This is a genomic window from Mycolicibacterium lacusdiani (assembly GCF_021916785.1).
Taxonomy (GTDB): Bacteria; Actinomycetota; Actinomycetes; order Mycobacteriales; family Mycobacteriaceae; genus Mycobacterium; species Mycobacterium lacusdiani.
Genome location: NZ_JAKCFC010000006.1, coordinates 114,536 through 172,206 on the forward strand (window position 1 = coordinate 114,536; position 57,671 = coordinate 172,206).

The 57,671-nt window shown below is 68.2% G+C and carries 57 protein-coding genes (2 of these 57 running past the window's edge); 46 read left to right on the top strand and 11 right to left on the bottom strand.

Features of this window, described 5'->3' with window-relative positions; genetic code table 11:
- The 3 genes from LOK44_RS18905 to LOK44_RS18915 all read left to right on the top strand — a co-directional run.
- Positions 1–631, top strand: partial view of a glycosyltransferase family protein gene (locus LOK44_RS18905; protein WP_237571651.1) — the 3' portion only. It extends 497 nt beyond the left edge of the window; the window shows 631 of its 1,128 coding nt (coding positions 498–1,128); its start codon lies off the left edge, out of view; its stop codon occupies positions 629–631.
- Positions 624–1,793, top strand: coding sequence for a lipopolysaccharide biosynthesis protein (locus LOK44_RS18910; RefSeq protein WP_237571652.1), 1,170 nt, complete (start codon positions 624–626; stop codon positions 1,791–1,793). Before LOK44_RS18905 ends, LOK44_RS18910 begins: the two co-directional genes overlap by 8 nt.
- Before the next feature lie 66 nt (positions 1,794–1,859).
- Positions 1,860–2,999 (top strand): glycosyltransferase, encoded by a 1,140-nt coding sequence (locus tag LOK44_RS18915; RefSeq protein ID WP_237571653.1) that lies wholly within the window; start codon positions 1,860–1,862, stop codon positions 2,997–2,999.
- 18 nt (positions 3,000–3,017) lie between these two features.
- Here LOK44_RS18915 and LOK44_RS18920 read toward each other — a convergent pair whose 3' ends face one another.
- A complete protein-coding gene (locus LOK44_RS18920; protein WP_237571654.1) occupies positions 3,018–4,511 on the bottom strand; it encodes a cellulase family glycosylhydrolase in 1,494 nt (497 codons plus the stop codon).
- 100 nt (positions 4,512–4,611) lie between these two features.
- Positions 4,612–5,973, bottom strand: a complete 1,362-nt coding sequence (locus LOK44_RS18925; RefSeq protein ID WP_237571655.1) for an O-antigen ligase domain-containing protein — start codon at positions 5,971–5,973, stop codon at positions 4,612–4,614.
- Between the two features lie 187 nt (positions 5,974–6,160).
- Between LOK44_RS18925 and LOK44_RS18930 the strand changes: the two genes are divergently transcribed.
- The 13 genes from LOK44_RS18930 to LOK44_RS18990 all read left to right on the top strand — a co-directional run bounded on the left by LOK44_RS18930 (position 6,161) and on the right by LOK44_RS18990 (position 20,501).
- On the top strand, positions 6,161–7,693 hold the full coding sequence (locus tag LOK44_RS18930) for a tyrosine-protein kinase domain-containing protein (protein WP_237571656.1): 1,533 nt from the start codon (positions 6,161–6,163) through the stop codon (positions 7,691–7,693).
- Positions 7,694–7,697: 4 nt separating this feature from the next.
- Entirely contained in the window at positions 7,698–8,942 is a 1,245-nt protein-coding gene (locus tag LOK44_RS29995) for an alpha/beta fold hydrolase (protein WP_237571657.1), read from the top strand.
- Positions 8,939–9,649 (top strand): YveK family protein, encoded by a 711-nt coding sequence (locus LOK44_RS18940; RefSeq protein ID WP_237571658.1) that lies wholly within the window; start codon positions 8,939–8,941, stop codon positions 9,647–9,649. Before LOK44_RS29995 ends, LOK44_RS18940 begins: the two co-directional genes overlap by 4 nt.
- A complete protein-coding gene (locus LOK44_RS18945) occupies positions 9,646–10,923 on the top strand; it encodes a lipase family protein (RefSeq protein WP_237571659.1) in 1,278 nt (425 codons plus the stop codon). The genes LOK44_RS18940 and LOK44_RS18945 overlap by 4 nt, the downstream gene beginning before the upstream one ends.
- Positions 10,924–10,951: 28 nt before the next feature.
- A complete protein-coding gene (locus tag LOK44_RS18950) occupies positions 10,952–12,175 on the top strand; it encodes a lipase family protein (protein ID WP_237571660.1) in 1,224 nt (407 codons plus the stop codon).
- Positions 12,162–13,064 carry a sialate O-acetylesterase gene (locus tag LOK44_RS18955; RefSeq protein WP_237571661.1) on the top strand — a complete coding sequence of 301 codons (903 nt, stop codon included), beginning with the start codon at positions 12,162–12,164 and terminating at the stop codon, positions 13,062–13,064. The genes LOK44_RS18950 and LOK44_RS18955 overlap by 14 nt, the downstream gene beginning before the upstream one ends.
- Positions 13,065–14,309, top strand: a complete 1,245-nt coding sequence (locus LOK44_RS18960) for a lipase family protein (protein ID WP_237571662.1) — start codon at positions 13,065–13,067, stop codon at positions 14,307–14,309.
- A complete protein-coding gene (locus LOK44_RS18965; protein ID WP_237571663.1) occupies positions 14,306–15,574 on the top strand; it encodes an acyltransferase family protein in 1,269 nt (422 codons plus the stop codon). The genes LOK44_RS18960 and LOK44_RS18965 overlap by 4 nt, the downstream gene beginning before the upstream one ends.
- Positions 15,574–16,806 (top strand): lipase family protein, encoded by a 1,233-nt coding sequence (locus tag LOK44_RS18970; RefSeq protein ID WP_237571664.1) that lies wholly within the window; start codon positions 15,574–15,576, stop codon positions 16,804–16,806. The genes LOK44_RS18965 and LOK44_RS18970 overlap by 1 nt, the downstream gene beginning before the upstream one ends.
- Before the next feature lie 28 nt (positions 16,807–16,834).
- Entirely contained in the window at positions 16,835–17,389 is a 555-nt protein-coding gene (locus tag LOK44_RS18975; RefSeq protein ID WP_308192767.1) for a YdcF family protein, read from the top strand.
- A 114-nt stretch (positions 17,390–17,503) separates the two neighbouring features.
- A complete protein-coding gene (locus LOK44_RS18980) occupies positions 17,504–18,994 on the top strand; it encodes a sugar transferase (RefSeq protein ID WP_237571666.1) in 1,491 nt (496 codons plus the stop codon).
- Positions 18,995–19,122: 128 nt separating this feature from the next.
- Positions 19,123–19,956, top strand: a complete 834-nt coding sequence (locus tag LOK44_RS18985; protein ID WP_237571667.1) for a biotin--[acetyl-CoA-carboxylase] ligase — start codon at positions 19,123–19,125, stop codon at positions 19,954–19,956.
- A gap of 26 nt (positions 19,957–19,982) precedes the next feature.
- Positions 19,983–20,501: a PH domain-containing protein gene (locus tag LOK44_RS18990; protein ID WP_237571668.1), complete on the top strand. Its 519-nt coding sequence runs from the start codon at positions 19,983–19,985 to the stop codon at positions 20,499–20,501.
- On the opposite strand, the gene LOK44_RS18995 is transcribed toward LOK44_RS18990, so the two are convergent.
- The gene (locus tag LOK44_RS18995; RefSeq protein ID WP_237571669.1) at positions 20,456–21,142 is read right to left on the bottom strand and encodes a GtrA family protein; all 687 of its coding nucleotides are present in this window, start codon (positions 21,140–21,142) and stop codon (positions 20,456–20,458) included. The genes LOK44_RS18990 and LOK44_RS18995 overlap by 46 nt on opposite strands.
- A 119-nt stretch (positions 21,143–21,261) precedes the next feature.
- Between LOK44_RS18995 and LOK44_RS19000 the strand changes: the two genes are divergently transcribed.
- From LOK44_RS19000 to LOK44_RS19010, 3 genes are read left to right on the top strand one after another with little or no spacing between them, the layout of a single operon-like run.
- Positions 21,262–22,449: a 5-(carboxyamino)imidazole ribonucleotide synthase gene (locus LOK44_RS19000; protein WP_237571834.1), complete on the top strand. Its 1,188-nt coding sequence runs from the start codon at positions 21,262–21,264 to the stop codon at positions 22,447–22,449.
- A complete protein-coding gene (gene purE, locus LOK44_RS19005) occupies positions 22,439–23,017 on the top strand; it encodes a 5-(carboxyamino)imidazole ribonucleotide mutase (RefSeq protein WP_237571670.1) in 579 nt (192 codons plus the stop codon). Before LOK44_RS19000 ends, purE begins: the two co-directional genes overlap by 11 nt.
- 15 nt (positions 23,018–23,032) lie before the next feature.
- Positions 23,033–24,196, top strand: a complete 1,164-nt coding sequence (locus LOK44_RS19010; RefSeq protein ID WP_237571671.1) for an acyl-CoA dehydrogenase — start codon at positions 23,033–23,035, stop codon at positions 24,194–24,196.
- Here the strand turns inward: LOK44_RS19010 and LOK44_RS19015 are convergent.
- The gene (locus LOK44_RS19015) at positions 24,189–24,923 is read right to left on the bottom strand and encodes a TIGR03089 family protein (protein WP_237571672.1); all 735 of its coding nucleotides are present in this window, start codon (positions 24,921–24,923) and stop codon (positions 24,189–24,191) included. The genes LOK44_RS19010 and LOK44_RS19015 overlap by 8 nt on opposite strands.
- Positions 24,920–26,401: an LCP family protein gene (locus LOK44_RS19020; protein ID WP_163918674.1), complete on the bottom strand. Its 1,482-nt coding sequence runs from the start codon at positions 26,399–26,401 to the stop codon at positions 24,920–24,922. Before LOK44_RS19020 ends, LOK44_RS19015 begins: the two co-directional genes overlap by 4 nt.
- Positions 26,402–26,469: 68 nt before the next feature.
- Here LOK44_RS19020 and rfbD point away from each other — a divergent pair, with 68 nt between their 5' ends.
- From rfbD to manB, 4 genes are all read left to right on the top strand, one after another.
- Complete coding sequence (rfbD, locus tag LOK44_RS19025) at positions 26,470–27,330, top strand: dTDP-4-dehydrorhamnose reductase (RefSeq protein WP_237571673.1); 861 nt, start codon at positions 26,470–26,472, stop codon at positions 27,328–27,330.
- Between the two features lie 43 nt (positions 27,331–27,373).
- On the top strand, positions 27,374–28,417 hold the full coding sequence (locus tag LOK44_RS19030; RefSeq protein ID WP_237571674.1) for a cellulase family glycosylhydrolase: 1,044 nt from the start codon (positions 27,374–27,376) through the stop codon (positions 28,415–28,417).
- Positions 28,418–28,498: 81 nt separating this feature from the next.
- Positions 28,499–29,392 (top strand): glycosyltransferase family 2 protein, encoded by an 894-nt coding sequence (locus tag LOK44_RS19035; RefSeq protein ID WP_237571675.1) that lies wholly within the window; start codon positions 28,499–28,501, stop codon positions 29,390–29,392.
- 14 nt (positions 29,393–29,406) lie between these two features.
- A complete protein-coding gene (gene manB / locus LOK44_RS19040; RefSeq protein WP_237571676.1) occupies positions 29,407–30,483 on the top strand; it encodes a mannose-1-phosphate guanylyltransferase ManB in 1,077 nt (358 codons plus the stop codon).
- Here manB and LOK44_RS19045 read toward each other — a convergent pair.
- Genes LOK44_RS19045 through cofD form a run of 3 tightly spaced genes read right to left on the bottom strand, consistent with a single transcriptional unit; the run spans position 30,480 to position 33,399 of the window.
- Complete coding sequence (locus LOK44_RS19045; RefSeq protein WP_237571677.1) at positions 30,480–31,019, bottom strand: NUDIX hydrolase; 540 nt, start codon at positions 31,017–31,019, stop codon at positions 30,480–30,482. The two genes, manB and LOK44_RS19045, sit on opposite strands and share 4 nt — an antisense overlap.
- Positions 31,016–32,368, bottom strand: coding sequence for a coenzyme F420-0:L-glutamate ligase (locus tag LOK44_RS19050; protein ID WP_237571678.1), 1,353 nt, complete (start codon positions 32,366–32,368; stop codon positions 31,016–31,018). Before LOK44_RS19050 ends, LOK44_RS19045 begins: the two co-directional genes overlap by 4 nt.
- A complete protein-coding gene (cofD, locus tag LOK44_RS19055) occupies positions 32,365–33,399 on the bottom strand; it encodes a 2-phospho-L-lactate transferase (protein ID WP_237571679.1) in 1,035 nt (344 codons plus the stop codon). Before cofD ends, LOK44_RS19050 begins: the two co-directional genes overlap by 4 nt.
- A 423-nt stretch (positions 33,400–33,822) precedes the next feature.
- Between cofD and LOK44_RS19060 the strand changes: the two genes are divergently transcribed.
- Positions 33,823–34,089: a WhiB family transcriptional regulator gene (locus LOK44_RS19060; protein WP_237571835.1), complete on the top strand. Its 267-nt coding sequence runs from the start codon at positions 33,823–33,825 to the stop codon at positions 34,087–34,089.
- A gap of 34 nt (positions 34,090–34,123) precedes the next feature.
- On the opposite strand, the gene LOK44_RS19065 is transcribed toward LOK44_RS19060, so the two are convergent.
- Positions 34,124–34,546, bottom strand: a complete 423-nt coding sequence (locus LOK44_RS19065) for a metallopeptidase family protein (protein WP_237571680.1) — start codon at positions 34,544–34,546, stop codon at positions 34,124–34,126.
- Between the two features lie 129 nt (positions 34,547–34,675).
- On the opposite strand from LOK44_RS19065, the gene LOK44_RS19070 reads away from it, so the two are divergent.
- From LOK44_RS19070 to manA, 4 genes are all read left to right on the top strand, one after another.
- A complete protein-coding gene (locus LOK44_RS19070; protein ID WP_237571681.1) occupies positions 34,676–35,095 on the top strand; it encodes a DUF3499 domain-containing protein in 420 nt (139 codons plus the stop codon).
- A 120-nt stretch (positions 35,096–35,215) separates the two neighbouring features.
- On the top strand, positions 35,216–36,622 hold the full coding sequence (locus tag LOK44_RS19075) for a phosphomannomutase/phosphoglucomutase (RefSeq protein ID WP_237571682.1): 1,407 nt from the start codon (positions 35,216–35,218) through the stop codon (positions 36,620–36,622).
- Complete coding sequence (locus LOK44_RS19080) at positions 36,619–37,704, top strand: TobH protein (RefSeq protein ID WP_237571683.1); 1,086 nt, start codon at positions 36,619–36,621, stop codon at positions 37,702–37,704. The genes LOK44_RS19075 and LOK44_RS19080 overlap by 4 nt, the downstream gene beginning before the upstream one ends.
- A 4-nt stretch (positions 37,705–37,708) precedes the next feature.
- Positions 37,709–38,935 (top strand): mannose-6-phosphate isomerase, class I, encoded by a 1,227-nt coding sequence (manA, locus tag LOK44_RS19085; protein WP_237571684.1) that lies wholly within the window; start codon positions 37,709–37,711, stop codon positions 38,933–38,935.
- On the opposite strand, the gene LOK44_RS19090 is transcribed toward manA, so the two are convergent.
- Complete coding sequence (locus LOK44_RS19090) at positions 38,932–40,314, bottom strand: FAD-dependent oxidoreductase (RefSeq protein WP_237571685.1); 1,383 nt, start codon at positions 40,312–40,314, stop codon at positions 38,932–38,934. The two genes, manA and LOK44_RS19090, sit on opposite strands and share 4 nt — an antisense overlap.
- 57 nt (positions 40,315–40,371) lie before the next feature.
- Here LOK44_RS19090 and LOK44_RS19095 point away from each other — a divergent pair, with 57 nt between their 5' ends.
- From LOK44_RS19095 to LOK44_RS19140, 10 genes are all read left to right on the top strand, one after another.
- On the top strand, positions 40,372–41,850 hold the full coding sequence (locus LOK44_RS19095) for an APC family permease (RefSeq protein WP_237571686.1): 1,479 nt from the start codon (positions 40,372–40,374) through the stop codon (positions 41,848–41,850).
- A gap of 207 nt (positions 41,851–42,057) precedes the next feature.
- Positions 42,058–43,281 (top strand): alkane 1-monooxygenase, encoded by a 1,224-nt coding sequence (locus tag LOK44_RS19100; protein WP_237571687.1) that lies wholly within the window; start codon positions 42,058–42,060, stop codon positions 43,279–43,281.
- Complete coding sequence (locus LOK44_RS19105; RefSeq protein ID WP_237571688.1) at positions 43,278–43,451, top strand: rubredoxin; 174 nt, start codon at positions 43,278–43,280, stop codon at positions 43,449–43,451. The genes LOK44_RS19100 and LOK44_RS19105 overlap by 4 nt, the downstream gene beginning before the upstream one ends.
- 1 nt (position 43,452) lies before the next feature.
- Complete coding sequence (locus LOK44_RS19110; protein WP_237571689.1) at positions 43,453–43,632, top strand: rubredoxin; 180 nt, start codon at positions 43,453–43,455, stop codon at positions 43,630–43,632.
- Positions 43,633–43,687: 55 nt separating this feature from the next.
- Positions 43,688–44,320 (top strand): TetR family transcriptional regulator AlkX, encoded by a 633-nt coding sequence (gene alkX / locus LOK44_RS19115; protein WP_163918655.1) that lies wholly within the window; start codon positions 43,688–43,690, stop codon positions 44,318–44,320.
- A 120-nt stretch (positions 44,321–44,440) separates the two neighbouring features.
- The gene (ahcY, locus tag LOK44_RS19120) at positions 44,441–45,907 is read left to right on the top strand and encodes an adenosylhomocysteinase (RefSeq protein ID WP_237571690.1); all 1,467 of its coding nucleotides are present in this window, start codon (positions 44,441–44,443) and stop codon (positions 45,905–45,907) included.
- Between the two features lie 174 nt (positions 45,908–46,081).
- Positions 46,082–46,309: a hypothetical protein gene (locus LOK44_RS19125; RefSeq protein ID WP_237571691.1), complete on the top strand. Its 228-nt coding sequence runs from the start codon at positions 46,082–46,084 to the stop codon at positions 46,307–46,309.
- Positions 46,310–46,315: 6 nt separating this feature from the next.
- On the top strand, positions 46,316–47,227 hold the full coding sequence (locus LOK44_RS19130; protein ID WP_372481269.1) for an oxygenase MpaB family protein: 912 nt from the start codon (positions 46,316–46,318) through the stop codon (positions 47,225–47,227).
- Positions 47,228–47,230: 3 nt separating this feature from the next.
- Positions 47,231–47,503 (top strand): hypothetical protein, encoded by a 273-nt coding sequence (locus LOK44_RS19135; protein WP_237571692.1) that lies wholly within the window; start codon positions 47,231–47,233, stop codon positions 47,501–47,503.
- Between the two features lie 119 nt (positions 47,504–47,622).
- Positions 47,623–48,939, top strand: a complete 1,317-nt coding sequence (locus tag LOK44_RS19140; RefSeq protein ID WP_237571693.1) for a lipase family protein — start codon at positions 47,623–47,625, stop codon at positions 48,937–48,939.
- On the opposite strand, the gene LOK44_RS19145 is transcribed toward LOK44_RS19140, so the two are convergent.
- Positions 48,936–49,508 carry a TetR/AcrR family transcriptional regulator gene (locus tag LOK44_RS19145; RefSeq protein ID WP_237571694.1) on the bottom strand — a complete coding sequence of 191 codons (573 nt, stop codon included), beginning with the start codon at positions 49,506–49,508 and terminating at the stop codon, positions 48,936–48,938. The two genes, LOK44_RS19140 and LOK44_RS19145, sit on opposite strands and share 4 nt — an antisense overlap.
- A 202-nt stretch (positions 49,509–49,710) precedes the next feature.
- Between LOK44_RS19145 and LOK44_RS19150 the strand changes: the two genes are divergently transcribed.
- The 8 genes from LOK44_RS19150 to LOK44_RS19185 all read left to right on the top strand — a co-directional run.
- Positions 49,711–50,376, top strand: coding sequence for an HAD family hydrolase (locus LOK44_RS19150; RefSeq protein ID WP_237571695.1), 666 nt, complete (start codon positions 49,711–49,713; stop codon positions 50,374–50,376).
- Between the two features lie 34 nt (positions 50,377–50,410).
- Positions 50,411–51,637 (top strand): sedoheptulose 7-phosphate cyclase, encoded by a 1,227-nt coding sequence (locus LOK44_RS19155; protein WP_237571696.1) that lies wholly within the window; start codon positions 50,411–50,413, stop codon positions 51,635–51,637.
- A 4-nt stretch (positions 51,638–51,641) separates the two neighbouring features.
- Positions 51,642–52,475, top strand: a complete 834-nt coding sequence (locus LOK44_RS19160; protein WP_237571697.1) for an O-methyltransferase — start codon at positions 51,642–51,644, stop codon at positions 52,473–52,475.
- A gap of 11 nt (positions 52,476–52,486) precedes the next feature.
- Positions 52,487–53,830, top strand: a complete 1,344-nt coding sequence (locus LOK44_RS19165) for an ATP-grasp domain-containing protein (protein ID WP_237571698.1) — start codon at positions 52,487–52,489, stop codon at positions 53,828–53,830.
- Between the two features lies 1 nt (position 53,831).
- Entirely contained in the window at positions 53,832–54,887 is a 1,056-nt protein-coding gene (locus LOK44_RS19170; RefSeq protein WP_237571699.1) for a D-alanine--D-alanine ligase family protein, read from the top strand.
- A complete protein-coding gene (locus tag LOK44_RS19175) occupies positions 54,869–55,639 on the top strand; it encodes a TauD/TfdA dioxygenase family protein (protein WP_237571700.1) in 771 nt (256 codons plus the stop codon). Before LOK44_RS19170 ends, LOK44_RS19175 begins: the two co-directional genes overlap by 19 nt.
- Before the next feature lie 42 nt (positions 55,640–55,681).
- Positions 55,682–56,563, top strand: a complete 882-nt coding sequence (locus tag LOK44_RS19180; protein ID WP_237571837.1) for an endonuclease/exonuclease/phosphatase family protein — start codon at positions 55,682–55,684, stop codon at positions 56,561–56,563.
- Between the two features lie 143 nt (positions 56,564–56,706).
- A protein-coding gene (locus LOK44_RS19185) for a PP2C family protein-serine/threonine phosphatase (protein WP_237571701.1) crosses the window boundary here: on the top strand, positions 56,707–57,671 show its 5' portion. Its footprint extends 214 nt past the window's final position; the window shows 965 of its 1,179 coding nt (coding positions 1–965); the start codon lies at positions 56,707–56,709; its stop codon lies beyond the right edge, outside the window.

A 57,671-nucleotide genomic window follows, 5' to 3' on the forward strand; every position in this document is an offset into this window, starting at 1 on the left:
CCCGAACTCGCACACCCACTACGTGCCGTACCGGGTCGCCGAGAAGCCGACCGTGAAGCCTGCCGAGGACCGGCCGAAGGCCATCGGGTTCTTCGGACTCGTCTACCGCGGCAAGGGTTTCGACCAAATCGAGCAGATCCGCAAGGAACTGCCGGACCACATCCTGATCCGGGTCGCGGGGCGCGGCACCGAGGCGCTGCCACGCATGGACGGGGTGGAGATCGTCGGCGGCGTCGACGGAGCCGAAGAGGACGCGTTCTTCGAGTCCGTGCGTGCCATCGTGATTCCCTACGGCAAGCGGCACTTCTACGCAGACACCTTCCCGGCGTCGTCGGTGGCGGCGCACGCGCTGGCGTACCGCACCCCGATCATCGCCACCGGCTACGGATCGCTGGCCGAGTTCGGCCCCGAGACCGGCGCTGTGGTGGTGCCGATGGGCGACGGTGACCCGAATGCGTTGCCGCCCGGCTTCACCGAGGCGATCGCGTCGTTCGTCGACGACGACGCCCGGGTCACCGAACTCGGCAAGCACGCCGACCGCACGCGTGAGGAGCGGTCGACACCGCGGACGGCCGAGGCGTTCGTGGCGGCGTGGTCGAAGATCCTGGGCCGTCAGCACGGAAGTGACTGACACCTCGACGCCGGGCGCGGCTGCCCCGCGCAACATCTTCAAGACGCTGATCGCCGTGGGATGGATGTACGGCGGCCGCGGCATCGGCATGCTCTGGACACTGGCGCTGGTCGGCAAGCTCAGCGTCGGCGACTACGGCAGGTACGGCATGGGTTTCGCGCTGTCGGCCGTCGTGGGTCCGCCGCTGGACAACCCGTTCAACGTGCGTGCGATGCGCGAGGCCGACGAGCACTTCCAGGCAGAGCGCACCAGTAGGTTCCTGCTCGGGCTGACGCTGATGGTCGCAGGCGCCTGCCTGATCGAGGTCAACTACATCGCCTGGTTCGGCCTCGCCATCGCCGGCGGCGAGATGGTGTTCAAGTCCTATCAGAGCCAGCACTTTCGGGACGGGCATCCCCAGCTCACCTGGCGCATGGACACCATCCGCCAGATCACCAGCGTGGCGATCGCGGGCAGCTACCTGTTCGGGGTCGACGACCCCAGCCTGCAGGTGGCCAGCCTGCTCTACTGCTCGCCCTACCTCGTGGTGCTCGTGCTCGCCGCACGCCGCGTCTGGGGTCACCGGCCGGGCGTTCCCGGCCCGCCGAAACTGATCCTCGCGCTCGTGGGCGAGATGCTCGGCATGTGCCTCTACCTCCAGGGCGACGTGCTGCTGCTCGGCTTCCTCACCGACGACACGACGGTCGGGTACTACGCGCTGACGGTGACGGTGACGGTCGCGCTGGCAGCCATCGGGCAGTCGTTCGCGATGACCTACAACGAGCCGTTGCGCCGCAGCGGCGGCGACCTCTCGACCGGCCCGTCGCTCAAGCACATCGTGGCGCTCGGGCTGGGCACCGGGGGACTGGTCGTCATCACCGGCATCGTGCTGCTGCTGACCCCGGCTCCGACCGAACTCGGCGTCGCGATGCTCATCATGTCCGCGTTCTGTGCGATGCGGACGATGAGTTCGGTGCTGGCGGTGATTCTCTACGCTCAGCGGCGCGACGTCGTGCGGCTGAGCGCCAACCTGGGTCTGGTGCCGGTGAAGCTCGGCGCGGTCGCGGCACTGGCCCAATTCGGGGCGATCGGTGCAGCCATCGCGACGGTGGCCACCGACGCCATCCTGCTCGTGATCTATCTCTTGGCGATCTACCGACGAAAGGCGGATGCATCAGCATGAATTCCCAGCGAGAAGCGGAGCGGGATCGCGCATGACTTACCAGCGAGAAGCGGAGCGGGATCGCGCATGACGAAAGTCGTATTCCTGGTGTCGAAGGACCCGGTGACCGAACACGGCGGTGACGTCGAACTCGCGCGAGTGGCACTGCGTTTGGCGGCGGAGTCGTTCGACATCCGCGCCATCTGCCTGTCCGACGAGCCTCCTGGCGACTCGGTTGTCGACGTCGTCAAGGGTGGGCTCAAGCTGCGGCGCATCGTGCAGCATCCGGTGAACAAGGTGGCGCTGCTGACCGGCGCGCTCCGGCACCGGCGCAGCCTGGTGCACGTGCGCTTCGACACCGACGAACTGCTCACGGCGATCGAGGCCAGCGACGACGACGTGTTCTTCTGCGAGCACAACTACATGGCCGAATCCTTCATCCGCAGCAGGCACTTCGGCAAGAAGGGCATGGTCATCAACACGATCAACACCGAGTCGCAGGTGTGGTTGTCCACGCGTGGGATGCTCGGCAAGATCGAGGCTCCGCGGCTGCTGCGCGACGAGCTGCGGGTGGCGAAGCAGGCGAACGCGGTGGGGTGCTACGAGATCGAGGAAGCCGAGATGTACCGCGCCAACGGCGTTCCCGGCGCGCGCTTCATGGAGGTGACGCTGCCGCCGATCGAGCAGATCGACGTGTCGCAGACCGGCCGCCGGCTGGTGTTCCTGGGTGGCCGGGATTGGCCGCCGAACCAGGAGGCGTTCCTGGTCGCGCTGAGGTTGTGGCCGCGGATCTCCGAGGGCATCCCGGATGCCGAACTGGTCATCGTGGGTGCGAAGAAGACCGGGTCCACCGACCCCGTCTACCCCGCCGGGGTACGGGATCTCGGCTTCGTCGACGACCTGCCCGGATTCCTCAAGACGTGCCGGGCGTTGATGGCACCCATCAAGACCGGCGGCGGCGTGCGGGTAAAGCTGCTCGATGCTGCGAGCCAGGGCCTGCCCGTGGTCGGAAGCGGTCCGGCGGTCGGATCACTGCGCACGCTCTTCGGGATGCCGACGTTCGACGACGACGACGACTTCGTCGCCGAGTGCCGACGCATGCTGCTCGACCGTGACGCCGCCGTGAAGGTCGGCAACGATCTCTACGAGGTCAATCGGAATCACTGGGAGCAGAAGCGTCCGCAGAAGGCGGTCGAGGACCTCGTCCACGCCGGCCTCGGCCGCTGAGGGCGGCCGGGTCGGACGTCAGGTGTAGAACGCCTTCGCGCCGACCCACGGTTGCCAGGTGATGTAGCCGTGTTCGAACGTCACCCGGACGCCCCAGCCATCGCGCACCTCGTCGGACAGGGCGAGCCCGAGCCGGGGCGTCCACGCCTCGACGATGCCGCCGCCGACGGCGAACGCCCCCGTTGCGGCTGACCACCACACCCGCATGCCGGACGGCGAGTCCATGTCCTGGTATCCGTTGGCGAACGGGGTCTTCGGCACGACGCCGTACTGTCGGGCCTTGTCCGCGACGGCGTTTGGCGAGGCGATGATGCCGGTGGGGGTCTCGTACAGGGTGCTCGCGGTTCGTGCCTGTGCCCAGACCGCAGGCGTCGCGCGGTAGACCGGGCTGAGCACCTCGCCGTACGACGGCTCGGTGATGGCGCTGAACCGCTGGAACTCAGCGGTTTTCGGGATGCCGGTGGTGGCGGCGTCGGAGATGACCTTTCGGCTGGGCTTGGCGGACCAGTCGGTGCGGTACACGCCGAACACGTCCTCCGGATCGGTGCTGCCGGTGTTCCGGTCGCGGGTGGTGTGGATCATGATCGGTCCCGCGTACGGCATCTCCCGCCACTTGGTCAGCAGGTCCTGGATGAACGCGGCCTGCGTGGCGTCGTCGGCGGCGGTCATCGGTTCGCCGTACTCGGTTCCCCAAATCTTCTTCGCCGCATCGCCGTTGGCGAGCATGAGTTGACGCATCGCGATCACCTGGTTCATGGGGGAGTTGGCGATCGGGAAGCCCTCGGAGAACTTGAGCGTGTACTGGTAGGGGTGGAACGACAGTGCGTCGAACGATCCCTTCGCACCCGCGGCGTACATCTTCTGCAGGAAGGTGACGGGGTTGACGAGCCAGGTGCCCCAGTCGATGACCGAGCCCAACACGCCGCCGATGACGGTGGCGTTCGGGTCGACGTCCTTGATCTTCGGGTAGGCCGCCTTCAGCAGTTCGGTGTAGCCGGCCGGGTCGGGCGTCGGCGCGTAGAACTGAGAGCCGTTGGGTTCGTTCCAGATCTCGTAGGCCGACACCTTGCCCACGTACCGGGTCGCGACCTGCTCGCAGAAGGCGGCGTACTGCGCCGCCGAGGCGGGACGGCCGGTGATGGGCGGGGCACCCGGTGCGACGGCCCACGCCGGTGTCGAGTTGATGATCCCGAGCACCGCCATGTTCCGCTGCTGGGCGGCGTCGATCGTGCGGTCGACGTTGGTCCAGTCGAACCGGCCCTGAACCTGCTCGACCCCGGCCCAGGGAATCATCAGACGTACGGTCTTCACGCCCGCGTCGACCATCTTGTCGAAGGTCTGGGCGACCGTGGCGTCGGTGCCGAAGTAGATTTCGGGGTCGTGGAAGCCAATGGTCTTGGGCGACGGGGTGATTCGGCTCGACCCCGCGACCTCGACGATGCGGGGGTGGGGCGTCGACGGCGCCGACCAGATCCCTGCCACGGTCAGGAGTGCGATCGCCAGCGTCGCCACACTCCGGAGAACGATTCGGTGTCGCGGTCGGCGGGTGGGGCGACGCACGGATCACCTCAGGCTTCCTGGCGCAACCCGCCTCTGCGAAACCCCGTGCGAATCAACGGAGCAATGGAGAGTATGACCGGTTCGTGACGGGTTCTTCGGGCGCGGTCTGCGCGTGTCGTGAAGATTTCTGATCTTGATCTACGACGACCAGGAACACCAGCAGGATCGAGAACATCAGGGTCACCTGTTGGATGGTTGCAACCATGTGGTCGAGCTGAAGGGCCACCAGGCACACGCCGATGAAGATGCCGCCGTAGAGAGCACGGGCCCCGGAGTCGCCGCGGATGGCGCGCCCGCTCATGATGCATCCGATGGCCAACACCACGAGGAAGGCGAACCCGACGATCAGTCCGGCGCGGTAGATCGTGATCAGCGGGACGTTCGCGACGAAGTTGAGCGTGAACGCCGTGTTGCCGTCCTTGAACTCGGGCCGGCCCCAGCCAAGGCCGAACGGCCAGTGCCCCGCCATTTGACCCGGGAAGGCCCGCAGCGCGTCACCGCGTGCCGAACTGCCGACGTCGTCGGAGCTGAACGAGCTGAACAGGCGCGTACGCACGGCGGGCGTGAGCATCGCCCCCGCTGCCACGGCCCCCATGGCGCCGAGGACGAGCGCGCGGTTGCGGGCGCGCATGCCGTGGAAGAGCAGCACCAGGATGACGCCGACCAGCACGCTGAAGATCGCCGCGCGGCTCAGCGTCAGCAGGATGGCCACCGACAGGATGGTGACGACGCCCACGCGCAACGGGCCGGTCAGCAGCAGCACCCCGACGGCGAGCGCGATCGTGAGCCCGACGCCTGCCATGTTGGGGTCGACCCAGAGACCGCCGAGGCGGGCGAAGCGTTGCGCGCCCTCCTCGGTGTAGACGAACCGGCCGGTCTCGACGAGGCCGTAGCCGAAGGCGCTGAAGGCCTTGATGAACCTGTGCGTCGGGTCGGCGGCGACGACGACGATGCCGAAGAGGCCGTTGAGCGTCGCAAAGTAGACGTAGATGCGGCCGAACTTCGCCAGCACGTCACGGGGGAACCTCAGCAAAGCCACCACGGTCAGCGTGGCAACTGACCATTTGATGAATTCTCCGACGTCGACGACAGTTCGCCCGGTGAAGATCAATGACACGCCGGAGACGAGCACGAAAACGATTAGGGCCTTTTCCAAGGGGTGAAAGACCGCGGGGCCGCCACGGTGGACGATCGCCGCCAACACCACCCCGCCCGCAAAGGGCAGGTACATGGGCAGATGGATGCCGGGGAAGTAGCCGAAAGGCATGAAGCCCAGGGCCGCAGCAAGCCCCCAGGCGAGCCACTGGGGGTGCCGGATGCCCACGTAGACGCCGATCGCGGCAGCAGCGAGCCCGCCCACGGCAAGCATCGCCTTGGTCCCACCGCTGATCGCCAGAGCTGCAACGATCGGCACCGCGACTACAATGGCTATGCCCGTCAACAGTTCTGAATGCGACTGCACCGGCCATCTCACGGAATCAATAGTCGACGTTGTGTTCGCTGAATGCAACTAGACGTGACGAGCCGGTGGTGTGCTTTATGCCGCCTCTGCGGCTATGGTGAGCGGGTTGCGGCAAACTACTAAGGGAATGGAGATCCCGTTGGCGATCGGGGATTATCTACGGGCCTTTCGGCGGTTCTGGTGGCTCGTCCTGGTCGCCGTCCTCGTCGGGGCAGGCGTCGGCTACGCCACCACGCTGTTCAGTACTCCCGAGTACCAGTCGACCGCACGGCTGTTCGTCACGACGCAGAGCGGTACCTCCGTCGGCGACGCCTACCAGAACAACCTATTCTCGCAGGAGCGCGTCGTTTCCTACGCGGGCCTGGCCACCAGTGAGCAGGTCGCGGCTCGTGCCGTCGATCAGCTGAAGATGCCGATCAGCCCCGAGGCGCTGCGCTCCAAGATCACCGCGACGCCGCTGCCGAAGACCGTGCTGCTCGACATCTCGGTCACCGACGCGGACCCGGGGCTCGCGCAAACGTACGCCAACGCCGTCGCCGACCAGCTGGTGCAGCTCGTCAGCGAACTCGAGACCTCGCGCCGCGGCGGCACGCCCGCTGCCGGAGCGATCCTCCTCGACGACGCGAACTACCCGACCGAAGTGGCGGGCATGTCTTTGCTGACGCTCATCGGACTCGGCGCTGCCGGCGGTCTGGTCGTCGGACTCCTCCTCGCCACGCTCCTCGGTGCCACCGACTCCCGGCTGCGTGCCCGCGACAACGTCGACGCGATCGCCCCGTCTCGGACGCTTGGCAACCTGGTCGACGATCCACGCCGCGCCGACGTGCCCGTGACGAACCTTCAGGCGGGCGGTCTGGCCGCCGAGCGGCTACGGGAGCTGCGGACCAACCTGCAGTTCGCGCGCACCCCGGCAGGCAGGCGCCCTCAGGTCATCGCCGTCACCAGCCCGTCGCACGGCGACGGCAGGTCCACCACCGCGATCGACCTCGCCGCCACCTTCGCCGAGTCGGGCCGGTCGGTGCTGCTGGTCGAGGGCGACATGCTCAACCCCACGCTGGTCACCACCCTGGGGCTGTCCGACGACGACCGGTCCCGCGCCGCTCAGCGCGGCCTCGGCACGGCCCTCGCCGGTGACCACGACGTGGCCGCCGCGGTGATCGCATCACCCGGTGGAGCACCGTTCGCGCTGCTGCCCGCCGGACCCTCGCCGGCCTCGCGCCGCCAGCTGTGGGGTGACGAGAACGCCGCGCGGCTGATCGACGAACTGCGCGATGCCTACGACTACGTCGTGATCGACACCCCGCCGCTGACCACGGTCTCCGACGGCGCTGCCGTCGCTGCGATCGGTGACGGTGCCATCGTGCTGGCCCGCATCGGACACACCAAGACCAAGCCGCTGCGCACCGCGCTGCACGTGCTCGAGGCCGCGAACGCCGCGCTGCTCGGCACCGTCGTCACGTGCGAGCCCGGCCACAAGCGCGAGTTGTCGAAGCCGGCCTCTGATGCTCCGCGGAACCTGGTGTCGCCCAAGCCCGATCGTCAGCAGCCCGCGGCCGATGCGCCCAGCCCGCGGGGGAACGGCGACGCCGCCACCGAGACGTTCAGCCAGCCCGGGGCCAGCAATCAGGCGGGGGTGCACCGGGTGTCCGGTGCCAAACGCGAAGGCAGGTGACCTCGTGTCCCGGCGAATCCTGACCACGGCCGTCGTCGCACTGACGGTGGCCGCGGGCTGCGCACCCGTCACCCGCGAGGCCTCCCCGCCGCCGGCGGAGCAGACGCCGAAAGTGAAGACGTTCGAGCCCGCGTTCGGTGGCGCCGTCGAACTCGGGGCCCCCGATCTGACCGACGACGGGCCCGGATCCCTGGTGTCGGTCGAGGTGATGCACGGCAGCGAGGAACTCGAGGACGCGAACGCGACCTACGCGCGCGTGGTGTACCGATCCACCTCCGGCATCGACGACAGCCCGACCGAGGTGTCCGGCGTCGTGGCCATCCCGCCGGGAACGCCGCCCAAGGGCGGCTGGCCGGTGATCTCGTTCGGTCACGGCACCACCGGCGTGCTGGAGAAGTGCGCGCCCAGCCGCTTTCCGACGCTGCCCGGCAACGGCTTCATGATGCAGGCGATGATCCTCAACGGCTTCGCCGTGACGATGACCGACTACCAGGGCCTCGGCGTGGCGGGTTACTACCATCCGTTCCTCGACTCGAAGACGTTCGGCAACAACATGATCGACGCCGTGCGTGCGGCCCGCCGCGTGGGCGCCGACCTCAGCACGCAGTGGGTCGCGTTCGGTCACTCCCTCGGCGGCATGGCCGCGTGGGCTGCCGCCGACCGTGCTGGCGTCTACGGCCAGGGCCTCGATCTGATGGGCACGCTGTCGATGGCACCCGCCGCCGACATGGCAGGCATGGCCGACTCGGCGTGGAACGGGACGTTGACGGCCGACCAACGCGTGGCCATGGTGTTCGTGCTGCAGACGCTCAAGTGGTCGCACCCCGAACTCGACCTCGACCGGTACCGCCGCGGCTACACCGCTGCCAACTGGGATGCGCTGCTGGACTGCCTCCCGCCGGACATCGACGACATCCTGCGGGTGCGGTCGAAGATGCAGAACTCCGATCTGCGTCCAGAGACCCCGGCCGACCGTGACCGGTTGCGGGACCTGTTGGCGCAGATGGCCCTGCCGCAGAACAAGTTGACGACGCCGATGATGGTCGTCTACGGCACCCAGGACACGCTCGTCGACGTCGCGTGGTTCGAGCAGGCCGTGTCGCGGGCATGCGCGCAGGGCGATCACATCCAGATCGAGAAGAGCATCGGCCAGGGGCACAGCGACCTCGACAGCACCTACGGGCTCCCGTGGCTGCGCGACCGGCTCACCGGCCAGGACATCCCCAACTCCTGCACGGGTCAGGCGTGAAGTCACCCGTCGGCGTCCCGCGCATTCGCGACTACCTGCGAATGCTGGCCCGCGGGTGGGTCGTGATCGTGTGCGCGACACTGCTGTCCGCCGGTGCGGGCATCCTCGTCGCGCGCTACCTGCAGGAACCCGAGTACGTCGCCACCAGTCGGGTCTTCGCGGTGGTGCCCGGCGACGCCCAGACGCACGCCGCCTACGAGGGCAACCGTGGCGCGAGCGTCCGCATCCAGACCTACGCGCAGTTGGCCACGTCGACGATCGTGACGCAGCGGACCATCGACGAACTCGGGCTCACCGAGACTCCCGAGGAACTGGCCGAGCACATCACCACCACGTCGACCCCGGACACCCTGTCGCGCTTCTCGTATCCGCTGTCGGTGCTGCTCGACGTCAAGGTCAGCGGTGACGACCCCGACCGGACCGTCGACGTCGCCAATGCCGTGACGCGCAACCTCATCGCGGCCTCGGAGGAACTCGAGTGGGACGAGTCCGAATCCGGGCCCGGGCTGGTACTCGTCGACGAGGCGAAGACGGCGCCACGGGTGACCGAGTCACTGCTCTCGGCCGCAGGCGTCGGTGCGGCCTGGGGTCTGGCGCTCAGCGCGCTCGCCCTGCTTGCGGTGGGCGCGTTCAGCGACCGCGTCCTCAACCGGGATCAGATCGAGTACGTGGCGGGGGACTCGGCGATCGAAGAGGCCACGCCGTGACGATCATCAGGTCATCGGCCGTCGTCGTCGCCGCCGTGGCGCTGTGCGCCTCGCTGGTGAGCGGATGCACCGAGGCCGCCGCCCCGCCGCCGCCTCCACCACGGTCGGAGGGTCCGAGCATGTCCGGCGTACCCGTGGCAGGCGACTTCGGTGGCTCAGGTGGCGGCACGCTCGAGAAGGCCACGACGTTGCCGACCGTCGACCGGCGCATCCTCAAGGTCTCCTCGCTCGCCGCCCGCGTGGAGTACGAGTCGAAGTCGGGCATCGACGGCAGCCGCCAGGTGGTCTCCGGCTCGGTCTTCGTGCCCAAGGGTCAACCGCCGCCAGGTGGCTGGCCGATCATCGCCATGGGCCACGGCACCACCGGCATCCAGCACGACTGCGGCCCCTCGCTGTGGCCCAATCTGCTCGGCGCATCGGAAGCCGTTGCCACGCTCATCAATTCCGGCTTCCTGGTCACGCTGCCCGACTACCAGGGCCTGGGGATGTACGACACCTACCACCCGTACCTGGACTCGACGACCGTCGGCTACAACATGATCGACGCGGTACGCGCCGCCAGGAAGCTGGTGCCCGACGCCTCGAGCCGGTGGCTGGCCTTCGGTTCGTCGCAGGGCGGCCAAGCGGCATGGGCCGCCAACGAACTCTCGGGCAGTTACGGTGCCGGCCTCGACCTGGTCGGGTCGGCCAGCGTCGCACCGGCCGCCAACGTCGTGGGTCTCGCGGACTCCGCGGCGGCAGGCGTGCTCACACCCGAGCAGGCCTCGGCGCTGCAGTGGGTGCTGGTGGCGCTCAAGGAGGAACACCCCGACCTCGACCTAGACGACTACCGTCGCGGCGTGGTCGCAGAGAAGTGGGACGTGCTGTCCGCCTGCGTCGGTCCGCTCGTCGCCGAGCGCACCGCGGTCACCCTGCAGGTGACTCCCGACGATCTGCGACCCTCCAGCGAGGAAGCCACCAACCGGCTCCGGGAGTACCTGGCCGAGATGAGCCTGCCGAAGGTCAAGGCCAACGCCCCCATGCTGGTCCTGTTCGGTGACATGGACAAGGTCGTTGCACCCCAGTGGACCGTCGACGCCGTGCGGCGGGCATGCGAGATGGGCAACGTCATGGAGGCGTACTCCGCACCGGGACGCGGCCACGACGACATCGACGGCGCCGTCGCCCTCGGGTGGGTGAACCAGCGCTTCGCGAACGTCGCGCCCAACGACTCCTGCACTGCTCCCGATGGACCGGTGCTGCCGCTGAGTCCGAAGCAGTGGTACGAGCAGTGACGGCGGGCGCCCCCGGGCCCGGTGCCCGGTGACGCGTCGGAGCGTCCTGCTGATCGCGGTGCCGCTGCTGCTGGTGATCGTGGTCGCCGTCGCCGCGATCCTGCTCGTGGGGCGCAGCGGCGGGAAGGGCACGGACACAACGGCAGTGAGTGCCCCGGAACCGATCAGCACGGCCGACCTCACCGACGCCGGGCCGGGCTCCCTGGTGAGCGCCGTGAAGATGCCGGACTTCGACCGCACCAACTTCGGCCGGTCGATTCGCTCCGCGCGGGTGCTGTACCGCTCCACCTCGGGTGACGACGGCGCGCCGACGGTGGTGTCGGGCACCGTGTTCACCCCGATCGACCCGCCACCGCCCGGCGGGTGGCCGATCGTGTCGTTCGGCCACGGGACGCTCGGCTGGCAGGAGCGGTGCGGCCCATCCCTGTCCACCACGCTGCTGGGTCAGGTCGACGCCGTGCAGGGGTTCATCAACCGTGGCTACGCGGTCGCGATGGCCGACTACCAGGGCCTCGGCGCGCCCGGCGTCCACCCGTACAGCGACGCGAAGACCGCGGGGCTGAACATGATCGACGCCGTCCGCGCACTGCGCCGCACGTTCGACGGCGTGTCCGATCGCTGGGCCGCCATGGGCGGATCCCAGGGCGGGGGAGCGGCGTGGGCCGCCGACGAACAGGCCGCCGTCTACGCACCGGAGCTGAATCTGGTCGGAGCCGTTGGCCTCTCACCGGCAGCCGACGTCGCCGGGCTCGTCGACAAGGCCGTCGCGGGAACGCTGACCGTAGACCAGGGCCCGGTGCTGCAGGGCATCCTGTACTCGCTGGCCCGCCTGCACCCCGACCTCGACCTCGACGAATACCGGCACGGTGCGGCCGTCCGCTACTGGGACGTCCTCTCGTCGTGTGGTGGTCCCGACGTCCACGACCGCACCGACGCCATGAAGGCGCTGGGCCCGAACGACTTCAAGCCCAGTTCCGACGCGGCGGCAGACCGGCTCCGCGGCTATCTCACCGCCTGGGCGCTCCCGCAACGCCCACTGTCCGCGCCGCTCTACGTCGAATTCGGGTCCGACGACACCTTCATCGACCCCGCGTGGACGCGGGCCGCGATAGCGAGCGCGTGCGCGCTCGGCGGGGTGGTCGACTGGCGCGAGGATCCGCTCGCCGGTCACGGCGACGTGGACTGGGCGAACGGACTGACATGGCTCGACGATCGATTCGAGGGAAGGCCGGTGGCCAATGAATGCGCGTAGGAACCCCGACGGCGACGGCCCGCTCCGGCAGCGGCTGCTGATCCAGGCCAAGTGCATCGTCAAGCGCCGCATCGCCAAACCCGGGGTGCCGGTGGACCCACCCGCGGCGCCCTACCTCGTGGTGCCGATCCTTGGGCAGTCCAACGCATTCGGGATGGGTCTGCCGCTGGACCCCGATGGCCTCGACCGCCCGCACCCCGCGGTGCACCAGTGGGCGATGTCCGGTCCGTCGAAGGGCACGGCGGTCATCGGCGTCGACCCGCTGTTCCATGAGATTCCCTCTCGCCGAGTCGGTTTCGGCGTCACGTTCGCCAAGCGACTGGCCGACGAGACCGGCCGCGCGGTGCTCCTCGTTCCCGGCGCCCGCGGGGACACCTCGTTCACGCCGAAGAACTGGTACACCTGGGACGTCGACGACACCAAGACCCGGGTCAACCTGTACCGGAAGGGCGTGGCCGCCATCGACGCGGCCCTGGCCCGCTACCCCGGTAGCGAGGTCGCGACGATCCTGTGGCACCAGGGCGAGACCGACGTTCCCCTGATGGCACCGTCGACGTATCGCGAGAAGTTGGATCGACTGATCGGCGACCTGCGCTCGAGGTACGGCGCCGGGACACCCGTGCTGCTCGGCCAGATGGTCGCCGAGGAGATGGAACGCAGCGGCAAGCCGTACGCCGGCATCGACGCCGTGCACCAGGACACCCCGAACCGGCACCCGCGCACCGCGTTCGTGCCTGGGCCGCGCGGCGCGATCAACAGCGACGAGGACCGGCACTACAACGCCGCCGGGCTGCGCGAACTCGGCGAACGCATGTGGACCGCCTACCGGACCCTGTGCGCGGACGACCTGGCCCGCTACCGGGCCGTCGGCGTCGGGGAAGGCCGGTAGATGCGCGCTCGCGCGCTGTTCGCCTGCATCGCCGCGGTGTCATTGCTCGCAACCGGCTGCGGCGACGACGCCCCGGACCGGTCGTCGACGCCCCCGACCGGCCTCGAGCTGCCCGGGCAGTTCGGTGGCACCGAAGCCGGTTCGCTGCTCTCGGCGACCACCATGCCGACCCTCGACCGCCGTCTCAGCGCTGCCTCCTCGGTCGCGGCCAGGATCACCTACCTGTCGACGTCGGGCATCGACGGAAGCATCCAGGAGGTGACCGGGACGGTCTTCGCCCCAGGTGGCACCGCCCCCGAGGGAGGCTGGCCCGTCATCGCCTACGGGCACCCGACCACCGGCACGCGCCCGGAGTGCGCACCCTCGCTCGACCCCATGCTGCTTGGCATGTCCCAGACGGTGACGGGCCTGGTGAAGGCGGGCTACGTGGTCGCGGTGTCCGACTATCAGGGCCTGGGCACGGACGACACGTACCACCCCTACCTCGACGCCACGACCGAGGGGCAGAACCTCATCGACTCGGTAAGGGCCGCCCGCAAGCTCGTGCCCGACGCCTCCACCAGGTGGGCGGCATTCGGTGGATCGCAGGGTGGGCAGGCCGCGTGGGCGGCCAACGAACTGGCAGGCGGCTACGCCCCCGAGCTGCAGCTGGTCGGAACGGCCAGCTACTCCGCGCCGTTGGCGATCGACGGGTTCGTCGATGCCGCCGTCGATGGCACGCTGACCTCGGAGCAACGGCTTGCGTGGTTGCAGGTCCTCAATGCTCTCGCGGCGGAGTCGCCCGACTTCCCGTTGGACGACTACCGACGCGGCGTCGCGAAGGACGAGTGGGACGTCCTCATGGCCTGCAAGGGACTTCCGACCGTGGAGCGGGATCGGCTAGCGAACGAGGTAACCAGCGATGACCTCCGCCCGTCAGATCCTCAAGCTGCAGAAGCACTGCGGCTGCGTCTTCAGGCCATGTCTCTTCCGCGGGTTCCAGCTACCGCACCGATCCTCATCGTCTATGGTGGTCAGGATCAACTGGTGCCGCCCGTGTGGACTGATCGAGCCCTCGACGAGGCATGTCGGATGGGGGACGTCATTCAAATCGAATTGCAGCCCGACAGAGGCCACGCCGACGTGGACGGCGGATCTGCCTTTCCATGGATCAACCAGCGGTTTGCTGGTGAATCGGCGCGCAACGATTGCCCTGCGTTCATCGGGCCGGTCGAGCCGACGGTAGTGCTCGAAGCGCCGCAATGACTGCAAACGCCACCCGCTACGCCGTCGCCACGGAACGGCCCGTCCCCGGCAAACGGCGGATCATCGGTCTCGACGGTGCCCGTGGGCTGTCGTGCCTCGGCGTCGCGATCATGCACATCAGCGCCCACTACTCACCGGACACCGCCTCGACGTACAAGACCAACCTGTTCGGCATGGGGCTGATCTTCTTCTACGTTCTGAGCGGGTTCCTGCTCTTCCTGCCCTACGTCCGCAGTCTCGTCGCCGACCGCGCCACCGCCGCGCTGCCGAGCACCAAGAACTTCGCCATCCACCGGATCGCCCGAGTCATGCCGGGTTATCTCGCGATCTTCCTGCTGGTGAACTACGTATTCAGCGTCGCCTACGTCGAGAACGCCGCGATGCAGCCGCCGCGCAGCGATTCGGGCACCGGCACGATCACCGACCCGTGGCAGCTGATCGCGAACCTCACCCTCGTGCACTCCTACCTGCCGCAGTACTTCCAGACCGGGTTGAACCCGTCGTGGTCGTTGACCCTGGAGTTCGCCTTCTACGCGTCGCTGCCCGTACTCGGCGTGCTGCTGTTCGCACTTCGCAAGCGCACGTCGATGCAGCCGTACCGCATCGCCCTGGTCGCGCCGCTGCTGCTGATCGCCGTCGGCTTCGCGGGCAAGCTCGCAGTGCCCCTGCTGATGGCGCGCTTCGACGTTACCGATCCGCTGCTGGTCGACTGGGGGTCGAACTGGGTGGCGGTGTTCCTGCGCAGCTTCGTCGCCAGCGCCGACAACTTCGCGTTCGGCATGCTGGCCGCCGTCGTCGTGGTGGCCATCGAGCGCGGCGCGCTACGGGAATCGCTGAGCAGGCGGGTGCTAGCGGCCTCCTGGACCGCCATCGTCCCCGCTTGCGTGGTGTGCGCCGGCCTGCTGGGCGCTGGCGGCGTCTTCGCGCTCTTCGGCGTGAGTGCCGTCGCGGTGCTCGCCGCGCTGGCGATCCTGGTGATCGTCGTGCCGCTGATGCGCGGGGAGAAGTCCGCGATCGCGAACCTGCTGGAGACGCCGCCCTTCCGATTCGTCGGTAAGGTTTCCTTGTCGGCGTATCTGTGGCACTTTCCGGTGATGCTCCTGCTCGGTCGTTGGGGCCTGATGGGCAGTGACAGCCTCGGCGGGATGCTCTACAACGTGGCGATCGGGCTGTGCGTGACCCTGTTGGTCTCGACCGTCACCTATTACGCCGTCGAACAGCCAATCGTCAACTGGGCGAGGCGATACCGGTACGGAATGGGATGATGCGCAAGACGCTGCGGACGGTCACCGTCGCACTGACCGCAGCGGTCGCCATCGTCGCAGTCGGCCTCTCACTTCCCGTGTCGTGGAACGTGGCGACCGACTTCATCGGCACGCTCTCGCGTTCCGGGGCGCAGACGGTGCCGATCGCCAACGCCGACCTCTCCGGGACCGGGCCCGGCTCCCTGGTGAGCGCGGTGACGATGCCAGGGCTCGCCGCCAGTCCCGAGGGTCTGCGCCAGCAGTCCGCGCGCGTCGTCTACCGATCCACCTCCGGCGACGACGGATCCTCGACCGTCGTGTCCGGTGCGGTGTTCGTCCCGCTCGGACCACCGCCCGACGGCGGCTGGCCGGTCGTGGCGTTCGGTCACGGCACCACCGGCATCGACGAACCGTGCGGACCGTCGGCGTCGCCGAACCTGATGGGCACCGCAGGCGTGGTCGCGGGGCTGACCGGCAAGGGCTTCGCCGTCGTCATGCCCGACTACGAGGGGCTCGGTGCGCCGGGCGTGCACCCGTACACCGACGCGAAGACGGCAGGGCTCAACCTCATCGACGCCATACGGGCCCTGCGCCACACCTTCGGCAACGTCTCGACCCGCTGGGCGGCGCTCGGCCATTCGCAAGGCGGTGGCGCAGCCTGGGCCGCCGACGAACAGGCCAAGCCGTACGCGCCAGAACTCGATCTCGTCGGCGCGGTCGCGCTCGCACCCGCCGCCGACGTCACCGGGTTCGTCGACAAGGTGCAGGCGGGCACCCTGACCCAGGACCAGCGGTTGGCGTTCACGCTGCTGGTCGAGTCGCTGGCGCGCAGGTTCCCCGACGTCAACCGCGACGACTACCGGCGAGGCGCGGTGGCGCAGTCGTGGGACGTCCTCACCGCGTGTTCGGGCCCCCTGGTCGAGCAGCGGCCTGCGGCCTCGGCGAACCTGGCGCCCCAGGACGTCAAGCCGGCGACGCCGGAGGCCGCGGACCGGCTGCGGGGGCACCTGGCTCGGTGGGCGCTGCCGCAGGAACCGCTGTCGGCACCGATGTACGTGGTGTACGGCGGTGCAGACACGCTCATCGACCCGCAGTGGACCACCGACGCGATAGCGCGGGCGTGCGCGCTGGGCGGAAACGTGGAGTGGGAACTGCAGCGGGGCAAGGGCCACGGCGACATCGACTTCGCCCGGGCGCTGTCATGGATCCTCGAACGCTTCGCGGGCAGGCCGGCGACCAACGATTGCCGCTGATCGAGCCATGTCGTGGCGAAGGAGGTGGTTGACGGCGGTCCAGGCGTCAGTCCTGGTCGTCGCCGTGATCGCCGTCGACGTCGCGGTGAGCGGCTTCCTGGTGTTCGCCAACGCCAGGACGGACGACCTACGGCAGGCGGACGCGATCATCGTGCTCGGCGGTGAGCACGACGGGCGGGAGGACTACGGCATCTCGCTCGCGCGCGAGGGCTGGGCGCCCACCGTCGTCATCTCCAACCCCTACGACGACTGGGACCCGGTGATGAAGCGGGTGTGCCGTCCCGCCGCCGACGTCGAGGTGATCTGCGCCCGGCCCGACCCGCTGACCACGCGCGGCGAGGCGGTCTTGATGCAGCGGTTGGCACTCGAGCGGAATTGGTCGACAATCATCGTGGTCAGCTGGCGGTATCACCTACCGCGGGCTCGCCTGGTCTTCGATCAGTGTTTCTCCGACCGCCCCGGCTCCTCGGTCATGGTGGCGGTACCGCGGCGCTATCGTTATTCCCTATTCCGGTGGGAGTTCGTCTTCGCATACCAATGGGCTGGACTCGCGAAGGCTTTAGCGCAAGGCGAATGTTCCTGAACTGGGGTTTCCCTGAATGTGTAGCGTAGTCTGGCAAACAGTGTCATAGTGTTATCGAACTTAGGCCGGAGATGAAAAGCATTAGCTGCCAGCAAACAGGAGGTGTGGCGATCAGTGTCGGTAGCTGAAGAGGTTTTCACTCCCGCCCAGACGCCGTTTCGCGGAGTCGCCCCGGCGAATGGTCCGCAGTGGCAGCAGCGATACGTCCGCGCCCTGATCGCCACCGACGTCGTCGTCGTCGCCCTCGCACTCGTATGCGCCCAGACGGTCAAGCTGGGACGCCCCATCACCGCTGGTGACCCGGCGTCGGTCTACTTCCTGATGCTGTCCTGCTTCGTGGGCGCCATCTGGCTCACGTTGCTCGCCGCGTACCGCACCCGCTCGCCCCGAATCGTTGGCGCGGGCGTCGAGGAATACCGCCGGGTGGTGTCGGCGACGCTGGCCACCATCGGCTTCATCGCGGTTGCGCTGATGATCTTCCGGCCCGAGTACGCGCGCGGGTACCTCGCCGTCGCGTTCCCGCTGGGCCTGGCGGGACTCGTCGTCGGTCGCAATCTCTGCAGGCTCTACCTCGCCAGGCAGCGCAGGCGCGGACGTTGCGTGGTCAACGTGCTCGCCGTCGGCGACGCCCGTGCCGTGCGCAGCCTGGTCCAGTCGCTGACCCGAGGCTGGGGCTATGGGTACCTCGTCGTGGGCGTGTGCCTGACGGGGCGCAGCAGCGGCGGCACGATCGACGTCCCCGAGGTGGGCACGCTGCCCGTGCTCGGCGACGAGGGCAAGGTGCACGACGCCATCCTGAAGACCAACGCCGACACCGTAGCGCTGACCACCACCGACCACCTCGGCCCAGAAGGCGTCCGCGAACTGTCGTGGGACCTGCACAAACTCGGTGTCGACCTCGTCGTCACCCCCGGCGTGGTCGACGTCGCAGGCCCGCGCCTGACGATGCGCCCGGTCGCCGGCCTGCCGCTCATCCACGTCGAGAAGCCGCAGTACAGCGGCACGAAGAAGATCCAGAAGCTGGCCTTCGACTACTTCGTCTCGATCAGCGTGCTCATCGGCGCACTGCCGGTGATGCTGGCCTCGGCTATCGCGATCAAGCTCACCAGCCGCGGCCCGGTCTTCTACCGGTCCGAGCGCATCGGCCTCGACGGCAATCCCTTCCAGATGATCAAGTTCCGGACCATGGTCGAAGGCGCCGACAAGCAGGTCGACAGCCTCAAGGACGTCAACGACAGCGTCGGCGGCGTCTTGTTCAAGGTCAAGAACGATCCGAGGGTGACCGCGGTCGGCAGGTTGCTGCGGAAGTACAGCATCGACGAGCTGCCGCAGTTCTTCAACGTTCTCCGACGGGACATGAGCGTCGTGGGCCCGCGCCCGCCGCTGCGCCGCGAGGTCGACACGTACAACGATCAGGTCCGCCGTCGACTGCTGGTCCTACCGGGCATCACAGGCCTGTGGCAGGTCAGTGGCCGGTCCGATCTGTCGTGGGAGGACTCGGTCCGCCTGGACCTCTCCTACGTCGAGAACTGGTCCATCACCAATGACCTCCTGATCGCGGTGAAGACCGTCCGCACGGTTGCCACCGGCTCAGGCGCGTACTAGCAGCAAACTCACGGGGAGTTGATCTCCGGTGTAGTGACGGCCGTCACAATGGGGCGCCGCAAATGGTTTCGAGTCGATGTTCGCGGGGGACTCGACGCTCCCATTGCTGGTGTCCCTAGGCTGCTGACATGGTCGATGACGTCACCCGCGAACCGCTCGACGGGAACACCCTGCACGAGGCCGTAATCGCCGAGGACTCCGAGTGGCGCCGCCTCGACGTGGTGGAGGAGACCGGCTCGACGAACGCCGACCTCATCTCGCGCGCCGCTGCCGGCGAAGACGTGGCAGGTGCGGTCCTCATCGCCGAGAACCAAGTCGCCGGACGCGGTCGCAACGGCCGCGTCTGGTCCGGGGTGCCTCGCGCCCAGGTGACGATGTCTATGAGCATCCCGACCGCAGGCTTGCCTGCAGCGACGTGGGGCTGGGTTCCGCTGGTGACGGGCTTGGCAGTCGTCGACGCCGTCTGGGACGTGGCCGGGGTTCGAGCGGGACTAAAGTGGCCCAACGACGTCCTCGCAGGTCCGGAATCCGGCAAGTTGGCGGGCATCCTCGCGGAGGTGTCGGTCCCGGCGGGCGTGATCGTCGTCGGCGTCGGGGTGAACGTGTCGCTGCGGCAGGAGGAACTGCCCCACCCCGGCGCCACCTCGCTGCTGGCACTGGGCGCCGCCGACGCCGACCGGACCGCCCTCGTCGCGGCAATGCTGCGGCAGATGGCGCGCCGCGTCGACGCACTACGGCAGGCGGGGGGAGTGGACCCCGACCTGGTCGACGAGTACGTGGAACGCAGCCTGACCGTGGGCCGCCGGGTGCGCGCCACGCTGCCCGGTGACCGCGAGGTGGTGGGTCACGCGCTCGGCGTCGACGAGCAGGGGCGCTTGCGCATCGACACCGGCGGCACCGGGACGGCGAGCGACGTCGTGGTCGTATCGGCCGGAGACATCGTGCATCTTCGGCCCGTCTAGCCAGATGTGCTGGGTACAGTGCCAGCGTGGGTTACCCGGACAACGTGCTCGCGGCCGACGAACGCGTCGTGCTGCATCGTCACCCGCACTGGAAGCGACTGATCGGCCCGGTCCTGGTGCTCCTGCTGACGACGGCCCTTGCGGCCTTCGGTGCGGCCGTCGTGAACACCACCGGCTGGGATCAGACCGCCAAGAACATCGTGATGCTCGTCATCGGGGTCATCTGGCTGATCGTCATCGGATGGCTGACGGTGTGGCCGTTCATGGCCTGGCGCACCACGCACTTCGTGATCACCGATCGCCGCGTGATGTTCCGGCACGGCGTGATGACGCGGGCGGGCATCGACATCCCGTTGGCGCGGATCAACAGCGTCGAGTTCCGGCACGGGTTGACCGACCGGATGCTGCGCACCGGCACGCTGATCATCGAGTCCGCGGCGCAAGATCCGCTCGAGTTCCACGACATCCCTCGCGTGGAACACGTGCACTCACTGCTGTATCACGAAGTCTTCGACACCCTCGGTTCCGAGGAATCGCCCAGCTGACCGTTGCGCGTCGGCTTCTGCGTCGGACGGCGCAGGGGTGTCACGGTGTCGCCGGTCGCCCCGTCGGTGGTGGAATGGCTCTCGATGCGGTCCTCGAGGATTTCGGCGATGCCGCCTGCGGTGACCGTCGCCTCGATGACCTTGTCGGGGCTGCGGCCGAACTCGTCGGGGAACACCCAGCGCCGGAACGCCCAGAACCGGAAGCCCATCTGCAGCAGGTTTCCGATGATGTAGGCCGAGACGAAGTCGGCGATGTTCTCGATGGTCAGCGACACTTCGGGAACGCGCAGACCCAGCACGTAGCTGGAGAAGTACAGCGGCGCCATGCTCAGCACCACGCCGACGCCGCTGACGCCGAAGAACAGCAGCGCCTCGTGGTGGCGCTCGCGTCCGCCGCGGTCGCGGAAGCTCCATTCGCGGTTCAGGATGTACGACGCGATCACCGCGACGATGCCTGCGATGATCTTCGCGGTCACCGGCTTCGGCTCGAGAATCGTCAACTTGAGCGTGAAGAAGATCGCGGAGTCGATGACGAACGTCGTCGCGCCGACGATGGCGAACTTGATGAGTTCGTGATGCCGTTCGGCGTAGGGCCGGATCACGCGGGGCAACCGCGCGATGGTGGCGTCAGCGAAGGACATAAGACGCGAGTGTACGGAAATTGGGTGCCAGACCCATACCCGTGCAGGTCGCGGCCGGTCCAGGCGGGGCCAGCGGGCGTGACACCATATGCACCGTGAGCGCACCTCCCGTCGTCGCCATGATCGGTGGCGGCCAACTGGCCAGAATGACCCATCAGGCCGCGATCGCCCTCGGTCAGACGCTGCGCGTCCTGGCCGCCGCACCCGGCGACCCCGCAGCTCAGGTCAGTCCCGACGTCGTGATCGGTGCCCACACCGACCTCGACGCACTGCGACGGGTGGCGGCAGGGGCGTCGGCGCTGACGTTCGACCACGAGCACGTCCCCACCGAGCTGCTCGACACGCTGGTGGCCGAGGGCGTCACGGTGGCGCCACCGCCGCAGGCCCTCGTCCACGCCCAGGACAAGCTGGTGATGCGCCGGAAGCTGGAGGTCCTCGGGGCGCCGATCCCTCGGTTCGCAGAGATCACCGACGCCGATCAGATCGACGACTTCGCCGCGCGGATCGGCGGGCCGATCGTGGTGAAGACCGCCCGCGGCGGCTACGACGGCAGGGGCGTGACGCTGGCCCGCGACGTTGCCCACGCCCGGGAGACGGCACGCCGGTACCTGGCCGACGGCACGGCCGTGCTGGTCGAGGAGCGGGTCGACATGCGCCGCGAACTGTCCGCGCTCGTCGCCCGCTCGCCCTTCGGGCAGGGTGCGGCGTGGCCGGTGGTGCAGACCGTGCAGCGCGACGGCATCTGCGTCGAGGTCATCGCGCCTGCACCCGCGCTGGATCCCGAGCTCGGATCGGCCGCCGAAGAACTCGGGCTGAGGCTCGCCGGTGAACTCGGCGTGATCGGCGTACTGGCGGTCGAACTGTTCGAGACGGTCGACGGTCGCCTGCTGGTCAACGAACTCGCGATGCGTCCGCACAACTCGGGCCATTGGACGATGGACGGTGCTCGCACCAGCCAGTTCGAACAGCACCTGCGCGCGGTGCTCGACTACCCGCTGGGCGCGACGAGCCCGATCGCCCCCGTCACGGTGATGGGGAACGTGCTCGGTGCGCCAGAGGCGCCGACGATGACGATGGACGAGCGGCTGCACCACCTGTTCGCGCGGATGCCGGATGCGAAGGTGCACCTGTACGGCAAGTCGGAACGGCCGGGACGCAAGATCGGTCACGTCAACGTGATCGGTGCGGCCGACGGCTCGCTCGACGACGCCGACTACGTGGCAGGCGTGCGCGAGCGCGCAACGAGGGCGGCGCACTGGCTGTCGCACGCCGAGTGGACGGACGGATGGGACGAACATGACGGCTGACGAGCGCTTGCGCGAGGAACCGACTGCTGGGGCCGCACTGTCGGCACGGGTCGGCGTGATCATGGGCAGCGACAGCGACTGGTCGGTCATGGAGGACGCGGTGCTCGCGCTTGCCGAGTTCGAGGTGCGGTTCGAGGTCGGCGTCGTTTCGGCGCATCGCACACCCGGCCGGATGCTGGACTACGCGCGCACCGCGGCGAGCCGCGGTATCGAGGTGATCATCGCGGGCGCGGGCGGCGCGGCTCATCTGCCGGGCATGGTCGCCTCGGCCACACCGCTTCCGGTGATCGGCGTCCCTGTGCCGCTGGCGCGGTTGGACGGGCTGGACTCGTTGCTGTCGATCGTGCAGATGCCCGCGGGCGTGCCGGTGGCCACCGTGTCGATCGGTGGGGCCAGGAACGCGGGACTGCTCGCGGTGCGCATCCTCGCCTCCGCGGATCCCACCCTGCGGGCCAGGATGGAACGCTTCCAGGCCGACCTCGAGGCGATGGTGCTCCGCAAGGACGCCGCGCTGCGAGACCGACTGCTCGGCGACGCGTCCGGGCAGGGTAAAGTTACCGGCGAGTAGCAAGGAGCAGATTTCATGGCGATCGGTAACCCGTCGTTCGACGTTTTCAAGCTGTCCGACGAGCACGAGGAGTTGCGCTCGGTCCTGCGCGATCTGTGCGAGAAGGAGATCGCGCCGTACGCGGCCGACGTCGACGAGAAGGCGCGATACACCGACGAGGCGCTGAAGGCGCTCAACTCGTCGGGTTTCTCCGCCATCCACATCCCCGAGGAGTACGGCGGCCAGGGCGGCGACTCGATCACCGCCTGCATCGTGATCGAAGAGGTCGCGCGCGTCTGTGCGTCGTCCTCGCTGATCCCGATCTGCAACAAGCTCGGCACGATGGGCATGCTGCTGCGTGGGTCCGAGGACATCAAGAAGCAGGTGCTGCCGTCGATCGGCGCAGGCGAGGCCACCGCCTCCTACGCGCTGAGCGAGCGTGAGGCCGGTAGCGACGCGGCCGCGATGCGAACCCGCGCGAAGGCCGACGGCGACGGCTGGGTGCTCAACGGATCCAAGTGCTGGATCTCCAACGGCGGCAAGTCGACCTGGTACACCGTGATGGCCGTGACCGATCCCGACAAGGGTGCCAACGGCATCTCGGCGTTCGTGGTGCACGCCGACGATCCGGGCTTCAGCGTCGGTCCCAAGGAACGCAAGATGGGCATCAAGGGCTCGCCGACCACCGACCTGTACTTCGAGGACTGCCGCATTCCGGGTGACCGGATCATCGGCGACCCCGGCACGGGCTTCAAGACCGCGCTGGCCACGCTGGACCACACCCGCCCGACGATCGGCGCGCAGGCCGTCGGTATCGCGCAAGGTGCGCTGGACGCGGCGATCGCGTACACCAAGGAGCGCAAGCAGTTCGGCAAGTCGATCAGCGACTTCCAGAACACCCAGTTCATGCTCGCCGACATGGCGATGAAGATCGAGGCTGCGCGGCTGATGGTCTACAGCGCGGCGGCGCGCGCCGAGCGCGGCGAGCCAAATCTCGGGTTCATCTCGTCGGCGTCGAAGTGCTTCGCGTCCGACGTCGCGATGGAAGTCACGACCAACGCCGTGCAGCTCTTCGGCGGCTACGGCTACACGGTCGACTTTCCGGTCGAGCGCTACATGCGCGACGCCAAGATCACCCAGATCTACGAAGGCACCAACCAGATTCAGCGCGTCGTGATGTCGCGCGCGCTGCTCAAGTAGTCGACAGGTCCCTGCTGATCTTCTCGGTCACCCTGCGCCGCTCCTGAGCGGCGGGGTCCGGGTTGGTCACCTGCACCAGCGACGCTCCGGCGCGGAACACCGCCAGCAGGTTGTCGACGACGGCCTCGGCGGTGTCCCACCCCGCGGTCGACAGCACCCGGTCGCCTGCGGTCAAACCCCTTGCGGCGGCTGAGGACTCGGCTGCGACCAGCACGTCGGCGGGGCTGCGTCCGGCCAGTGCGGCGCCCGGTGCGCGCTCAGGGGAGATCTGGTCGCCGTGCACGCGGACCGACGTGGCGTAGTCGGTGACGCCGAGCGGTAGGCCGGCGGCCGGCTTGCCGAACGGGTCGAGCGACAGCGCCACCACCTCGCCCATCGGCACCACCGCGGTGTCCGCCTCGTCGAGGCGGTCGACCGTCGTGCACGCCAGGTCGCAGTCACCCTGCCAATCAGACTGTCCGACGACGACTTCGGCGCCGATGTACCAGATGCCGAGCAGGACGCCTGCGGTCTGCCAGTGTGCGGGCAGCAACACGGCCACCCGGCTGCCCGGGCCGATGCCCAGTTCGTCGCGCAGCAGGTTGCCGGTCTTGGCGGCCCAGTTGGCCAGCGTCACCGCCGACAATTCGATGCGCTCGCCGGTCGCGTCGTCGTAGTAGGTGATGGCCGGTGCGGTGGGGCTGGTGCGCAACCGGTCGTCCAGTAGCGCCGCGCTGACGGTGGTCAATTGACGCAGGCGGGGTCGTCCGAGCCGGCAGTGAGGATCGGCGAGATGAGCGGTGCCCCTTCGGTGTCGACTGCCGCCGGATCGACGGTGTCGCCGGTGTCGAGCCCGATCGTCGACGGGTCCTCGTTGCCGAGGCCCGAACCCGGACCGGTGTAGTCGGCGCCGAGCACCACCCGCACCGTGCCTGCGGGAAGCGAGGGTTCGACCACGATCGGGAGGTTGCCGAGTTCCCTGGCGATCGCCTGCGCGCCGAGATCGTCGGGCTTGAGCGCCTGCACCTGGCTGCGCTCGACGTGGGCCGACTCGTTGTTGCCGACGGCGCCCTCGGTGAAGCCCTTCTGCGACAACACCTGTGAGACGGACGCGGCGAGGCCGTTGATGTCGGTGTCGTTGGCGACGTCGGCGATGGTCTTGTCCGGGGAGTACGCCAGCTGCTCGGTCTTGCCCTCGTCCTGGTCCTGCAGCAGGCCCTCGACCCAGTCGTTGACTGCAGTGGGGTCGACGCGCACCACGCTCTGCATGCCGTCGTCGCTCCACCCGTCCTCCTGGAGAACGGGAATGGTGGCGAAGGCGACGTTTCCGGCCGCGAGGTTCTGCAGCTGCTCGATGAAGTCCATGATGTCCCAGCCATCTGACAGCACCACCGACCGCTGGACCGCGGCCTGCAGCCGGTTCAGCGTGGCGGGGCTCGACAGTGTCTTGCTCGAGATCACCTGGTGAGCAAGGGAAGCCATGACCGCCTGCTGGCGGGTCACGCGGTCGAGGTCGCCGCGCGGCAGGTTGTGCCGCTGCCGGACGAAGCTCAGCGCCTGCGGGCCGTCGAGTTTCTGCCAGCCGGCGGGAAAGTCGGCGCCCGAGAGTTCCTCGTAAACCGGCTCCTTGAGGCACACGTCCACGCCGCCGAGCGCGTCGGTGATGAGCGAGAAGCCGAGCAGGCCGATCTCGGCGTAATGGTCGACCGTGACGCCCGTCAGATCGGCGACGGTCTGGATGAGTGCCTCGCGGCCCTTCTCGACCGCCTTGGGCTCGGCCGTCGCCGGATCCTCGCCGTCGATCTCGACGAGCTGCTTCATCTCCTCGAGCTTCACCGCACCGAAGACGCCGTTGATCTTGGTCTTGCCGAATCCGGGTGCCGCCACGTACGAGTCGCGGGGGATCGAGATGGCCGTCGCCGACTTACCGTTGTTCGGGATGCGCACCAGGATGATCGTGTCGGTGTTGGTCGCGACGTCGTCGCCCGCGCGCAGGGTCGCGAGTTCCTCGGCCGACAGCGGGTTGCCGTGCGCGTCGGTGCGGCTGTCCATGCCGACGAGCAGCACGTCGATCGCGCCGTCCTCGCCGCCGCCGCCGAGCGCCTCGGCACTGATGTGGTTGATGCCCTCTTCGAACGACCGGATCTTGCCCCACGCCAGCCCCGTGCCGACGACGACCACGAGCGCCGAGATCACGGCGATGCTGCGGGCGAGGTGAGCGGGCATCAGCCCAGGCTACTGGCGAGAAGCCCTCGAACCGGGTAGCGCGAGTCGGCGTGCCAGACTCTTCAACCATGTCGCAGCGATTGGTGATCACCGGCGCCGGCGGGCTCCTGGGAACGGTTCTCGCTGCTCACGCACGCCGTGCCGGCCGCGAGGTGCTCGCGTTGACGTCCGCGCAGTGTGACGTCACCGACGCCGCTGCCCCCGCGCGTCACGTCGGGCCGTCCGACGTCGTGATCAACTGCGCGGCCTTCACCAAGGTCGACGACGCCGAGCGCGAGGCCGACCGGGCCCACGCCGTGAACGCGACGGGCGCCGGCAACGTCGCCCGGGCGTGCGCCGAAGCCGGTGCCCGAATGATCCACGTGTCGACCGACTACGTGTTCGACGGCGACTTCGGCGGCAGCGAGCCCCGCCCCTACGACGTGGACGACGAGACCAACCCGCTGTCGGTGTACGGCAGGTCGAAGCTCGCTGGCGAGCGCGCCGTGCTTGCCGAATTGCCCACCGCGCACGTGGTCCGCACCGCGTGGATCTACGAGGGTGGCGACGGCGGCGACTTCGTGGCGGAGATGCGCCGCAAGGCCGCCGACGGTGCGACGGTCGACGTGGTCGCCGACCAAATCGGGTCGCCCACGTACGTCGGCGATCTGGTGGGAGCACTGCTCCAGGTCGCCGACGGCGGCGTGTCGGGTCCCGTCCTGCACGCCGTCAACGACGGGCCGGCCAGCCGATTCGACCAGGCGCGGGCGGTCTACGAACTCGTCGGCGCGGACCCGGAGAAGGTCCGGCCAGTCGGGAGCGATCGGCATCCCCGACCCGCGCCCCGTCCGCCCTACTCCTCGCTGAGTCCGCGGCGGTCGACCGATGCCGGGCTGACGCCCTTGCGGCCGTGGCGGGATGCCCTGGTCGCCGCCCTCGGCGCCGGCTGACTCGTATTCGGGTAGCGAACAGCCCGTCCGGTAGCTTTGTCGCATGAGTCGATGGGCCAAGACCGCCTTCACACGCCTTTCCGTGGGCCTCGTCGCCCTGCTGGTGGCGGTGTTCGCGCAACCAACGGCGCACGCCGCGCCGCCTGCGGTTCCCGCGGCGGGCTACGGTTTCGGCGACGGCGCGCAGATGACGTGGCTCGGCTCGGCAGACGTCAACCGCGAACTCGACGCGGTCGCCAACACCACGGCCAGCTGGCTGCGCGTCCTGATCCCGTGGACCAAGATCGAGACCGCCAAGGGTCAGTACGACTGGGGACAGACCGATCTGGTGATCAACGCCGCGACCGCTCGCGGGCTGAAGGTCCTCGGCGTCATCGCCTTCTCGCCGGATTGGGCACGCCCCGGCGGCTCCTACTTCACCGCCCCGCCGAACAACGTGGCGGACTACGCCGACTTCTCGTCGGCCGTCGTGCAGCGGTACGGCAGCCGGGTGTCGAGCTGGCAGCTCTGGAACGAGCCGAACCTGCCGCTGTTCTTCGGGTTCACCCCGCACAACGCCCCGCGCTACACCGAACTGGTGAAGGCCGCCTACCCGGCCATCAAGGCCGTGCAGCCGAACAGCACCGTCGTGTTGGCGGGGCTCAGCCGACTGCCCGGTGACGAGTCGCCGCCTGCCTTCATGGAGAAGATGTACGCCGCGGGCGCCAAGGGCAGCTTCGACGCCGCGGCCGCACACCCGTACGTCTTCCCCTCGGGCTTGGCGGCCAACCCGGAGAACGGGTGGTCCGACGTCGGCGCCGTGCACGACGTGATGGCGGCCAACGGCGACGGTGGCAAGCGCATCTGGATCACCGAGCTGGGTGCGCCGACGAGTGAGGGCGGCGACGGCGTGAGCCAGCAGGAGCAGGCCAAGCAGATCACCGACGTGCTCTCGGCGGTCGCAGGCTTGCCCTACAGCGGCCCGGCGTTCATCTACAGCATCCGCGACACCGACACCGGGAAACGCGGCGACCGCGAGTCCAACTTCGGCGCGCTGCTGACGTCGGACTACCAGCCGAAGTACGCCGCCGGAGTCTTCGCCCGTTGAAGAGGTCCCAACTCGAACGGCGGCTTGGGGCAGTCGGCCGGTTACCCTCTACGCCGTGGGTGACGAATCGGTAGTGGTCGCGTGAGCGACGAGTTGGTGGTCGTGACGGTGACGTACTCGCCGGGTACCCACCTCGACCGATTCCTCGCGACCCTGTCGCACGCCACCGAGCGTCCGGTCACGGTCGTGATGGCCGACAACGGATCAACCGACGGTGCGCCGGAGGCGGCCGTGCAGCAGCATTCGAACGTCCAATTGCTGCACACCGGAGCCAATCTCGGCTACGGCGGCGCGGTGAACCGGGCGGTCGAGCACTACCTGCACGACCCGTCGTACTCGGGCGACGCCGAGTTCTTCGTGGTCGCCAACCCCGACGTGCAGTGGGGTCCCAACAGCATCGACGAGTTGCTCGAGGCCGCAGCGCGCTGGCCGCGTGCCGGGTCGCTCGGACCGTTGATCCGCGATCCCGACGGCTCGGTCTATCCCTCGGCGCGCCATCAGCCGAGCCTGGTGCGCGGTGGCATGCACGCGGTGGTCGGGCCGTTCTGGAAGTCGAACCCGTGGACGACGGCCTACCGCCAGGAGCTATTGGAGCCCAGCGAACGCCCGGTCGGCTGGCTGTCCGGCTCTTGCCTTTTGCTGCGCAGGTCTGCCTTCGATGGGGTGAACGGCTTCGACGAGCGGTACTTCATGTACATGGAGGACGTGGACCTGGGTGATCGGCTGCACCAGGCCGGTTGGCTCAACGTATACGTGCCGTCGGCGGAGGTTTTGCACGACAAGGGGCACAGCACGGGTCGCGACCCGGCCCGCAACTTGGCGGCCCATCACGTGAGCACCTACACTTTCCTCGCCGACCGGCACCCTCGCTGGTGGCAGGCTCCGCTTCGGTGGAGCATCAGGTCGGCCCTCGCGGTACGCGCGCGGCTGGTCGTGGGCAATTCTCGACGAACACTGGCGAAGGGACGGCGCTGATCGTGGGAACTCCGGTGGATCCAGCGCACACGGACGCCGTCATCCTGGTCGGGGGACAGGGCACCCGATTGCGGCCGCTGACGCTGTCGGCGCCCAAGCCCATGCTCCCGACGGCGGGGCTACCGTTCCTCACCCATCTGCTCAGCCGCATCGCGGACGCGGGCATCAAGCACGTCGTGCTCGGAACCTCCTACAAGGCGGACGTGTTCGAGAAGGAGTTCGGCGACGGTTCGGCGCTGGGACTCGACATCGAGTACGTGTTCGAGGAGGAGGCGCGCGGAACGGGTGGCGGCATCGCCAACGTGGCGCCCAAGCTGCGCTACGGCACGTCGCTGGTGTTCAACGGCGACGTCCTGTCCGGCGCCGACCTCAAGGCGCTGCTGGCCAGCCATCACGAGCGTCAGGCCGACGTGACCCTGCACCTGGTCCGCGTCGGTGATCCGCGTGCATTCGGTTGCGTGCCAACGAATTCCGAGGGTGTCGTCACCGCATTCCTGGAGAAGACCCAAGACCCGCCGACCGATCAGATCAACGCGGGCTGCTACGTGTTCCAGCGCGAGGTGATCGACCGCATTCCCACCGATCGCGCCGTATCGGTGGAACGCGAGGTGTTCCCGGCGCTGCTGTCCGACGGTCTCAAGGTGTGCGGCTACGTCGACGCCACCTACTGGCGTGACATGGGCACGCCCGACGACTTCGTGCGTGGCTCGGCCGACCTGGTCCGCGGCATCGCGCCGTCGCCCGCGCTCAAGGGCCACCGCGGCGAGGAACTGGTGCACGAGGGCGCGGCCGTGGCACCTGGCGCGCTGCTGATCGGTGGCACGGTCGTCGGCCGTGGTGCCGAGATCGGCGCCGGCGCACGGCTCGACGGCGCCGTCATCTTCGACGGGGCGCGCATCGAGGCAGGCGCGGTGATCGAGCGGTCCATCATCGGGTTCGGCGCTCGCATCGGCCCGAGGGCGCTGATCCGCGACGGCGTCATCGGTGACGGCGCGAACATCGGCGCTCGCTGCGAACTGCTGCGCGGCGCCAGGGTGTGGCCGGGAATCACGATTCCCGACGGCGGGATCCGCTACTCCACCGACGTCTAGACGCGAGCCGCGGCGGCCGCGGCGAGTTGGCGCAGGCCGAAGTCGGCGTCGTCGGGAAGACCGTCGAGCGGCCACCATCTCAGGTCGAGCGATTCGTCGCTGCGGGTGATCTCGACGCCCGGCGGGGCGTGCGCCACGAACTGGACGTCGAGGTGACGGGTGGCGACGCCCAGCGAGCACGTCAGCGCGTGCACGTGGATTGCAGCGGGGACGGGTTCGACCACGACCCCCTCGATGCCCGATTCCTCGGTGGCCTCCCGCAGCGCGGCCGACGCGATGTCGGTATCGGTGTCCTCGCAGTGGCCGCCGAGCTGAACCCAACGGCCTATCCGTGGATGCAGCGTCAGCAGCGCCTGCATGCCGGTGTGGTCGAGCAACAACGTCGACGCGGTGACGTGGCCCGGCTCGCAGGACCTCGAGCACGCATCCGGCCGGGCGAGCACGAACGCCAGCACCGCGTTGCGCACCGAGTCCTGCGCGGGATCGATTGGGCGCCACGTGCTCAGGGTCTCGACGACGGAGGCGTGCGGGCTCACAGTTCGACGAGCAGGTCGGTGGTCGGTACCGGCGGACGCGGGCCGTCGGGCACCGAGCCCTCCGCGGCGTGGCCAATGGCGATGGCGCCAAGTGGTTCCCAGTCGGCGGGCAGTTCGAGCTGGCTCCGGACGAGGTCGGGGGCGAAGATGGTCGACCCGATCCAGCAGCTGCCCACGTCGCGGACCGCGAGCGCGACCAGCAGCGCCTGCACGGCGGCGCCGACCGCGACGGTGAACATGGTGTGTTCCGCGGCGGTCCGCTCGGCGTCGGGATATTCGTGGGCGCCGTCGGGGACCATGAACGGGATGATCAATTCGGGCGCGTCGTAGAGGATCCGGCCGCGCGCGACGCGGCGCTCGACGGCGTCGGAGGGCCTGCCGTCACCGAGCAGGTCAGCGCGCCACCTGTCGGCCATCGCGTCGAGCAGCCGGGTTCGGCGATCCCGGTCGCGCACCCACACGAACCGCACGGGACGGGTGTGGTGTGGTGCGGGGGCCGTCAGTGCCTCGCCGACCGCTGCCTCGATCACGGCCGGATCGACCGGGTCCGAAGCGAAGTCTCGAATCGACCTGCGGAGCAACTGGGCCTGGGTGCGGCCGAGTTCGATCGCCTCGGCGGCCCCTAGCCAGAACAGGTCTTCCTCGCCTGCGCGAACCAGCGAGTGTCCGTTCGAGCCGTCGTCGCGTGGGGACAGGCCGCGCACCACGGCGACGGGGATGGCGGTCAGCTTGCCCTTCACCAGATCTGCGGCAGCGGCGATCTCGTCGGCGACGGCCACCTCGGTGACGATCAGCTCGTTGCCGTGGCCGTCCTGGGCGCCGGCATAGCCGTGCAGCACGGCGAGGCCCGCGGCTCCGATCGCCACGTCGGTCTGGCCGTTGCGCCAGGCGCGGCCCATCGTGTCGGTCACGACGACGGCCACCGTGACGCCGAGCAGTTCGCGCAGGCGGTCGCGCAGCGCCGAGGCGCTGCCGTCGGGGTCGACGGGCAGCAGGGCGAGTTCGGCGGAGTCGACGTTGGATCCGTCGACGCCGGCGGCGGCCTGGACGAGCCCGATGGCGTTCTCGGTGATGAGGGTCCGGCCCTTGCGGGCGAGTACGCGGACGGCCTCGTCGTCGATCAGGCGACGACGCAGGGCATCTCGTTCGTCCGGGTCGGTCGGGGCGGAGACGATGCGTCCCTCGCTCTTGGACAGCACCTTGCTGGTGACTACGACGACGTCGTCATCGCGCAGCCATGGCGCCGCACCGGCGATGGCGGCGGCGACGTCGTCACCGGGCCGGAATTCGGGCAGGGCGGGCACTGGCAGGATCTCGACCGCCCCCGCCGAACCGTGGTCGACGCTCACGCCAGGCCCGCCAACTGAAGTCCGCTGCGCACCATCTCGGCGGTGGTCGGTGGATCGGACATCAGCAGGGGTATGGAACGGACCTCGAGGCCCTCGACCGTCGCTTCGTCGTCTTCGTCGATCAGCCAGCCGTCGAGGATGCCGACGCCGCTGCGCGCGCCGTAGTGCGCACCGACCGCCTCGGAGGAGGTCTCGACGCCGATCACCGACAGGCATTCGTCGGCCATGCCGCGCAGTGCCCGTCCGGCGACGATGGGGGAGTAGCCGATCACCGGGGCCGGTGTCGAACGCAACGCGGCCCGCACGCCCGGCACGGCGAGGATGGCGCCGATGCTGACGACGGGGTTCGACGGCGCGACGAGCACGACGTCGGCCCCAGTGATCGCCTCGGTCACCCCGGGACCCGCGGTGGCCTTCTCGGCGCCGACGAACGCGAAACCGTGGGTGGGGATCTTGGCGCGGTAGCGGACCCACCACTCCTGGAAGTGGATCGCTCGCCGGCCTCCATCCACGTCTGGGTTGTTCTCCCCGTCGCTTTGCGCGCCCTGGCTGGGATCCGTTACGACGACGTGCGTTTCGCTCCGGTCGTCACTCGCTGGCAACAGCCGGGCCCCGGGCTGCCACCGGTCGCACAGTGCTTGGGTCACCTGGGACAGGGGATAGCCGGCCCGTAGCATCTGGCTGCGCACGAGGTGGGTCGCCAGGTCTCGGTCACCGAGGCCGAACCAGTCGGGCTGCACGCCGTAGGCCGCGAGTTCCTCCTTGGCATGCCAGGTTTCGTTGCGGTGTCCCCACCCGCGCTCGGGATCTATACCTCCACCTAAGGTGTACATGCAGGTGTCGAGGTCGGGACAGATGCGCACGCCGTGCATCCACGCGTCGTCCCCTACGTTCACCACCGCGGTCAATTCGTGCTCGCCTGGCAAAGGGGCCGGGGGCGTAGCGCTGAACTGACCAAGCCCCAGCAACCGCTGCACTCCAAGGAGGAAGCGGGCACCACCCACTCCACCGACCAGAACCGTCACCTTCACACCGATCGACACTAGGCTTTGGCGTGCGATGGTGTCGCTCGCGGGTGGGTGTGACCGACACGCCGGATGTCCGACGCGCCGCGTTTTGATCACGGGATGATATGAAATCCTGCTCTACCGCTTGACCGGTGCAGCTAACCCGTGTCTAATCACATCAGTGTCATTTCGCGGTTGGCCCTCCGGTTCCGGTGTCGCAGACCGAGATTCGATCACTTGTTCGAATTGAGTTGGCGCCACTTGCAGGGGTGGGGCTCCAGTGAGCGATCTACGAGACAAGTGAGGAGGCGGAATATGTCTTATGAGCGTGTCGATTTCGACGGCGTCGTACAGTTCGATGGACGGATGCTCGGCTCAGTAGGCAACGTGCCGCACACCGACACGGGGCCAGCCCAGTTCGCCGCGCCAGCGCGGCCACAGCTGAGCTTGGTGCCGTTGCACGAGCGGTTCGACGTGGAGTCGGACGACGAGGACGACGATCAGTGGCAGGAGCGCGGCTTGTGCGCTCAGACCGACCCCGAGGCGTTCTTCCCCGAGAAGGGTGGCTCGACCCGCGAGGCGAAGCGCATCTGCCAGGGCTGCGAGGTCCGCGACCGGTGCCTCGAGTACGCGCTGGCCAACGATGAGCGGTTCGGCATCTGGGGTGGGCTGTCCGAGCGGGAACGCCGTCGCCTCAAGCGCGGCATCATCTGACAGACCCTTCGCGCGACCTACCTGAGCCCCGCGCTCAGTCGTCGTCGATCGTCGGATCGATGACGTTGGGCTCAACGCCCAAGAAGGTGGCCACCTGGGCCACCAAGATCTCGTGCAAGAGATCGGCCAGTTCGTCGGCGTCCTTGACCCGACGCTCGATCGGCTTGCGGAACAACACGATTCGGGCTCGTGTCGAATTGCCCCGAACATCTACTCCCGCCGGGATCAGCCTGGCCAGCGCTATCGGACCGTCGGCGATCACCTCGGGCGGCCACTGCACGCTCTCCGGGTCCTTGGGGGCTATCCGCGGAATCTCGTCCACCGCGACGTCGAGGGCCGACACCCTTTCCTGCCACTGTCGCTCGATCGGCTCATAGGCCTCGAGCACCGCCATGTCGAAGCGCTCCGCCCTGCTGCGCCAACCGGGGACGGTGCTGGGCAGCAGTGGTCCTCGCATCCCCCGTCCTCGGCGCGAGCCCCATCGACGCTGTGCGGGCATCGGTAGATCGTAACGGTTCGGGATCGGCGGTCGTCCGACGCGCGTGTCCGTCACCGGGTGACGGTGCCGCGCGATAGCCTCTGCTCCGTGAACGTTCCTCGTCGCTGCTGCCGGCCTGGGTGCCCGCACTACGCCGTGGCGACGCTGACCTTCGTCTACAAGGACTCGACCGCGGTCGTAGGACCCTTGGCCACCGTGTCGGAACCGCATTCCTGGGATCTGTGCGTCCTGCACGCCGGGCGCATCACGGCGCCGCGTGGATGGGAGCTGGTCCGCCACGCCGGGCCGCTGCCGTCGCACACCGACGACGATGATCTCGTCGCCTTGGCCGACGCCGTGCGTGAGGCCCGCGACGGCGTCATGCCATCGAGTGGTGCGGTCGCAGGCTTCTCCGACCCGACCACGGGGATCCAGGGTGGAGCGCTGATGGCGCCCGCTGCTCGTCGCGTCGAGCCGAACGGCCGCCGACGGGGACATCTGCGGGTCCTGCCCGATCCCTCGGACTGAGCGAACGGATGGCTGACGGACCGGTGTGAGCGGCGACGCGAGAAATCGCGAGCCGATAGGCTGGAGTCACGAGCATTCTGCGAGGGGATGCGGTGACCGTTGATGGGATCTAGGAGTTCTATGTCTCGGCCCGCTGCCGCTGTCCAACGAGTCATCAAGGCGTATGACGTACGCGGGCTAGTCGGTGAGCAAATCGACGAGGACTTCGTGCGCGACGTCGGCGGCGCCTTCGCCCGCCTGATGCGCGACGAGCAGACACCCGGAGCCAGCCAGGTCGTCATCGGCTACGACATGCGGGAGAGTTCGCCGTCGCTGGCCGCGGCGTTCGCCGACGGGGTGGTGGCCCAGGGGCTCGACGTCGTCCGGATCGGCCTCGCCTCGACCGACCAGCTGTACTTCGCCTCCGGCCTGCTCGACTGCCCCGGCGCGATGTTCACTGCGAGCCACAATCCCGCCGCCTACAACGGCATCAAGCTGTGTCGCGCCGGCGCGAAGCCGGTCGGCAAGGACACCGGCCTGACGACCATCAGCGACGAGGTCATCGGCGGGGTGCCCGAGGGCGGTGGAGCGACCGGTTCGATCGAGGATCGCGACGTCCTGGCCGAGTACGGTGACTTCCTGCGGTCACTGGTCGACCTGCGCGCCAGCAGGCCGCTGCGCGTCGCCGTCGACGCGGGCAACGGCATGGGCGGGCACACTTCGCCCGCCGTGCTCGGTGCGATCAGCGGCATCACGCTCCTGCCGCTGTACTTCGAACTCGACGGCACCTTCCCCAACCACGAGGCCAACCCGCTCGACCCGGCCAACCTCGTCGATCTGCAGAAGCACGTCCTCGACACCGGCGCCGACATCGGCCTGGCGTTCGACGGCGACGCCGACCGCTGCTTCGTCGTCGACGAACGCGGCATGCCCGTGTCACCGTCCGCGGTGACCGCCCTGGTGGCCGGTCGCGAACTCGGCCGCGAGATCGGCGCCACCGTCATCCACAACCTGATCACATCGCGCGCGGTGCCCGAGCTGATCGTCGAACGCGGCGGCACCGCCGTGCGCTCGCGCGTCGGCCACTCCTACATCAAGGGGCTGATGGCCGAGACCGGCGCCATCTTCGGCGGCGAGCACTCCGCGCACTACTACTTCCGCGACTTCTGGGGTGCAGACTCCGGCATGCTGGCGGCGCTGCACGTCCTGGCCGCGCTCGGCGAGCAGGAGCGGCCGCTGTCGGCGATCATGGCCGACTACCAGCGCTACGAGGCGTCCGGCGAGATCAACTACACGGTGTCCGACGCGGCCGCGTGCGTCGACGCGGTGCTCAAGTCGTACGAGGGGCACATCCACTCGATCGACCACCTCGACGGTGTCACCGTCGACCTGGGCGACGGGCGCTGGTTCAACCTGCGCACCTCCAACACCGAACCCCTGTTGCGGCTCAACGTGGAGGCCCGCACGGCCGCCGAGGTCGACGAGATCGTCGGCCACGTCGGCACCCGGATACTCGCCACCTCGGGAAGCGGCGAGCCCGTCCCATGAGCGCTGAACCGCGCGCCGGCGCCGCGACCATCGACCTCGACGACGTCGAAGGTCTGCTCGACGCCGACCGCGACGGACTGCTCCGTGCCGCATCGATGGCCGGGGCTCAGATGCGGTCCACCGCAGCCGCATTCGATGAAGGCGTATTCGAACCGATGCGCTCGGACCATCCACCGCGCACCGTGATCTGGGTGGCAGGCAGCGGTACCGCAGCCGCAGCGGGCGCACTGCTGGTCGCCGCTCTCGGCGCCTCCACGGTCGCGCCGATCGTCACCGCGTCGGAGGTGCCCCCGTGGGTGGGTGCCCTCGACGTCTTGGTCGTGGCGGGCGACGACGCCGCCGATCCCGCGCTGGTGACCGCGGTCGCCACGGGCGTCCGCCGCGGCGCACGCGTGCTGGTGGTCGCGCCGGAGGAGGGACCGCTGCGCGATGCCGCCGCAGGCCGTGCGGTGCTGCTCGGCCCGCGCCTGCCCGTGCCCGACGACTTCAGCCTCGCCCGGTACCTCGCGGCGGGCCTGCTCCTGCTGCACGTCGTGGACCCCGGCATGCAGGTCGACGTGGCGGCCCTGGCCGACGAACTCGACGCCGAGGCACTGCGCAACAGCGCGGGCCGGGACGTCTTCACCAACCCCGCCAAGGCGCTCGCCGACCGGATGTCGGACGCGACCGTCGTCGTGGCAGGCGAGGGCGCGCCGATGCTGGCGCTGGCCCGGCACGTGAGCGCCGTGCTGCTGCGCGTAGGTCTTCGCCCGGTGACGTCGGTCGGGTTGGCCGACGTGCTCGTGTCCCTGCGCGGTGGGCTCAACCGGCAGACCAGTGACTTCGAGACGTCGATCTTCCACGACGAGGAACTCGACGGCCCGCTGCCATCGCGCGTCCGCGCCATCGTGCTGACCGCCGATCAGGACCGGCCGACCACGCTGTCGCGGCTCAGCGGATACGACGACGTCACCACCACAAGCGCAGGCGACGTGGGGGACACCGCGGCGCCTCCGCCAAGTGGTCGGCTCGAGCAGCAGTTGGCGATGTTGGCGGTACGGCTCGAGATGGCGGCCGTCTATCTGCGATTGGTTCGGGGTTAGACGCATGAACCTTCTCAAGGGCGCATTGCGGACCTACGCCTGGGGTTCGCGCACGGCGATCGCGGAGTTCACCGGAAGGCCAAGTCCCACACCGCATCCCGAGGCCGAGCTGTGGCTTGGCGCGCACCCCGGTGACCCCGCCCGGTTGATGTCCGACGACGGCGAGACCTCACTGCTCGACGTCATCTCGAGCGATGCCGAAGGGCAGCTGGGCGCCGCGACGCGCAACCGCTTCGGCGATGCGCTGCCGTTCCTCGCCAAGGTGCTCGCCGCCGACGAGCCGCTGTCGCTGCAGGCGCACCCGAGCGCCGCGCAGGCCGCCGAGGGCTACGCAAGGGAGGACCGGCTCGGGATCCCCATCAACGGGCCGGCCCGCAACTACCGCGACCGCAGCCACAAACCCGAACTGATCGTCGCGCTCGGCCCGTTCGAGGCGCTGGCGGGGTTCCGGCCCGCGGCGGGCAGCGTCGAACTCATGCAGGCGTTGGACGTCCCCGCACTCGACCCGTACATCGGTCTGCTGTCGGGCCAGTCCGACGCAGACGGACTGCGCGCGCTGTTCACCACGTGGATCACTGCGCCGCAGCCCCAGCTCGACGTGCTGGTGCCGACGGTCCTCGACGGCGCGGTGAACTACATCCGCTCGGGGCAGACGACGTTCGCCGCCGAGGCGAAGACACTGCTCGAACTCGGCGAGCGCTACCCCGGTGACGCCGGGGTGCTCGCGGCGATGCTGCTCAACCGCATCAGCCTCGACGAGGGCCAGGGCATCTTCCTGCCGGCGGGCAACCTGCACGCATATCTGCACGGCATGGGCTTCGAGGTGATGGCCAACTCCGACAACGTCCTTCGCGGTGGGCTGACGCCCAAGCACGTCGACGTCCCCGAACTCCTGCGCGTGCTCGACTTCACGCCGAACGCGGAGGTGGTCATCGAGCCCCGGGTCGTCGGCGACGGGCTCGAACTGGTCTACGAGACTCCCGCACCGGAATTCGCGGTGTCGGTGCTGTCACTCGACGGTGAGCACCTGGGCCACGAAGTCGACGCGCCTGCGCGCCACGACGGGCCGCAGGTGCTGCTGTGCACAGAGGGATCGGTTGCCGTGCACGCGAAGTCGAACACCTTGACCCTCGAGCGCGGCGCGTCGGCGTGGGTCCCCGCCGACGACGGCCCCATCCGGCTGGTCGCCGAGCGGCCGAGCAAGCTGTTCCGCGCGACCGTCGGGATCTAGGACGCCGACACCCGGTCCCGCTGCGGCGCCGACCGCAGGGACCGGCGCTTCTCGGCGATCAACAGGCCCATGTTGTGCCGGATCGTGCGGCCGAGCGTGCGGGCATCCGGAACCATGTAGAGGCTGTCCAGCAGGCTGAAGCGACGCAGGAACCACTCGGCCAGATCGGCCTCCGTCTCGGCCGCACCGAGGAACTGGTCGAACAGCTTGCCCACCCTGACGTACCACCAGGGCACGTGCTCGGCGGTGGCGTTGTGCAGCGCGAGGTCGCCGACGGCGTTCATCGTCCACACCGGCCACGTCGTCTTCTTCGTCGCCCGGAACAGCCTCGCCGCCATGTCCTGCTCGCCGGACTCCAGCACCGCCCGCAGATTGCGCGCCTGGATCGACGTCATCGTCATGCCCTGGCCGTACGTCGGATTGAAGCTCACCACGGCGTCGCCGAACGGGATGATGCCCGCCGGGAAGCGGTCCATCTTGTCGTAGCGCCGCCACCGGCTGGTCGGGTACTTGTGGAAGGCCATCTCGCCGATCGGCTCCCCGCTGCGCAACGCCGCGCTGATGTGCGGCGGCAGCAGGGTGTCGGCGAGTTCGTAGATCTCGGCCAGATTCTGCGGCGGCGGGACCTTGCCGGTGCCGAACGTCGTCACGCTCCAGTTGCCGTCCTCGTAGAGGAGCATGCCGAGGCCGACGGGATGATCGTGCGACGCCCCGGCCACCACGACCTTCTCCTTGATGACGCCTTCGGGTATGTGCACCTGGTGGGTCGCGTAGTCGATGCCGACGTCGACGGTGTCCTCGGTCGGACGGCCGAATCCCCACTGGTCCAACCAGACCGGCAGCCGGGTGCCGCGGCCCGTCGCGTCGACCACGAGATCGGCGGGTACCGCGCTGGACTCGTCGCCGGCCTGCAGCAGTACACCGGTCACGCGCTCCCGCGCCGCGTCGTACCGAGGTTCGGCGACGCTGGTCTTGACCAGCTCGACGTTCGGTATCGCCAACGCGCGCTTGCGGATCTGCCACTCCAGGTGCGGCCGGCTCGGCACGTACGCGGTGAACTCGCGCTTCAGCGTCGTCTTCGTACCGAGCACGTGGCCTGCAGCGCCGAAGTGGATGCAGTCGGGCCGGTTCTCCAGCATCGGCACGCCCGCGGCGACCATGTCGTCGAGCAAACCCGGGAACAGATCCTCGAACTCGGCGGCCCCGCGTGCCATCAGCAGGTGGACGTGGCGGCCCTGCGGCACCGCGGTGCGGTTGGCCGGGCCGTCGGGCAATTCGTCGCGTTCGTAGATGGTCACCCGCTCGTAGCTGTCTGACAGCACTCGAGCCGCGCACAGTCCCGCGAGGCTCGCACCGATCACAATCGCCTGTTTGCCCATGGGCTCGACGGTACTGGGTATGGTCCCCGTCACACGAACCATGGAGGGGCTCTGAATATGACGGATCGGTGGCGCATCAAGTCGGTCGAGCAGTCGATTGCCGACACCGACGAGCCGGACACCCGTCTACGAAAGGACCTCACGTGGCGTGACCTCACGGTTTTCGGGGTGTCGGTCGTCATCGGGGCGGGCATCTTCACGATCACCGCATCGACGGCGGGCGATCTCACCGGCCCAGCGATCTCGATCTCGTTCGTCATCGCCGCCATCACCTGCGGGCTGGCGGCGCTCTGCTACGCCGAGTTCGCCTCGACCGTGCCGGTGGCAGGCAGCGCCTACACGTTTTCCTATGCCACCTTCGGTGAGTTCACGGCCTGGATCATCGGCTGGGACCTGATCCTGGAGTTCGCGGTCGCCGCAGCCGTGGTGGCGAAGGGGTGGTCGTCCTATCTCGGCACGGTCTTCGGCTTCTCGGGTGGCACGGTCGATCTGGGCCCCGTCACGTTGGACTGGGGCGCACTGATCATCATCGGCGTGCTCTGTCTGCTGCTGGCGCGGGGCACGAAGCTCTCGTCGAACTTCAGCGCCGTCGTCACCGCGATCAAGGTGACGGTGGTGCTGCTCGTGGTGATCGTCGGCGCGTTCTACGTGAAGGCGGCCAACTTCAGCCCGTTCATCCCGCCTGCGGAGTCCGACGCCGATACCGGATCGGGCATCGACCAGTCGGTATTCTCGCTGATCACTGGCGCCGAGGGCAGCACCTACGGCTGGTACGGCCTGCTGGCGGGTGCGTCGATCGTGTTCTTCGCCTTCATCGGCTTCGACATCGTCGCCACCACCGCGGAGGAGACCAAGAACCCGCAGCGCGACGTGCCGCGCGGCATCCTGTACTCGCTGGCGATCGTCACGTTCCTCTACGTCGCGGTGTCGGTCGTGCTGTCGGGCATGGTGCCCTACACGGATCTGACGACCGGCCCCGACGGTCAGGCGAACCTGGCCACGGCCTTCACCGCCAACGGGGTCGACTGGGCAGCCACGATCATCTCGATCGGTGCCCTCGCGGGTCTCACCACCGTGGTGATGGTCCTGCTGCTGGGGCAGATCCGGGTGCTGTTCGCGATGTCCCGCGACGGTCTGCTGCCGCGTCAGTTGGCGAAGACCGGGTCGCACGGCACGCCTGTGCGGATCACGGTGGTCGTCGGCCTCGTCGTCGCGCTCGCCGCCTCGGTGTTCCCGATCGAACGCCTCGAGGAGATGGTGAACGTCGGCACGCTGTTCGCGTTCGTCCTGGTCTCGGCCGGGGTGATCGTGCTGCGGCGGACGCGGCCCGACCTGCCGCGGGGTTTCCGTGCCCCGTTCGTGCCGGTGCTGCCGATCGTGTCGATCCTCGCCTGCCTCTGGCTGATGCTGAACCTCACTGGCCTCACGTGGATCCGGTTCGGCATCTGGATGGTCATCGGCGTCGTCGTCTACCTGCTCTACGGCCGCAGGCATTCACTGCTCGGCCGCCGCGAGGCCGCCGCCTCATCTGAGTAACCCTTTTCCCGGGGCTCCCGCCCCCGCCCACCGCCGAGACTGCTGGCAGATCGCCTTTCACCTCCGAAACGCGATCTCCCAGCAGTCTCGGCTTCGTCATGGGCCCAGTGTGGTTTACAAAACATGGTTGCGTGTATAGACAAGAGACAAATCAGCTCCTATAGTCAACGTAGACAGTGATGGCTCTCACATGGAGGTGAACTAGCTGTGACTACGCAGATCGATCCGAATGCGAACGTCCCGGTGGACCAGTGGCGCGACAAGAAGCGCTACCTGTGGCTGATGGGGCTCATCGTGCCGACCGCGGTGCTGGTGATGCTGCCGATCGTCTGGGCGCTCAATCAGCTCGGCTGGCACGCGGCGGCGCAGGTCCCGTTCTGGATCGGGCCGATCCTGGTGTACGTCGTGCTGCCGCTGCTCGACCGGAAGTTCGGACCCGACGGCGAGAACCCGCCCGACGAGGTGGTCGCGCGGCTCGAGAACGACAAGTACTACCGCTGGTGCACCTACAGCTTCATCCCGTTCCAGTACCTCACCGTCGTCATCGGCGCCTACCTCTTCACGGCCTCGGACCTTGGCTGGCTCGGGTTCGACGGCTCACTGAGCTGGCCGGCGAAGATCGGCCTCGCACTGTCGGTGGGCATGATGGGCGGCGTCGGCATCAACACCGCGCACGAGCTGGGCCACAAGAAGGACTCGCTCGAGCGGTGGTTGTCCAAGATCACGCTGGCCCAGACCTGCTACGGGCACTTCTTCATCGAGCACAACCGCGGGCATCACGTCCGGGTCGCCACACCGGAGGACCCCGCGTCGGCGCGGTTCGGCGAGACGTTCTGGGAGTTCCTGCCCCGCAGCGTGTGGGGCAGCCTCAAGTCGTCGTGGGAGCTGGAGGCGCAGCGGTTGCGACGGCTCGACAAGAGCCCGTGGCACTGGTCGAACGACGTGCTGAACGCCTGGGCGATGTCGGTGGTGCTCTACGGCTCACTCATCGCGGTGTTCGGTCTCGCGCTGATCCCGTACGTGGTGATCTCCGCGGTGTTCGGGTTCGCGCTGCTGGAGACCGTTAACTACCTCGAGCACTATGGGCTGCTCCGGCAAAAGACCGCCAGCGGGCGGTACGAGCGTTGCGCGCCCCAGCACAGCTGGAACTCCGATCACCTGGTGACCAACCTGTTCCTCTACCACCTGCAGCGGCACAGCGATCACCACGCGAACCCGACCCGCCGCTATCAGACGCTGCGCAGCATGGAGGGCGCTCCCAACCTTCCGAGCGGCTACGCGTCGATGATCGGACTGACGTACTTCCCGCCGCTGTGGCGCAAGGTCATGGACCACCGCGTGCTGGCGCACTACGACGGCGACATCAGCCGCGTCAACGTCCACCCGAGGGTCCGCGACAAGGTGCTCGCCAAGTACGGGGAGGCCAAGTGAGCGCCTACCGCTGCCCGGGTTGCGACTTCGTCTACGACGAGGCCAAAGGCGCACCGCGTGAAGGGTTTCCGGCCGGCACGTCCTGGGACCAGGTGCCCGACGACTGGGCCTGCCCCGACTGCGCGGTCCGCGAGAAGGTCGACTTCGAAGAACTGAGGGAAGTGAGCTGACATGGACTACAAGTTGTTCGTCTGCGTGCAGTGCGGTTTCGAGTACGACGAGGAGAAGGGCTGGCCGGAGGACGGCATCGCTCCGGGCACCCGGTGGGACGACATCCCCGACGACTGGAGCTGCCCGGATTGCGGTGCGGCCAAGTCCGACTTCGAGATGATCGAGGTCGCCAGGCCGTGAACGCGTCCCGGCGGTGACGACGTCCCTGGCGCGCGAAACCGATACTGTCGCCCGTGTGAGCGCAGACCGTGACCGCCGTTCGGCCCAGAGGGTGCCGTACGCCGAGGCGTCCCGGGTGCTGCTGCGCGACTCGATCCTGGATGGCATGCGGGAGCTGCTGCTGTCCCGGGACTGGTCGTCGATCACGCTGTCCGACGTCGCCAAGGCGGCGGGCATCAGCAGGCAGACGATCTACAACGAGTTCGGGTCGCGGCAGGGGCTCGCCGAGGGGTACGCCCTGCGCCTGGCCGATCGCCTGGTCGACGCCGTCGACCACGCGATCGACGGCAACGTCGGCAACATCCACACCGCGTTCCTCGAGGGTTTCCGTGCGTTCTTCGCCGAGTCCGCCTCCGACCCCCTGGTCATCTCACTGCTGACCGGTGTCGCCAAGCCGGACCTGCTGCAGATCATCACCACCGACAGTGCGCCGATCATCACGCGCTGCTCCGAACGGCTGACGTCGACCTTCATGCACAGCTGGGTGCGTGCCAGCGAGGAGGACTCCGGCGTCCTCGCCCGCGCCATCGTCCGGCTGGCCATGAGCTACGTGTCGATGCCGCCGGAAGCCAACCACGACGTGGCTCGTGACCTGGCCAGATTGATGACACCGTTCGCCGAACGCTACGGTGTCATAGATACCCCTTAGCCGGCAGAGCGCTTCAGTCGCCTGTCCCGCGAGCCCGCAGGCCGAGGGTGTCGACTTGCTGTTGCCGTTGCACGCTTCCGCGCGCCCACGGCACGACTCACGAACAAAAGGGACGAATACATGACTGCATCAGAATTGACCGTCGACGTCCGGAACGGCATCGACTACAAGGTGGCCGACCTCTCGCTGGCCGAATTCGGCCGCAAGGAGATCCGCCTGGCCGAGCACGAGATGCCCGGGCTGATGGCGCTGCGTCGCGAATACGCCGACGTCGCACCGCTCAAGGGTGCCCGGGTGTCGGGTTCGCTGCACATGACCGTGCAGACGGCCGTGCTGATCGAGACCCTGGTGAGCCTCGGCGCGGAGGTCCGCTGGGCCTCGTGCAACATCTTCTCCACCCAGGATCACGCCGCCGCCGCGACCGTCGTCGGGCCGCACGGCACCGTCGAGGAGCCCAAGGGCGTTCCCGTCTTCGCGTGGAAGGGCGAGAGCCTCGAGGATTACTGGTGGGCCGCCGAGCAGATGCTGACGTGGCCGGGTGAGCCCGCGAACATGATCCTCGACGACGGTGGCGACGCCACCATGCTGGTGCTGCGCGGTGCCGAGTTCGAGAAGGCCGGCGTCGTTCCGCCCGAGGACGACGAGCACTCCGACGAGTACAAGGTGTTCCTGAACCTGCTGCGTCGCTCGATCGAGGCCGACAACACCAAGTGGACCAAGGTCGCGGAGTCGGTCAAGGGCGTCACCGAGGAGACCACCACCGGTGTCCTGCGTCTGTACCAGTTCGCCGCCGCCGGCGAACTCGCCTTCCCGGCCATCAACGTCAACGACTCGGTCACCAAGAGCAAGTTCGACAACAAGTACGGCACCCGCCACTCGCTGATCGACGGCATCAACCGCGGCACCGACGTCCTCATCGGCGGCAAGGCCGCGCTGGTGTGTGGCTACGGCGACGTCGGCAAGGGCTGCGCCGAGGCGCTCAAGGCTCAGGGCGCGCGCGTCGCGGTCACCGAAATCGACCCGATCAACGCCCTGCAGGCGCTGATGGACGGCTTCGAGGTCAAGACCGTCGAAGAGGCCATCGGCTGGGCCGACATCGTCATCACCGCCACGGGCAACCAGGGCATCATCACCCTCGACCACATGCGGAAGATGAAGCACCAGGCGATCCTGGGCAACATCGGTCACTTCGACGACGAGATCGAGATGGCTCGCCTGGAGCGCGACAAGGACATCCGTCGCATCAACATCAAGCCGCAGGTCGACGAGTTCATCTTTCCCGATGGCCACTCGATCATCGTGCTGTCCGAGGGCCGTCTGCTGAACCTGGGCAACGCGACCGGACACCCGTCGTTCGTGATGAGCAACAGCTTCTCGAACCAGGTCATCGCGCAGATCGAGCTGTGGACCAAGAACGACGAGTACGACAACGAGGTCTACCGCCTCGCCAAGCACCTCGACGAGAAGGTCGCCAAGATCCACGTCGAGGCGCTCGGTGGATCGCTGACCAAGCTCACCAAGGAGCAGGCCGAGTACATCGGTGTCGACGTCGACGGCCCGTACAAGCCGGAGCACTACCGCTACTGATCGTGTCGCCGTACCACTGGCGAGCGCCGTCTCACGGAAAGCCCCTGACACACATCGTGTGCCGGGGGCTTTCCCGTTGGGTGGGTAGATCGACCATCGGATGCGGACGATTCGACCTCGCAGCCCGGAATGATCATTAACATAGCGGGTCAGTCGAGAGTCGGGGGAGACGTCGTGGACGCATACGAGAGTGCGCGCGCACTGCTGCGCACGGAGATGACGATCGCCGAGTGGATCGGTCTGGCGGTGATCGTCAACGCGCCGTATGTGATCCTGGGAATTGCGTGGATGCTGTTCCACGCCGACCGCTTCGCCGGATTGAACGGCATCCACCTGGTGGTGTCGGTCGTGGGCAGCGTGCTGGCGTGGCCGTTGCTGCTCGTCGGCGCCTGCACGGTGTGACGACTCGTGTCCGTTGATCCCGTCGATGACGAATCATCATCTGCGAGGCAGAAACTCGCGCTCGAACAGTGCCGCATCACGATCGGTCGCCGCACCGCCCGTTGGACGGACGACGACGTCACCGCGTCCGACGCCATGGACTTCTGGGCCTTCGCCGCCGGCGCCGCCAACGTGGTCATGCAGTTGTCCCGCCCGCAGGTGGGATACGGCGTGGTCGAGAGCAGAGTCGATTCCGGCAACCTGCTCGTGCACCCGTGGAAGCGGGCGCGCACGACGTTCCAGTACCTCGCAGTGGCGCTACTGGGTTCCGACGGCGATCGGGTCGCGTTCAAGGCTGCGGTCGACGGCGTCCACCGGGAGGTCACGTCTACAGCGGCGAGTCCGGTGCGCTACAGCGCGTTCGACCGCGAGCTTCAGATGTGGGTCGCCGCATGCCTGTTCGTCGGCCTCGAGGACACCCATCAACTGCTCCGGGGGGCGATGACGGCCGAGCAGTCCGAGCAGTTCTATCGGTCGGCATGGCCACTGGGCACCACGCTGCAGGTCACCGACGACCAGTGGCCGGCCACCCGTGCCCTGTTCGACGACTACTGGGTGGATGCCTGTCGGCGCGTCACCATCGACACCGTCGTGCGGGGTTACCTTCGGGACCTGGTGAACCTAAGAATGATCAATCCCGTTCTGCGGCTATCGATGCGGCCGTTGCTGAAATTCCTCACCGCGGGTTTCCTTGCGCCCGTCTTTCGCGATGAGCTTGGGATGGGCTGGGGGAGGGGACGGCAGTTCGTCTTCGAGCGCCTGTTCCTGACCGTCGCCTTCGCGAACAGATTCCTGCCCGCGTTCGTCCGTCAGGGTGGCAGCTACGTCCTGCTCGCGGACGTACGCCGTCGAATCCGAACCCATCGACGATTGGTGTGACACATGGAGACTCGGGAAGTGCGTCAACCGGTCCGCGGCCGGGCTCGTCGATTGCTCGGCCGCAAGGTCAGCGTCGAGGCGATGATCGAATTCGGGCTATGGTTGGCGATCCCACACATTCTGATCGGCCTGGGCTACTCGTTGCTTCGCTACGAGACCATCACCGCGCTCGAGGATCGACTGCAACCGCTGCTCCCCGCAGCCGCCGATCTCGCTGCGTTCGGAATGGTCGCGTTGCTCTGGCCGTTGTTCGCCGTCGTACCGGACCTGTGCTGACTGCGTAATGGCAAATTGGTCACAACGTCGTTCGACGACAACGACTTTCACGGTTCAGACACGGAGCAGTGCAACGAAGCCGTTACACGAGCGACGTTGTTTGTTACGGTTCGGCCATCATGGGTCGGTTACTGGGGGTCGTCGTCGTCGCGCTGCTACTCGGAACTCTGGGGGTACTGCCCTCGGCGTACGCGGAGCCGGACCCGACCAACGACGTTCGTGACCCGAAGTACAACGAGGACGAGTACCTGGCGTTCTACACGCCGCCGGATCCGTTGCCCCCCGGCCGACCGGGAGACGTGGTGCGCTCGGAGCCGTCGCGCCTCGTGCTCGAGCCGTCCGGTCAGCTCGGTGCCATCATGGCCACCGGTACCCGAATCATGTACCGCAGCACCGACGCCCGCGGCAACCCGATGGCGGTCACCGGAACGTACTTCGAACCGTTCAACGACTGGCCGGGGCAGGGTCCGCGGCCGCTGATCGTCTACGGCCCCGGCACCCAGGGCCAAGGCGATCAGTGCGCGCCGTCGCGGCAGTTCAATCAAGGCATTCACTTCTCGCCGTGCCTCGACATCGCATTCAACTACGAGGAGCTGTTCGTCGCGACCATGGTGGCGCGTGGCTTCGCGATCGTGATGACCGACTACCAGGGTCTCGGCACCCCGGGCCTACACACCTACGTCAACCGCGTCGCGCAGGGCAATGCGATGCTCGACGCGGGCCGAGCAGCCCTGCGTCTGCCGGAGACCTCGTTGAACCCGGATGGGCCGCTGGCATTTTGGGGCTACTCCCAGGGCGGCGGTGCGGCGGCGTCCGCCGCGGAACTCGCGTCGTCTTACGCGCCGGAGTTGCACGTCGTCGGAACATACGCGGGTGCGCCCCCGGCCGATCTGAAGGAACTGTTCCCCTACGCCGACGGCAGCGCGCTGGTAGGCGTGGTCGGATACGCGCTGAACTCTGTCATCACGACGTATCCGGAGTTCGCGCAGACGATCCGGGACAAGCTCACCCCGCGTGGCGCCGACATGCTGGCGAAGGTCCAGGATCAGTGCGTCGCCGAAACCGCCGCCAAGTTCATGTTCCGGCACCTGCAGCCCTACTTCGAGGACGACATCTTCGCGACGGTGGAGAAGGAGCCGTTCAAGACGCTGTTCGACATGCAGCGCATCGGCAAGCTCACGCCGAATGCGCCCGCGCTGATCCTCAGCAACCGGTTCGACCCGCTCGTGCCGTGGACTGCCTCCAATCAACTCGGCCGCGACTGGTGCGGCCACGGCGCCGACGTCCAGTTCTGGACCAACGAGCAACCGCCGTTCCTCAACAAGGCCGTCGTCAACCACGCCCTGCCGATGCTGGTCGACGGTGAACGTGCCATGCAGTGGATCGCCGATCGGTTCAACGGTGTGCCGACCACGCCCAACTGCGGTCAGTTCTAGGGCGCGCCCGTCAGCACGAGATCCACTGCGGCCTCGATGACGTCGTCGTCGGGTAGCGCGCCGAACATCATCGTCGGGCAGGCCACCACGCCGGAGAGCATCGAGGTGGCTGCCTGCAATCGCGACCCCTCGAAGACCTGGCCCAGCATGGTGCGGATAGGCCGCTGGCCGTCGCCGTTGATGCGATCCCGGATCGTGGCCATCTCGTCGACCGAGGCCCACTGGGCCATCACCGACAGGATCTGGTCGAGCCGGAAGTCCGTCACGGCCTGCCGGAAGATGCGCAATTCGCCGATCAGGTCAGTGCGCAGGTCGCCGGTGGGTTCCTGATGGGGGAAGTCGCCGATGGCGTCGAGCGCGAGCATGATCAGCTCCACCCGCGACGGCCAGTGGGTGTAGAGCGTGGTCTTCGAGTAGCCGGCTATCTCCGCGACGTGCGCGTGGGTCAGGGCGTCGGCGCCCTCGCTGGTGAGGACCTGCAACGCGGCCCGAGACACGTCGGCGCGCGTACGCGCCACCCGGGCGTCCTGTCCTGAATCGGCCGATTCGGATCGGTCTGGAGGTGTCACGGGCCACCTCCTCGCCGTCGTGTGCACCGAAGGGCACAAAGTATCTAATGAACGCCCCGTTCAATAATGACATGAATGTTCACAAATGTACGTTTAGCGCAGTATTGGACGGGGGATCCACCGCGCGGGATGCGGGTCGGGTGAGTGGGTTCGCGTCGCGTCAACCGTCAAAAGACGCCATGCGTCGAGCGAAAGGCCATCAATGTCCGCAATCCTCTTCGGCTCCATCAGCACCCTCGCCGACACGTCCGAACTACAGCGACGCGCGTTCAACGAGGCGTTCGCGAGCCACGGCCTGGACTGGGACTGGTCCAGGGACGACTACGTCGCGATGCTCGGGTCCAACGGCGGCGCTCAGCGCGTAGCCGACTACGCGTCGTCACGCGGGCAGGACGTCGATTCGTCGGCCATCCACGCCACCAAGTCCGAGATCTTCCGGAAGCTGCTGGGCAGCGAGGACGTCGCACCGCGCCCAGGTGTCGTCCCCACGATGGAGCGGGCCAAGCAGGAGGGCTACAAGCTCGGGCTGGTCACCACCACGTCGACCGAGAACGTCGCAGCGCTGCTCGCCGCACTCCAGCGGACGCTCAATGCCGACGCCTTCGACCTGGTCGTCGACAGCTCGTCGGTCGACGAGTCCAAGCCGGACCCGGCGTCCTACCTCTTCGCCCTCGAGAACCTCGGCGAGGACGCGTCGAGCGCCGTTGCGATCGAGGACAACGTGGGCGGCGTGCAGGCCGCCGCGAACGCCGGCGTCACCTGCGTCGCGTTCCCGAACGAGAACACCAGCGGCGGTGACTTCAGTGCGGCCGCCGAGACCGTCGACGCGCTCGACGCCGACCGCATCGTCCAGCTGACCCGCGCCTGATCGCGGACCGACCAACCGAGACTAGGAGAACCCGATGAGCAACATGCAGGCGCGAGTGACGAGTAGCGACAGGGCGTTTCACGTCGAAGGCTACGAGAAGATCGAGTACGACCTCCTCTACGTCGACGGCATCTTCGCACCCGATCAAGAGGCCCTGGCCGACTGCTACCGGCCCTACGGCCGGGTCCTGATGGTCATCGACGAGGTGGTGTACGACCTCTACGGCGAGCAGATCCGCGCCTACTTCGACCACCACGGCCTCACGCTGACGGTCATACCCGTGCAGATCCGCGAGACCGCCAAATCGCTGGAGACCTTCGAGCGCATCGTCAGCGAGTTCGACGCCTACGGTCTGGTGCGCACCGAGCCCGTCCTCGTCGTCGGTGGCGGATTGACCACCGACGTCGCGGGTTTCGCGTGTGCGAGCTACCGGCGCAACACGCCCTACATCCGCATCCCGACCACGCTGATCGGCCTGATCGACGCCAGTGTGTCGATCAAGGTGGCGGTCAACCACGGCAAGCACAAGAACCGCCTCGGTGCCTACCACGCCTCGCAGAAGGTCTTCCTCGACTTCTCCTTCCTGCGCACGCTTCCCGAGGATCAGGTGCGCAACGGCATGGCCGAGTTGATCAAGATCGCCGTCGTCGGCAACGCGGAGATCTTCGGACTGCTCGAGGACCACGGGGCGGACCTGCTGCGCACCCGATTCGGCCACCTCGACGGGACCGAGGAGCTTCGCCGGGTCGGGGACCGCCTCACCTACCAGGCCATCGCCACGATGCTGGACCTCGAGGCGCCGAACCTGCACGAGATCGACCTGGATCGGGTGATCGCATTCGGTCACACGTGGAGTCCCACATTGGAACTCACGCCGCCGGCGCCGTTCTTCCACGGCCATGCGATCAACATCGACATGGCGCTCTCGACCACACTCGCCGAACAGCGAGGACTGCTGTCGGCCACCGACCGCGACCGGGTGCTCAACGTGATGAGCGCACTCGGCTTGGCACTCGACAGTGACTACCTCACCGCCGACCTGCTCGCCTCGGCCACCGACTCGATCCTCAAGACCCGCGACGGCATCCTGCGTGCCGCCGTCCCGGATCCGATCGGAACGTGCCGGTTCCTCAACGACGTCACCGTCGACGAACTCGCCGACACGCTCACGTTGCACAAGAAGTTGTGCCTCGAGTTCGATCGTGGCGGGGACGGTGTCGACATGTTCACGCCTGCCACACCCGCCGCGTCCCATGCCTGACGCCATGGCTGCGCAGGAGACCCTGCCGGCACCACCGCGTGCCGTGACGCCGACGACGATCGTCGCCGCCGAACTGGTCGACCTGTGTGCGGAACTGGAGGCGTGGGGCGGGGCGCCGGCGGACCTGCTGGACCGGATGCGCCGCGTGCGCGGTCTGGCAGGCGGACTGGACCCGTACCTGGATCACTGCACGACCGCCGAGTCGCCCGCATTGGCGCGACTGGCGCAGCGGACGCGCGAGACGGATTGGGCAGGCCAGTCCTCCGGGCAGCTCGAGCAGGAGATGCTGTCGGGCCACGTCGAGGGGCAGGCGCTGAAGTTCCTGGTACGACTGTGCGGTGCCAGGCGAGTGCTCGAGGTCGGGATGTTCACCGGCTATTCGGCACTCGCAATGGCAGAGGCGCTGCCGGACGGCGGATCTCTGGTGGCGTGCGAGGTCGATGCCGGCGTCGCGGAGTTCGCGAGGGGCTGCTTCGACGACTCCCCGGTGGGCGACCGCATCAGCGTGGAGGTGGGTCCCGCCATGGACACGCTGCGCCGATTGGCAGCCGGCGTGCCGGAGACCGGGCCGTTCGACTTCGTCTTCATCGACGCGGACAAGTCGGGCTACCTTGGCTACCTCGATCTGCTGCTCGACGGCGACCTGCTGAGCCCGGACGCCGTCATCGCGGTGGACAACACCTTGATGCAGGGGCAGCCGTACACCGGGGTGGGGGTGACGCCCAACGGTTCGGCGATCGCCTCGTTCAACGAGGCCGTCGCCGCCGATGCCCGGGTGGAGCAGGTGATCCTGCCGCTGCGTGACGGACTCACGCTGATCCGGCGCATCCCGACGTGACGACGTCGACGATGACCTCGACCCCGGCGCCGATCACCGCGGGGGCCGAGGTGCGCCCGGGTTCGGCCGTCCGCACGCTGCTCGCCCTCGCCGGGCTGTGCGTCACCGCGCCGATCAACCTTGCGGTGGTTGCACTCGCGCTCGCGACCAGGACGCCGCAGCCCCGCCACGGCGACGGAACGGGCCGTGCCAGAACGGTTTTGATCAGCGGCGGAAAGATGACCAAGGCGCTCCAACTCGCGCGGTCGTTCCATACCGCAGGGCACCGGGTGATCCTCGTCGATTCCGCGAAGTACCGGCTGACCGGCCACAGGTTCTCCCGGGCCGTCGACCGATTCCACGTCGTGCCCGAACCCACTGCGCCCGGGTACGCCGAGGCGCTGCTGGACATCGCGCGCCGTGAGGGGGTCGACGTCTTCGTGCCGGTGTCGAGCCCTGCGTCGAGCGTGCACGAATCCGATGCCCGTCGCCTGCTCGACGAGGTGTGCGAGGTGGTGCATCTCGACTCCGAGATGGTGCGCAGAGTGGACGACAAGTCAGAGTTCTCCCGCACGGCGGAGGCGATCGGTCTGCGGGTTCCCGACTCCCGCCGCATCACCGACGCGCGGCAGGTCGAGGAGTTCGAGTTCGGTGAGGGTCGCAGCTACATCCTCAAGCGGGTCGCATACAACCCCGTCGGGCGGATGGACCTCACGCGTCTGACACGCGAGACGCCCACGCAGAACGCCGAGTTCGCGCGGCGGCTGGACATCACCGCCGATGACCCGTGGATCCTGCAGGAGTACGTCACCGGTCAGGAGTACTGCACGCACGGCACGGCCCGCGACGGCCACCTGCAGGTCTACTGCTGCTGCGAGTCGTCGGCGTTCCAGATCAACTATGCAGCGGTCGACAAGCCCGAGATCGAGGACTGGGTGCGCCGTTTCGTCGCAGCCCTTCGACTCACCGGACAGGTGTCGTTCGACTTCATCGAGGCCGCCGACGGGCACGTCTACGCGATCGAGTGCAACCCGCGCACCCACTCGGCGATCACGATGTTCTACGACCACCCGGACGTCGCAGCGGCCTACCTCGAGGACGCTCACCCGACGATCACGCCGAATCCGTCAGCGCGGCCCACGTATTGGCTCTACCACGAAGTGTGGCGGCTGCTGACCCAGTCCGGTCGACGAGACCGGATCGCCACCATCCTGGCAGGCAAGGACGCCATCTTCACGCGCTGGGATCCGCTGCCGTTCTTCGCCGTCCATCACGTGCAGATTCCGTCGCTGCTGTGGCGGAACCTGCGGCGCGGCACCGGATGGACGAAGATCGACTTCAACATCGGCAAGCTCGTGGAACCGGGTGGGGACTGACGTGACCGGACCGCGCACCGTGCTACACCTCGTCGGATCACCAGTCGACGACTTCCACGCCGAACTGTCCCGGTTGTACGCCGGCGCCTGCCTGACCGCGTTGGCCGACCCAGATCGATACGACGCACGAGTGGCCTACGTTGCGCCGGACCGGAGCTGGCGGTTCCCGGCCGATCTCTCGGACCGGGCACTGGCCGCGGCACCGCCGATGTCCGTGGCCGAGGCGATCGCTCACGTCGGCACCCTCGACGTCGACGTCGTGGTCCCGCAGATGTTCTGCCTTCCCGGGATGACGGCCTACCGGTCGCTGTTCGAGACGCTGGGGATCCCGTATGTCGGTAACTCCGCCGAGGTGATGGCGATCGCCGCGGACAAGGCCAAGACGCGCGCCATAGTCGCCGCTGCCGGAGTTCGCGTCCCCGACGGCCGTGTCGTCCATGACGACGCGCCCTGCGACGTCCCGTTGCCCGTGGTGGTCAAGCCGGTGGGGGCGGACAACTCGGTGGGTGTCTCGCTGGCCCGATCCGCGTCCGAGTACGGGCCCGCCGTACGCTCGGCGCTGGCCCACGGGGGCCGCGCCCTCGTCGAGTCCTATGTCGAACTCGGGCGAGAAGTGCGCTGCGGCATCATCGTTCGCGACGACCAGTTGGTGTGCCTGCCGCTCGAGGAGTACGCCGTGGACACCGCGACCAAACCGATCCGCGGCGGCGACGACAAGCTCGCCCGTTCGGCGGACGGCGAGCTGTTCCTGGTGGCCAAGGAGGGCAGCCGGGCCTGGATCGTGGCGCCCGACGACCCGGTGAACGAACGGGTGTGGGCTGCCGCCCGTCGCGCCCATCGGGCACTCGGATGTCGGCACTACAGCCTCTTCGACTTCCGCATCGACCCCGAGGGCAACCCGTGGTTCCTCGAAGCCGGACCGTACTGCTCGTTCGCCCCCACCAGCGTGATCGCGGTTATGGCAGCGGCCACCGGGACCCCGGTGGATCAGCTCTTCGCCGACACCCTCGAACAACTCGACCGCGAACGGAGCGCCGCGTGCACGTCACGTCACTGAACCCCGTCGGGGCCGTCGTCGAGGGCATTCGCGTCGACGGTCTCGACCATGCCACCGCGAACCGACTCCGGGTGCTTCTCGGCGAGCACGGAGTGGTGATCATGCCGGGCCAAGACGCCGACGACGACGGCTTCCTGAGGTTCCTGCGGAGCTTCGGAGAGTTGATGTTCACCGCCGGTGAGACGCCCGTCGACGGCTTCGCCGACCTGAACGTCATCAGCAACGTCGGCCGAACGACGCCGCCACGCTCGACGTTTCACGTCGACACCACGTACGTGCGAAATCCACCTGCCTACACGGCATTGCGCGCGGTGGAGGTGCCCGAACTGGGTGGTCACACACTGTTCACGAACCAGTACCGCGCTTTCGACACGCTTCCCGAGCACGTGCGGCACGACCTCGAGGGCCGGGTGATCGAGCACGTGGTCACCGGCGTGGAGGTGGGCGACGACGACGAGACGTCGGCCCGCCACCCCGTGCTACGTCCGCACCCGGTCACCGGTCGCACCGCGTTGTTCCTGACCACGCCGAAGCGGTGCGCGTCGATCAACGGGTTGGGGCCGCAGGAGGCCGCCGCGACGGTGGATTACCTGTTCGAGCATTCGACCCGGGACGACAACGTGACCAGGCACGCGTGGTCGGCGGGGGACGTGGTCATGTGGGACAACCGGTGCGTGATGCACAAGGCCGACCACTCCGGCGTCGTAGGGCGGCGCGTGATGCACCGCGGGATGGTGGCGGACGTCGCTTGATGCCGACGTCGGCGTGACGGCATGATCGTGGCCGTGACGTCGATGGGTGGCTGGCTGCGCACCGTCCGGTTCGCCGTGTCGCGGCGCCGGGTCGGCGTTCCGATCCGCGCCTACGACGCGACGACCGGCCAATGGCGCGACGTCGATGTCGAGAAGACCGATACGACGCGCGACGAGTTCACGGTGGCGACGTTCAACGTCTGGTTCGATGAATACCACGCTCGCCGGCGTTACGCCGCCATCGCCGACGAACTCAAGCGAGATGCACCGGACGTCATGGTGTTTCAGGAAGTGACGACGCCCGCGCTGGACGTCCTGCTCGCTCGACCGTGGATCCGCGCGGAGTACCGGAGCGCTACCGTGACGGGTCGACGCGTGGGCAACTACGGCATGTTGATCCTGTCGCGACTGCCGCTCGAAGACGCCGTCTACAGCCGGCTGCCGACCGCGGCGGCGAGGGGACTGCTCACCGCGGGAGTAGCGGTCAACGGCGCTCGTCTGACCGTCGGTTGCGTCCATCTAGACAGCGGGAAGGCCTCGGCGCGGCTACGCGAGCGTCAACTGGCCGCAATCTTCGAGGCGACGGCAGACGACCGCGACGTGGTCCTGCTCGGAGACTTCAACATGCGCGATCACGAGGATGGCGGGATCGAGCCCCGGTACCGGGACGTCTGGCCCAGCCTGCGACCGGATGATCCCGGATACACCGAGGACACGTCGATCAACCTGATGCGCCTCGACAGCACGCAGAAGGAGCGTCACGTCCGGTTCGATCGCGTGCTGCTCAAGGGCGACGGCTGGGTGGCCAAGGACATCGAATTGCTGGGTACGGCGCCGATCTCGCCGACGTTGCCGCGGGTGTTCCCGTCGGATCACTTCGGTGTCCGCTGCCGCCTGGTGCGGGCGGGGACGGCCGGCCACTGATCCGGCTCCGACCGGGCGTCGTTTCCCAGGTCGACGTGGCATGATCAACATCGTCCCAGGGTGCAGACCGGCCGCCCTCCCTCCACGATCGGAGAGGTTCGGGTGTGGGACCCGTTGCACCCTGGCACCGCTTGTGCCTCCTCGTGGCAGACGCCGACACGGACTCGGCCGCCCGTCTCCGCGGACTGATCGCCGAAGCGCTCTCCGACGCCGACGTCGTGTGGACGACGTCGATGGCGAGCGTCGAACGGCATCTGACCTGGCTGCGGCCGGATTGCGTGCTACTCGACTTGGATCTCCCCGATGGCCGGGGTCTGGCAGGGCTCGACCGCATGACGGCGGCGGCGCAGGCCATCCCCGTGATTGCGTTGACCGCGTCGGACGACGTCGACTTCGGCATCCTCGCGGTTGCCTCCGGTGCGCAGGACTTCCTGGTCAAGCGTCGCACCGACGCCGACTCGCTGCGCCGCGCGCTGATGTACTCGATCGAGCGCAAGCGCGGGGAACTCGCGGCACTGGAACTCGAGTCCATACGCCTGAACGCCGATGAGAACTCCCGCCTGGAACGAGGCTTGCAGCCCACCCCGCTGCTGCTGCCCGCGCCGGGCGTCGACGTCGTCACCTCCTACCGGCCCAGCCGCGCAGGCACGCTGCTGGGCGGCGACTTCTACGACGTGGTGCAGACGCCCGATCGCGTGACGCACGTGGTGATCGGCGACGTGTCCGGCCACGGCCCGGAAGCGGCAGCGCTGGGCGTGGCCCTGCGGATCGCCTGGCGCACGCTGGTGGCGTCCGGGGTGCACGGCGCGGCCGTCATGCCCAGACTCGAGTGGCTGCTGCGGGCCGAGAGGGACGGCCCGAGCAGCTTTGCGACGGCACTGTCGCTCTCGATCCAGCCCGACGGCTCCGTCGACGCCGTCTGCGCGGGCCATCCCGGCATGCTGTGGCACGGGACGTCGGATGTGCACTGGGTGGAGCCACGCAGGGGGCCGGCACTGGGCCTGGGCGGCGTCGAGTGGCCGGTGGAGTCCTTCGCTCTGCCCGACGGCGTGGGCCTGATCCTGTTGACCGACGGGCTCTTCGAGGGGCACAGCGGATCCGGCAACGA

What these genes read in the sequence shown, in the direction of transcription:
- LOK44_RS19000 (WP_237571834.1), top strand. Translation starts at nt 21,262, where the DNA reads ATGATCGGTGGCGGCCAACTGGCCAGAATGACCCATCAGGCCGCGATC.
- LOK44_RS18955 (WP_237571661.1), top strand. Translation starts at nt 12,162, where the DNA reads ATGAATGCGCGTAGGAACCCCGACGGCGACGGCCCGCTCCGGCAGCGG.
- LOK44_RS19155 (WP_237571696.1), top strand. Translation starts at nt 50,411, where the DNA reads ATGAGCAACATGCAGGCGCGAGTGACGAGTAGCGACAGGGCGTTTCAC.
- LOK44_RS19160 (WP_237571697.1), top strand. Translation starts at nt 51,642, where the DNA reads ATGGCTGCGCAGGAGACCCTGCCGGCACCACCGCGTGCCGTGACGCCG.
- LOK44_RS19150 (WP_237571695.1), top strand. Translation starts at nt 49,711, where the DNA reads ATGTCCGCAATCCTCTTCGGCTCCATCAGCACCCTCGCCGACACGTCC.
- LOK44_RS18995 (WP_237571669.1), bottom strand. Translation starts at nt 21,142, where the DNA reads ATGTCCTTCGCTGACGCCACCATCGCGCGGTTGCCCCGCGTGATCCGG.
- LOK44_RS19080 (WP_237571683.1), top strand. Translation starts at nt 36,619, where the DNA reads ATGAGCGCTGAACCGCGCGCCGGCGCCGCGACCATCGACCTCGACGAC.
- ahcY (WP_237571690.1), top strand. Translation starts at nt 44,441, where the DNA reads ATGACTGCATCAGAATTGACCGTCGACGTCCGGAACGGCATCGACTAC.
- LOK44_RS19165 (WP_237571698.1), top strand. Translation starts at nt 52,487, where the DNA reads ATGACCTCGACCCCGGCGCCGATCACCGCGGGGGCCGAGGTGCGCCCG.
- LOK44_RS19020 (WP_163918674.1), bottom strand. Translation starts at nt 26,401, where the DNA reads ATGCCCGCTCACCTCGCCCGCAGCATCGCCGTGATCTCGGCGCTCGTG.
- LOK44_RS18915 (WP_237571653.1), top strand. Translation starts at nt 1,860, where the DNA reads ATGACGAAAGTCGTATTCCTGGTGTCGAAGGACCCGGTGACCGAACAC.
- LOK44_RS19110 (WP_237571689.1), top strand. Translation starts at nt 43,453, where the DNA reads ATGGACTACAAGTTGTTCGTCTGCGTGCAGTGCGGTTTCGAGTACGAC.
- LOK44_RS19180 (WP_237571837.1), top strand. Translation starts at nt 55,682, where the DNA reads ATGGGTGGCTGGCTGCGCACCGTCCGGTTCGCCGTGTCGCGGCGCCGG.
- LOK44_RS18970 (WP_237571664.1), top strand. Translation starts at nt 15,574, where the DNA reads ATGCGCAAGACGCTGCGGACGGTCACCGTCGCACTGACCGCAGCGGTC.
- manA (WP_237571684.1), top strand. Translation starts at nt 37,709, where the DNA reads ATGAACCTTCTCAAGGGCGCATTGCGGACCTACGCCTGGGGTTCGCGC.
- LOK44_RS19095 (WP_237571686.1), top strand. Translation starts at nt 40,372, where the DNA reads ATGACGGATCGGTGGCGCATCAAGTCGGTCGAGCAGTCGATTGCCGAC.
- rfbD (WP_237571673.1), top strand. Translation starts at nt 26,470, where the DNA reads ATGTCGCAGCGATTGGTGATCACCGGCGCCGGCGGGCTCCTGGGAACG.
- LOK44_RS18985 (WP_237571667.1), top strand. Translation starts at nt 19,123, where the DNA reads ATGGTCGATGACGTCACCCGCGAACCGCTCGACGGGAACACCCTGCAC.
- LOK44_RS18965 (WP_237571663.1), top strand. Translation starts at nt 14,306, where the DNA reads ATGACTGCAAACGCCACCCGCTACGCCGTCGCCACGGAACGGCCCGTC.
- LOK44_RS19140 (WP_237571693.1), top strand. Translation starts at nt 47,623, where the DNA reads ATGGGTCGGTTACTGGGGGTCGTCGTCGTCGCGCTGCTACTCGGAACT.
- LOK44_RS19075 (WP_237571682.1), top strand. Translation starts at nt 35,216, where the DNA reads ATGTCTCGGCCCGCTGCCGCTGTCCAACGAGTCATCAAGGCGTATGAC.
- LOK44_RS18960 (WP_237571662.1), top strand. Translation starts at nt 13,065, where the DNA reads ATGCGCGCTCGCGCGCTGTTCGCCTGCATCGCCGCGGTGTCATTGCTC.
- LOK44_RS19090 (WP_237571685.1), bottom strand. Translation starts at nt 40,314, where the DNA reads ATGGGCAAACAGGCGATTGTGATCGGTGCGAGCCTCGCGGGACTGTGC.
- LOK44_RS19065 (WP_237571680.1), bottom strand. Translation starts at nt 34,546, where the DNA reads ATGCGAGGACCACTGCTGCCCAGCACCGTCCCCGGTTGGCGCAGCAGG.
- LOK44_RS19010 (WP_237571671.1), top strand. Translation starts at nt 23,033, where the DNA reads ATGGCGATCGGTAACCCGTCGTTCGACGTTTTCAAGCTGTCCGACGAG.
- LOK44_RS19030 (WP_237571674.1), top strand. Translation starts at nt 27,374, where the DNA reads ATGAGTCGATGGGCCAAGACCGCCTTCACACGCCTTTCCGTGGGCCTC.
- LOK44_RS19135 (WP_237571692.1), top strand. Translation starts at nt 47,231, where the DNA reads ATGGAGACTCGGGAAGTGCGTCAACCGGTCCGCGGCCGGGCTCGTCGA.
- purE (WP_237571670.1), top strand. Translation starts at nt 22,439, where the DNA reads ATGACGGCTGACGAGCGCTTGCGCGAGGAACCGACTGCTGGGGCCGCA.